The organism is Nocardia sp. NBC_00403 (genome assembly GCF_036046055.1).
Classification (GTDB): domain Bacteria; phylum Actinomycetota; class Actinomycetes; order Mycobacteriales; family Mycobacteriaceae; genus Nocardia.
Map to the genome: position 1 here is coordinate 4880144 of NZ_CP107939.1, position 57422 is coordinate 4937565.

Annotated in this window: 54 protein-coding genes (1 of these 54 cut by a window edge); 24 read left to right on the top strand and 30 right to left on the bottom strand. The window is 66.2% G+C overall.

Annotation, left to right across the window (positions count from 1 at the left end):
* The first annotated feature begins 171 nt into the window (after positions 1–171).
* The 5 genes from recD (at position 172) to OHQ90_RS21650 (ending at position 4372) form a co-directional block, all read left to right on the top strand.
* The gene (gene recD / locus OHQ90_RS21630) at positions 172–2085 is read left to right on the top strand and encodes an exodeoxyribonuclease V subunit alpha (RefSeq protein WP_328400204.1); all 1914 of its coding nucleotides are present in this window, start codon (positions 172–174) and stop codon (positions 2083–2085) included.
* A 79-nt stretch (positions 2086–2164) separates the two neighbouring features.
* Complete coding sequence (locus OHQ90_RS21635; protein WP_328413010.1) at positions 2165–2638, top strand: RNA polymerase sigma factor; 474 nt, start codon at positions 2165–2167, stop codon at positions 2636–2638.
* On the top strand, positions 2638–3249 hold the full coding sequence (locus OHQ90_RS21640) for a methylated-DNA--[protein]-cysteine S-methyltransferase (RefSeq protein WP_328413012.1): 612 nt from the start codon (positions 2638–2640) through the stop codon (positions 3247–3249). The genes OHQ90_RS21635 and OHQ90_RS21640 overlap by 1 nt, the downstream gene beginning before the upstream one ends.
* Before the next feature lie 107 nt (positions 3250–3356).
* Entirely contained in the window at positions 3357–4085 is a 729-nt protein-coding gene (locus OHQ90_RS21645) for a 2OG-Fe(II) oxygenase (RefSeq protein ID WP_328400206.1), read from the top strand.
* A 14-nt stretch (positions 4086–4099) separates the two neighbouring features.
* On the top strand, positions 4100–4372 hold the full coding sequence (locus OHQ90_RS21650) for an Ada metal-binding domain-containing protein (RefSeq protein ID WP_328400208.1): 273 nt from the start codon (positions 4100–4102) through the stop codon (positions 4370–4372).
* 1 nt (position 4373) lies between these two features.
* On the opposite strand, the gene OHQ90_RS21655 is transcribed toward OHQ90_RS21650, so the two are convergent.
* Positions 4374–5567 (bottom strand): MFS transporter, encoded by a 1194-nt coding sequence (locus OHQ90_RS21655; protein WP_328400210.1) that lies wholly within the window; start codon positions 5565–5567, stop codon positions 4374–4376.
* Between the two features lie 80 nt (positions 5568–5647).
* Here OHQ90_RS21655 and OHQ90_RS21660 point away from each other — a divergent pair, with 80 nt between their 5' ends.
* Complete coding sequence (locus OHQ90_RS21660) at positions 5648–6403, top strand: AraC family transcriptional regulator (RefSeq protein WP_442941150.1); 756 nt, start codon at positions 5648–5650, stop codon at positions 6401–6403.
* Positions 6404–6429: 26 nt separating this feature from the next.
* On the opposite strand, the gene OHQ90_RS21665 is transcribed toward OHQ90_RS21660, so the two are convergent.
* From OHQ90_RS21665 to OHQ90_RS21715, 11 genes are all read right to left on the bottom strand, one after another.
* Positions 6430–6924 (bottom strand): GNAT family N-acetyltransferase, encoded by a 495-nt coding sequence (locus tag OHQ90_RS21665; protein ID WP_328400214.1) that lies wholly within the window; start codon positions 6922–6924, stop codon positions 6430–6432.
* 159 nt (positions 6925–7083) lie between these two features.
* Positions 7084–7593: a GNAT family N-acetyltransferase gene (locus tag OHQ90_RS21670; RefSeq protein WP_328400216.1), complete on the bottom strand. Its 510-nt coding sequence runs from the start codon at positions 7591–7593 to the stop codon at positions 7084–7086.
* Positions 7594–7657: 64 nt separating this feature from the next.
* Positions 7658–8239: a DUF3558 domain-containing protein gene (locus OHQ90_RS21675; protein WP_328400218.1), complete on the bottom strand. Its 582-nt coding sequence runs from the start codon at positions 8237–8239 to the stop codon at positions 7658–7660.
* The gene (locus OHQ90_RS21680) at positions 8236–8625 is read right to left on the bottom strand and encodes a hypothetical protein (protein ID WP_328400220.1); all 390 of its coding nucleotides are present in this window, start codon (positions 8623–8625) and stop codon (positions 8236–8238) included. The genes OHQ90_RS21675 and OHQ90_RS21680 overlap by 4 nt, the downstream gene beginning before the upstream one ends.
* A gap of 345 nt (positions 8626–8970) precedes the next feature.
* A complete protein-coding gene (locus tag OHQ90_RS21685; protein ID WP_328400222.1) occupies positions 8971–11097 on the bottom strand; it encodes an MMPL family transporter in 2127 nt (708 codons plus the stop codon).
* Complete coding sequence (locus tag OHQ90_RS21690; protein WP_328400224.1) at positions 11094–12290, bottom strand: peptide synthetase; 1197 nt, start codon at positions 12288–12290, stop codon at positions 11094–11096. The genes OHQ90_RS21685 and OHQ90_RS21690 overlap by 4 nt, the downstream gene beginning before the upstream one ends.
* A 32-nt stretch (positions 12291–12322) precedes the next feature.
* Complete coding sequence (locus OHQ90_RS21695; RefSeq protein WP_328400226.1) at positions 12323–13366, bottom strand: NAD-dependent epimerase/dehydratase family protein; 1044 nt, start codon at positions 13364–13366, stop codon at positions 12323–12325.
* Complete coding sequence (locus OHQ90_RS21700) at positions 13363–13635, bottom strand: hypothetical protein (RefSeq protein ID WP_328400228.1); 273 nt, start codon at positions 13633–13635, stop codon at positions 13363–13365. The genes OHQ90_RS21695 and OHQ90_RS21700 overlap by 4 nt, the downstream gene beginning before the upstream one ends.
* Positions 13632–15296, bottom strand: coding sequence for a fatty acid CoA ligase family protein (locus OHQ90_RS21705; protein WP_328413013.1), 1665 nt, complete (start codon positions 15294–15296; stop codon positions 13632–13634). Before OHQ90_RS21705 ends, OHQ90_RS21700 begins: the two co-directional genes overlap by 4 nt.
* A gap of 2 nt (positions 15297–15298) precedes the next feature.
* Complete coding sequence (locus tag OHQ90_RS21710) at positions 15299–16213, bottom strand: hypothetical protein (RefSeq protein ID WP_328400230.1); 915 nt, start codon at positions 16211–16213, stop codon at positions 15299–15301.
* 8 nt (positions 16214–16221) lie between these two features.
* The gene (locus OHQ90_RS21715) at positions 16222–17271 is read right to left on the bottom strand and encodes a 3-oxoacyl-ACP synthase III family protein (RefSeq protein WP_328400232.1); all 1050 of its coding nucleotides are present in this window, start codon (positions 17269–17271) and stop codon (positions 16222–16224) included.
* 674 nt (positions 17272–17945) lie between these two features.
* On the opposite strand from OHQ90_RS21715, the gene OHQ90_RS21720 reads away from it, so the two are divergent.
* Entirely contained in the window at positions 17946–19439 is a 1494-nt protein-coding gene (locus tag OHQ90_RS21720) for a flavin-containing monooxygenase (RefSeq protein ID WP_328400234.1), read from the top strand.
* Positions 19440–19444: 5 nt separating this feature from the next.
* Here OHQ90_RS21720 and OHQ90_RS21725 read toward each other — a convergent pair whose 3' ends face one another.
* Entirely contained in the window at positions 19445–20122 is a 678-nt protein-coding gene (locus OHQ90_RS21725; RefSeq protein WP_328400236.1) for a TetR/AcrR family transcriptional regulator, read from the bottom strand.
* Positions 20123–20235: 113 nt separating this feature from the next.
* On the opposite strand from OHQ90_RS21725, the gene OHQ90_RS21730 reads away from it, so the two are divergent.
* The 3 genes from OHQ90_RS21730 to OHQ90_RS21740 all read left to right on the top strand — a co-directional run bounded on the left by OHQ90_RS21730 (position 20236) and on the right by OHQ90_RS21740 (position 23222).
* Complete coding sequence (locus OHQ90_RS21730; protein WP_328400238.1) at positions 20236–21108, top strand: metal-dependent hydrolase; 873 nt, start codon at positions 20236–20238, stop codon at positions 21106–21108.
* Positions 21109–21152: 44 nt separating this feature from the next.
* On the top strand, positions 21153–22178 hold the full coding sequence (locus OHQ90_RS21735) for a PDR/VanB family oxidoreductase (RefSeq protein ID WP_442941484.1): 1026 nt from the start codon (positions 21153–21155) through the stop codon (positions 22176–22178).
* 117 nt (positions 22179–22295) lie between these two features.
* Positions 22296–23222 (top strand): short-chain dehydrogenase/reductase, encoded by a 927-nt coding sequence (locus OHQ90_RS21740; protein WP_328400242.1) that lies wholly within the window; start codon positions 22296–22298, stop codon positions 23220–23222.
* Between the two features lie 192 nt (positions 23223–23414).
* Here the strand turns inward: OHQ90_RS21740 and OHQ90_RS21745 are convergent, their stop codons facing one another.
* The gene (locus OHQ90_RS21745; protein ID WP_328400244.1) at positions 23415–24098 is read right to left on the bottom strand and encodes a TetR/AcrR family transcriptional regulator; all 684 of its coding nucleotides are present in this window, start codon (positions 24096–24098) and stop codon (positions 23415–23417) included.
* Positions 24099–24250: 152 nt separating this feature from the next.
* Between OHQ90_RS21745 and OHQ90_RS21750 the strand changes: the two genes are divergently transcribed.
* Both OHQ90_RS21750 and OHQ90_RS21755 read left to right on the top strand, forming a co-directional pair.
* On the top strand, positions 24251–25822 hold the full coding sequence (locus OHQ90_RS21750) for a succinic semialdehyde dehydrogenase (protein ID WP_328400246.1): 1572 nt from the start codon (positions 24251–24253) through the stop codon (positions 25820–25822).
* A gap of 47 nt (positions 25823–25869) precedes the next feature.
* Positions 25870–26700 (top strand): SDR family oxidoreductase, encoded by an 831-nt coding sequence (locus OHQ90_RS21755; RefSeq protein WP_328400248.1) that lies wholly within the window; start codon positions 25870–25872, stop codon positions 26698–26700.
* Between the two features lie 104 nt (positions 26701–26804).
* On the opposite strand, the gene OHQ90_RS21760 is transcribed toward OHQ90_RS21755, so the two are convergent.
* Both OHQ90_RS21760 and OHQ90_RS21765 read right to left on the bottom strand, forming a co-directional pair.
* Positions 26805–27599 carry a putative protein N(5)-glutamine methyltransferase gene (locus OHQ90_RS21760; protein WP_328413015.1) on the bottom strand — a complete coding sequence of 265 codons (795 nt, stop codon included), beginning with the start codon at positions 27597–27599 and terminating at the stop codon, positions 26805–26807.
* Between the two features lie 58 nt (positions 27600–27657).
* On the bottom strand, positions 27658–28530 hold the full coding sequence (locus tag OHQ90_RS21765; RefSeq protein ID WP_328400250.1) for a YdcF family protein: 873 nt from the start codon (positions 28528–28530) through the stop codon (positions 27658–27660).
* 227 nt (positions 28531–28757) lie between these two features.
* Here OHQ90_RS21765 and OHQ90_RS21770 point away from each other — a divergent pair, with 227 nt between their 5' ends.
* The 4 genes from OHQ90_RS21770 (at position 28758) to OHQ90_RS21785 (ending at position 33019) form a co-directional block, all read left to right on the top strand.
* Entirely contained in the window at positions 28758–29612 is an 855-nt protein-coding gene (locus tag OHQ90_RS21770; protein WP_328400252.1) for a bifunctional 5,10-methylenetetrahydrofolate dehydrogenase/5,10-methenyltetrahydrofolate cyclohydrolase, read from the top strand.
* A 368-nt stretch (positions 29613–29980) separates the two neighbouring features.
* A complete protein-coding gene (locus OHQ90_RS21775; RefSeq protein WP_328400254.1) occupies positions 29981–31081 on the top strand; it encodes a 3-oxoacyl-ACP synthase III family protein in 1101 nt (366 codons plus the stop codon).
* Between the two features lie 217 nt (positions 31082–31298).
* Positions 31299–32060 carry a bestrophin-like domain gene (locus OHQ90_RS21780; RefSeq protein WP_328400256.1) on the top strand — a complete coding sequence of 254 codons (762 nt, stop codon included), beginning with the start codon at positions 31299–31301 and terminating at the stop codon, positions 32058–32060.
* A gap of 77 nt (positions 32061–32137) precedes the next feature.
* The gene (locus OHQ90_RS21785; RefSeq protein WP_328400258.1) at positions 32138–33019 is read left to right on the top strand and encodes a hypothetical protein; all 882 of its coding nucleotides are present in this window, start codon (positions 32138–32140) and stop codon (positions 33017–33019) included.
* A gap of 16 nt (positions 33020–33035) precedes the next feature.
* Here the strand turns inward: OHQ90_RS21785 and OHQ90_RS21790 are convergent, their stop codons facing one another.
* The 4 genes from OHQ90_RS21790 to OHQ90_RS21805 form a co-directional block, all read right to left on the bottom strand.
* Complete coding sequence (locus OHQ90_RS21790) at positions 33036–33263, bottom strand: helix-turn-helix domain-containing protein (protein ID WP_328400260.1); 228 nt, start codon at positions 33261–33263, stop codon at positions 33036–33038.
* Between the two features lie 104 nt (positions 33264–33367).
* Positions 33368–34078 (bottom strand): hypothetical protein, encoded by a 711-nt coding sequence (locus OHQ90_RS21795; protein WP_328400262.1) that lies wholly within the window; start codon positions 34076–34078, stop codon positions 33368–33370.
* A 260-nt stretch (positions 34079–34338) separates the two neighbouring features.
* Positions 34339–35091, bottom strand: coding sequence for a L,D-transpeptidase (locus OHQ90_RS21800; protein ID WP_328400264.1), 753 nt, complete (start codon positions 35089–35091; stop codon positions 34339–34341).
* A 447-nt stretch (positions 35092–35538) separates the two neighbouring features.
* On the bottom strand, positions 35539–36198 hold the full coding sequence (locus OHQ90_RS21805; protein ID WP_328400266.1) for a cyclodeaminase/cyclohydrolase family protein: 660 nt from the start codon (positions 36196–36198) through the stop codon (positions 35539–35541).
* 116 nt (positions 36199–36314) lie between these two features.
* Here OHQ90_RS21805 and OHQ90_RS21810 point away from each other — a divergent pair, with 116 nt between their 5' ends.
* Positions 36315–37352, top strand: coding sequence for an LLM class F420-dependent oxidoreductase (locus OHQ90_RS21810; protein ID WP_328400268.1), 1038 nt, complete (start codon positions 36315–36317; stop codon positions 37350–37352).
* Here OHQ90_RS21810 and OHQ90_RS21815 read toward each other — a convergent pair.
* Both OHQ90_RS21815 and OHQ90_RS21820 read right to left on the bottom strand, forming a co-directional pair.
* On the bottom strand, positions 37318–38025 hold the full coding sequence (locus OHQ90_RS21815) for a class I SAM-dependent DNA methyltransferase (protein ID WP_328400270.1): 708 nt from the start codon (positions 38023–38025) through the stop codon (positions 37318–37320). The two genes, OHQ90_RS21810 and OHQ90_RS21815, sit on opposite strands and share 35 nt — an antisense overlap.
* A gap of 42 nt (positions 38026–38067) precedes the next feature.
* Positions 38068–38400: an STAS domain-containing protein gene (locus OHQ90_RS21820; protein WP_328413017.1), complete on the bottom strand. Its 333-nt coding sequence runs from the start codon at positions 38398–38400 to the stop codon at positions 38068–38070.
* A gap of 445 nt (positions 38401–38845) precedes the next feature.
* Between OHQ90_RS21820 and car the strand changes: the two genes are divergently transcribed.
* From car to OHQ90_RS21835, 3 genes are all read left to right on the top strand, one after another.
* A complete protein-coding gene (car, locus tag OHQ90_RS21825; RefSeq protein WP_328400272.1) occupies positions 38846–42340 on the top strand; it encodes a carboxylic acid reductase in 3495 nt (1164 codons plus the stop codon).
* Positions 42341–42432: 92 nt separating this feature from the next.
* Entirely contained in the window at positions 42433–42897 is a 465-nt protein-coding gene (locus OHQ90_RS21830; RefSeq protein WP_328400274.1) for a nitroreductase/quinone reductase family protein, read from the top strand.
* Positions 42898–43619: 722 nt separating this feature from the next.
* Positions 43620–44579, top strand: a complete 960-nt coding sequence (locus OHQ90_RS21835; protein WP_328400276.1) for a DUF6924 domain-containing protein — start codon at positions 43620–43622, stop codon at positions 44577–44579.
* A gap of 279 nt (positions 44580–44858) precedes the next feature.
* Here OHQ90_RS21835 and OHQ90_RS21840 read toward each other — a convergent pair whose 3' ends face one another.
* On the bottom strand, positions 44859–45011 hold the full coding sequence (locus OHQ90_RS21840; protein ID WP_328400278.1) for a hypothetical protein: 153 nt from the start codon (positions 45009–45011) through the stop codon (positions 44859–44861).
* Between the two features lie 200 nt (positions 45012–45211).
* Between OHQ90_RS21840 and ilvD the strand changes: the two genes are divergently transcribed.
* Positions 45212–46927: a dihydroxy-acid dehydratase gene (gene ilvD / locus OHQ90_RS21845; RefSeq protein WP_328413019.1), complete on the top strand. Its 1716-nt coding sequence runs from the start codon at positions 45212–45214 to the stop codon at positions 46925–46927.
* Between the two features lie 827 nt (positions 46928–47754).
* Here the strand turns inward: ilvD and OHQ90_RS21850 are convergent.
* The 6 genes from OHQ90_RS21850 to mftR form a co-directional block, all read right to left on the bottom strand.
* The gene (locus OHQ90_RS21850; protein WP_328400280.1) at positions 47755–50145 is read right to left on the bottom strand and encodes a SpoIIE family protein phosphatase; all 2391 of its coding nucleotides are present in this window, start codon (positions 50143–50145) and stop codon (positions 47755–47757) included.
* Positions 50142–50777 (bottom strand): SpoIIE family protein phosphatase, encoded by a 636-nt coding sequence (locus OHQ90_RS21855; protein WP_328400282.1) that lies wholly within the window; start codon positions 50775–50777, stop codon positions 50142–50144. The genes OHQ90_RS21850 and OHQ90_RS21855 overlap by 4 nt, the downstream gene beginning before the upstream one ends.
* Entirely contained in the window at positions 50770–51195 is a 426-nt protein-coding gene (locus OHQ90_RS21860; RefSeq protein ID WP_328400284.1) for an ATP-binding protein, read from the bottom strand. The genes OHQ90_RS21855 and OHQ90_RS21860 overlap by 8 nt, the downstream gene beginning before the upstream one ends.
* Positions 51173–51562 carry an STAS domain-containing protein gene (locus tag OHQ90_RS21865; protein WP_328400287.1) on the bottom strand — a complete coding sequence of 130 codons (390 nt, stop codon included), beginning with the start codon at positions 51560–51562 and terminating at the stop codon, positions 51173–51175. The genes OHQ90_RS21860 and OHQ90_RS21865 overlap by 23 nt, the downstream gene beginning before the upstream one ends.
* Before the next feature lie 12 nt (positions 51563–51574).
* Positions 51575–52480 carry an STAS domain-containing protein gene (locus OHQ90_RS21870; RefSeq protein ID WP_328400289.1) on the bottom strand — a complete coding sequence of 302 codons (906 nt, stop codon included), beginning with the start codon at positions 52478–52480 and terminating at the stop codon, positions 51575–51577.
* Between the two features lie 121 nt (positions 52481–52601).
* A complete protein-coding gene (gene mftR, locus OHQ90_RS21875; RefSeq protein ID WP_328400291.1) occupies positions 52602–53192 on the bottom strand; it encodes a mycofactocin system transcriptional regulator in 591 nt (196 codons plus the stop codon).
* 40 nt (positions 53193–53232) lie between these two features.
* Between mftR and mftE the strand changes: the two genes are divergently transcribed.
* Entirely contained in the window at positions 53233–53949 is a 717-nt protein-coding gene (mftE, locus tag OHQ90_RS21880; RefSeq protein WP_328400293.1) for a mycofactocin biosynthesis peptidyl-dipeptidase MftE, read from the top strand.
* Positions 53946–55172, top strand: a complete 1227-nt coding sequence (mftD, locus tag OHQ90_RS21885; RefSeq protein ID WP_328400295.1) for a pre-mycofactocin synthase MftD — start codon at positions 53946–53948, stop codon at positions 55170–55172. The genes mftE and mftD overlap by 4 nt, the downstream gene beginning before the upstream one ends.
* A 100-nt stretch (positions 55173–55272) precedes the next feature.
* On the opposite strand, the gene OHQ90_RS21890 is transcribed toward mftD, so the two are convergent.
* Entirely contained in the window at positions 55273–55743 is a 471-nt protein-coding gene (locus OHQ90_RS21890) for a MarR family winged helix-turn-helix transcriptional regulator (RefSeq protein WP_328400297.1), read from the bottom strand.
* 303 nt (positions 55744–56046) lie between these two features.
* Here OHQ90_RS21890 and OHQ90_RS21895 point away from each other — a divergent pair, with 303 nt between their 5' ends.
* Positions 56047–57422, top strand: partial view of a fumarate hydratase gene (locus OHQ90_RS21895; RefSeq protein ID WP_328400299.1) — the 5' portion only. The gene runs 301 nt beyond the window's last position; 1376 of the gene's 1677 nt are visible here — the first part of the coding sequence; the start codon lies at positions 56047–56049; its stop codon lies beyond the right edge, outside the window.

The window sequence follows — 57422 nt, forward strand, 5'->3', positions numbered from 1 at the left end:
GAATTCGCAGATGGCGATTCAATGGGCGCGCGGCCACTTCGTGTGGGTAGGCGCGGTGCAGATGTGTGCGGCTGTCGTACGTGCGCAGGTGGATGCTCCGTGTACGGATTCGTCGGCGGTATTGCGCACTGAGTGCGACCGCCCGGCGATGTCGAAGGGGAAGGCGGGGCGATGACATCGATTCAGTTGGCGCAGCGGGGGACCGGGTTGTTGCGGACCTTCAATGAAGCGGGGGTGCTTTCGGCGGCCGACGTGCACGTGGCGCTGCGGTTGGGACGGATGGGGCGGGAGTCGTCGGAGGAGGTGTTGTTCGCAGCGGCGCTCGCGGTGCGGGCGGTGCGGTCCGGGTCGGTGTGTCTGGAGTTGCATCGGATGCGGGAGATCGGCGTGGATGCCGACGAAACCTGGGATGCCGGAGCGGGTGTCGATCCCGCGACGTTGCCGTGGCCTGAGATCGATTCCGTTGTCGCGGCGTTGCGGGTGAGTCCGCTGGTGTGCGGTGGACCGGCGGGTCCGTTGCAGCCCTTGCGGCTTGTCGACGCGCAGCGCAGCAGCGATGTGGGTCCGCTGTTGTACCTGGACCGGTATTACCAGCAGGAGCAGACCATTCGGCGGGTGCTCACCGAGCGTTCGAGTGATCATCCGGTCGTCGATCCGGCCATCGTGCGGCGTGAGCTGGACCGACTCTTCGAGCTGTCGGTCGGTGCGGCCCCGGACCGGCAGCGGTTGGCCGCTGCGCTCGCCGCGACGCACTGGACGACCGTGGTCGCGGGCGGGCCCGGCACCGGCAAGACCCACACCATCGCCAGGATCCTGGCGTTGCTCGATGCACATCAGCGGGCGAATCCGAAACTGCCCGCGCTCCGGATCGCCATGGCAGCACCCACCGGCAAAGCGGCTGCGCGCCTGCAGGAAGCGGTGCGCGAGCAGGCCGACGCGCTCGACCTGCCGGAACTCACCGCCGCCACCCTGCACCGGCTGCTGGGCTGGCAGCGCGGCCGCACCACCAGGTTCCGGTTTCACGAATTCAACCGGCTGCCCTACGACGTGATCGTCGTCGACGAGACCTCGATGGTGTCACTGACGATGATGAGCAGACTGCTTGCCGCGCTGCGCCCGGATACCAGGCTGGTGCTGGTGGGCGACCCGGATCAGCTCGCCTCGGTCGATGCGGGCGCCGTCCTCGCCGACTTGGTGGCGGGACCCGTTGTCGGCGAACCGAATCCGGTACTGGACACGGTGCTCGGCACGGATTCGCTGGAATCCACTGCGGCCGAGGATAATCCGGAAGCGCTGACCAGCCTGGAGCGAACCCGGCTGCAGGGCGGCATCGTGCGCCTGACCCGTGGTCGCCGCTTCGGTGGAAAGATCGCCGAACTCGCCGTCGCGATCCGCGCGGGCGACGCCGACACAGCGCTCGAGTTGTTGCGTGCGGGCGGCCGGGAACTCTCGCTGAGTGCACCCGACAACACGGCGGCGGTCCGCGCCGATATAGTCCGGGCCGCACGAGAGGTCACCGCGGCCGCACTCGACGGTGACGCGGCGGGCGCACTGCAGGCCCTCGAATCCCATCGACTCCTGTGCGCGCACCGACAAGGCCCGTTCGGTGTCGAACGCTGGGACCGCATGGCCGCCGAATGGGCAGCCGGGGGCGGCGCGGGTCCCGACACCTATCAGGCTCCCTGGTATCCCGGGCAGCCCCTGCTGGTCACCGCCAACGACCACGAGGCTCGCATCTACAACGGCGACACCGGCGTGATCGTCCGCATGCCCGACGGTTCCCTGCGCGCGGCACTGCAACGCGGCAGCGAGCCCTACCTCGTGCACCCCACGCAATTCCCGGCGGTGGTGACGGTCTTCGCCATGACCATCCACCGCAGCCAGGGCAGCCAGTACGACACGGTCTCGGTCGTGCTGCCCGAACCCGAATCCACCCTGCTGACCAGGGAACTGCTGTACACGGCCGTGACCAGGGCCCGCCAACACGTGCGGATCATCGGCACCGACGACTCCATTCGCGCCGGTATCGCCCGCCGCGTGCTGCGCGCCAGCGGTCTCTCGCGCAGTTCCGTGGTGCCCGCATGATCGTCCGCGGGGGCATCCGTGAGCTCCTGACCTCGGAATCTCACGCTTTCCCACCGGCCACCGTCTACCCAGTGTGAGTTTGCCTCCGTTCGAGGAAGTCGTAGCCGAATACGGCCCGATGGTGTTGCGCGTGTGTCGGGCGGTCCTCGGTCCGACCGATGCCGCCGACGCATGGTCGGAGACCTTCCTGTCGGCATTGCGTGCCTATCCTGACCTCGACCCGGGGACGAACATCGAGGCGTGGCTGGTCACCGTCGCGCATCGGCGCGCCATCGATGTCGGGCGAGCGCTGGCCCGCGCGCCAGTCCCGGCCGACACTCTGCCCGAGCGCCCGGCCCCCAACGCCGACCCGGCCGGTTACGACCCCGATCTGTGGGCCGCACTCGCGGCGCTGCCGACCAAGCAGCGCCAAGCAGTCGCCTACCACTACCTGGCAGGCCTGCCGCACGCCGAAATCGCCCAGCTGCTGGGCAATTCCACCGACGCAGCTCGCCGCGCCGCCGCCGACGGGCTGAAATCCTTACGCAAGCTCTACCCGAAGGATCGATCATGATGGCCACCATCGACCGCGGGGACCCCCTCTTCGACGGGCTGACCCCCGGCAGCGCCGACCTCCTGTCCGCCTTGCATCGTCGCCTGGCGGCCGAGGCGCAGTCCGCCGGCCTGCTCGACGTCGCCTACCGCACACTCGACACACCCGTCGGCACTCTGCTGCTCGCGGCTACCCCCGCAGGCCTGGTCCGCGTCGCCTATCCGAACGAGGACCACGACACCGTCCTCGCTACCCTCGCCGAGCGAGTCAGTCCACGAGTCCTCGCCGCACCCACGCGCCTGGACGCCGCGGCAAGGGAGATCGACGAGTACTTCACCGGCGCCCGAACACAATTCGACCTCACGCTCGACCTACAGCTCACCGGCGGCTTCCGTCGTCAGGTCATCCAGCACCTGCGAGACATCGGTTACGGCCGTCGTGAAAGCTATGCCGCCGTTGCCGCCGCCGTCGGCAACCCGCGCGCTGTCCGGGCCGTCGGCTCCGCCTGCGCGCACAATCCCCTCCCGGTGGTCATCCCGTGCCACCGCGTCGTGCGCAGCGACGGCACCATCGGGCAGTACGTCGGCGGCACCGCAGCCAAGAACACCCTGCTCAGCCTCGAAGCAGCATAGGTCGTCGAGCGTCGGCCTCGGACGTCCGTGCCAGTGCCGAGTTCGGTCGACCGGTGGACGCCCGACGGACCGCGTAGGGGCGTCGTGCAGAAAAGAAGGAGAATTCGATGACTGCATCGAAAACCATTACTTCACTGTCCGATCGGGTCGACGCGCAACAGTGGGCCGAGCTCACCGCCGAGATCGATGCGCATGGCAGCGCGCAGACCGGACCGTTGCTCACCCCCGGCGAATGCGCCGAGTTCGTATCGATGTGGGACGAGCGCGCTCGGTTCCGCTCGACCATCGATATGGCGCGCCATCGATTCGGCGAGGGCACCTACCGGTACTTCGGGAATCCGGTTCCGGAGCCGATCACCGCCTTGCGCGCGGCCTTCTACCGCAAACTATTGCCCATCGCCCGAACCTGGGCGGCACGTCTCGGCGACCACGCACCGTGGCCGGACGACTTCGCGGACTGGCTGGACGCCTGCCACGCTTCAGGACAGACCAGACCGACACCGATCCTGTTGCGCTACACCAGCGGTGACTGGAATGCCCTGCACCGCGACCTCTATGGCGATCTGGTGTTTCCGCTTCAGGTGGTGATCGGCCTGGACCGCCCGCGCGTCGACCACACCGGAGGCGAGTTCCTCCTCGTCGAGCAGCGCCCGCGCGCCCAGTCGAAAGGCACTGTCACAGTGCTGGAACAGGGCCACGGCTTGATCTTCACTACCCGCGACCGCCCTACCCCGAGCGCCCGAGGATGGTCGAGAGCCCCCATGCGCCATGGCGTCAGTCGTATCCGCACCGGCATCCGCCACACCCTCGGCCTGGTCCTGCACGACGCCGAATAGTCAAGTCCCACACCATGTCCGAGCGGATGTACACGCTCATCGACGCCGACGGCCGCCCGTACCGCACGGCGGTACCGGGCCGGTTCGGCGGTCACCGCCGCAGCAAGATCTACGGCCGTCTGGACTGTCCCGCCGCTCTGCGCGCCCTCACCCGTGGCCATTACCACCCCCATCGCGTCTTCTTCGCCGACGAAGACACCGCCATCGGCGCAGGCTATCGCCCCTGCGCCAGCTGCATGAAGGAGCGATACGCGGTGTGGAAAGTCACCGAGCGTGGGGGTCGGTAGATCAGTTCCGTGGTGATGCTGCGGGCGCGGCGGGTTGGGGAAGTAGAAATCCGAGGACGACCCCGGCGACGGGAATGGCGCACAGGGTCGTCAGCGCGGCTGCCGGGCCTTGCTTGTCCGCGATGACGCCGAGGACTGGGACGAACAGTCCGCCCGCACTGACCGCGAGCCCGAGGGTGACCCCGGCGGCGGTTCCCGGGCGGGTCGGCAGGTAGTCCTGTCCGAGCTTGACCAGCACGGCAAAAGGAATATTGACAGTGACGCCCGCAAGCACCGCGAACAGGAGTCCGAGTTCGGCATTCGGAATCAGGCGGAGCGCGGCCAGTGCGGGAAGGGCAGCGACACTACCGATTCGGATGGTGCGCAGCATTCCGACACGGTCGGCGATGCGTCCACCGAGTAGCGTGCCCGCGACACCGCCGCCGAGGAACGCGGCCAAGGCGGCGCCGCCGAGGGTGTGCGAGGAACCAAGGTGGTTGATCCAGTACAGCGCGATGAAGGTGTTCATCCCGGCATAGATGACAGACCGGACCAACTCGACCCCGGTGAGCAGAAAGAACGGCACCCACCGGTCGTGGCCATCGATCCTGGGCTGCACAACGGTATTTTGGATTCGACGGTGCTGGTAGCGCCACAGCACGAACCCCATCAACACAGCGGGCGGAATGAAGAGCGCGGTGGCGCCGACACCGAGCGAGACCAGCGCTGGCGTCGCCAAAGCCGGTGCCAGGAAGAACCCGACGCTGCCGCCGGCCGCGAAGAGGCTCATCGCCATCGCGCTGTGCCCCGCGTCGCGGCGCGCGTCGCGCCCGGCCGCGGGATGGAATGCGGCGACGCCGATCCCCGAGAGCAGGAGTAACGCCCACACCAGCGGATAGGTGGGTGCGAGGCCTGCGAGTCCCGCACCGAGGCCCGCGGTCACGACGCCGACAGGCGCAAGCCACAGGATCCGCCGTCGATCGGCCAGCAGGCCGAGGATCGGTTGCGGCAGTGCGCTTCCCAATGTGGCCGCGAGCGCAAGACCGGCTGCCTGGGCGTAGCTGTAGTCGCGTTCCAGTACGAAGAACGGGATGCTCGCAGGCACCAGTCCCTGATAGAAGTCGTCGACCGCATGCGCGATCACCCAGTACCGCATCCGTTGCCACGCCGATTCCACCGGCATGGTGGATGCGGCTTCGACCGGCGTATTCACCATCGCTGACCACCATTTCCCTCGTTGTCGATGGTCAGCGTAGGGAAAGGCGATCTGGCTGGCTTCCGATAAAATGCCGAGTTGTGTCGATAATCCGCCATGACGATCGAACTACGGTGGCCCACGACCTCCCCGGGGGATCACGCATCGAGCGGCACCGGCACACCGAGCACCAAATCGTGTATCCGAGTGCCGGGGTGGCAGAGGTACGCACCGAGGCAGGCTGCTGGATCGCCCCCGCCGATCGGGCGATCTGGATTCCCGCCGGGTGCTGGCACGAGCACCACTTCTACGGGCCGACCCGATTCCACTGTGTCGGCTTCCCCTCCGACGAATCGGTGTGCTGGGCAACACCTTCCGTACTCACGGCACTCCCGCTGGTCCGCGAACTCATCATCGCCTGTTCGACCTCCGGCCAGCTGCCCGAGGCGGAGGCGGCCCGGCTGCGGCAAGTCCTACTCGACCAACTGCGCCGCAGCCCCGAACAACAACTCCGCTTGCCTGCCGCCGCCGATGCGCGGCTCCGGAAAGCTTGCGCGCTGGTCGAAGACGACCTCTCCGTGGTGTGGTCACTCGCCGACTTGGGTGTCCGGGTTGGTGCAGGCGAACGAACCCTCACCCGGTTGTTCCGCACCGAATTCGCCATGACTTACCCCCAATGGCGAACCCAGCTGCGCTTGCATCGGGCGGTGCAACTGCTCGCCGACGGCGTCGCGGTGACGGCGGTCGCCCATCGCTGCGGATGGGCGTCGACCAGTGCGTTCATCGATGTCTACCGCCGGATGCTCGGGCATACACCGGGGACCTATCACGCCGATCGAGACCTGAAACGGTGGTAAGGCCGAAGCTCGGATTCCGCTGATGGTCAAGTGAGGTCGGAGACGCCGGTGACCGCGTCGCCATCGACGTGTACCCGAGCTCGCAGCCCGGTGCCGATGAGTCGACGGGCCGCGATATTGCCCGGTGTCGTCGTCGCCGTGATTCGGCACGCGCCGGTCTCGGCGGCAAGTCTGCGTAGCTGCGCGGTGACAATGCTGCCGATTCCGCGGCCGCGGTGCGACCGGCCGATCCAGATTCCCGCCTCCAGGTCGTTCCCACGAGGTTCGAGCCGGGCAGCTCCGACCGCCTCGCCGTCGACCGTGATGACAAAGGTCCGTTCGCTCGGGCGGGTGGGATGCAGGGCGCGTCCGCGATGGAATTCGACGAACGCGTGCCTGCGCTGCGGTGTCCATCCCGGTGGTCCGTCGACAGCCGCCATCACCTCGAACGGGTCGGCATCGGCGACCGCCGCGTCGAGCAGCGGTCGCAGGTTTTCCTCGCTGAGCTCCTCGAGCGTGACGGACGGCGGAAGTTCGTTCACAGTGTCGAGGCTCCCCTGGCGCGCCGCAGGCAGTCAACAGGTTTACAACGACGCAGCTGGATACGACCGTGACCGCACAGTGTGCTGACATCGTTTCGACAGCTTGCTCGATCGCGAGCCGAGTACGACGCCATGACCCCCCGGACCACGCAGCGCGGGTCAGCGGAAGCGTAGGAGCATCGCCAGGCTGGTGGTGCCCGCTCGGTTGATGATCTCGGAGCCCGCCACCTCGACGAAGCCGAGGCGGGTGTAGAGGTGGCGGGCAGGGTTGTCGGCGCGGACGCTGAGGCTCATGCCGCCGTAGCGGGTTCGGGCGTCATCGAGGAGGCGGGCCAGCAGCGCGGTGCCCAGGCCGGTGCCACGCGCGGCGGGGCTGGTGGCGATGGCGAGCTCGGGGATGTCGTCGGCGACGTAGCCGTATCCGGCGTTCTCCTTGTCGAACAGGCGAATCCATGCGGCCCCTTGCGGCTGCTCGGCCGAAGCGCCGCCGACGACGCCGAGATCGCCCTCGGTGCCCCACTTCTCGACGTAGCGGGCAAGTTCCGGAACCGCACGTAGGTCATCGGGGGTGGGTGTGCCCTGTTCCGCAGCGTGCGAGGCCTCATACAGCATGCTCCAGAGAAACGGTTCGTCGTCGGTTTCCGCGGGGCGGAGAAACAGTGATGCCATGCTCGACGACGATAGTGACCCCGGGACATGGCAAGCCATCGGGAACAGGGTTGCGCTGCCGCGATCAGCCTCCGGGCGGCAAGAGCGGGACGACCGCTTCCGCGATCTCGGTGGCGGCGGCGCAGGGGGAGAGTTTGCGAGGGTGCAGTCCGCGCGGGTCGTCCACCAGGATGTAGAGCGATCCGTTCTTCATGTCGACGTTGATCGTGCAGCCGCCCGGCACGTCGGGGCGGGCTTCATAGCGCAGCGCTCTGCGGCCGGCGATGGTCAGATCTGTTGCGGTGGCAAATTTTTCACGAACTCGAGCGAGGGTGCCGTTGGTGGTCTGCACACGGAATGTGTAGGCACTCTGCGCAACGAACAGGCAGCCCTTCCAGCGCGCGTCGCCGGTGCTCTCCTGTCTGGTGGCAGGGGGACGCGCGTCCCACTGATGGGATGCCAGGAACGACGGTGTCAGTGCGGTGCACGGATCGAAGGACGTGCTCTGCCCCGATCCGCTCGTCGGCGCGCCGAGCGCCGCCGAGGATGGTCTGGCGGTTATCGACGTTGCCGAAGGCCGCGGCTCACCGCCGCATCCGCCGAGCACGGTCACCACGAGCGCGACCGCCGCGACCCCGGCCGACCGGCTACCGGCGCCGCGCCTCATGTGGTGATCTCACGCATCTGCCCGGCGAACTCGGCGTCGGTGCGCTCGAAGGCTTCGCGAATGGCGGTGAACAGGGTCTGGATCTCGGTGGCGGCCGCGATGTAGTCCCCGAGGGTGTCATAGGCGTTGTTGGGCCCGCCGAATGCCTTCTCCCGAAATAGCTGGACCAGCTCCATCGCCGACGACAGCCGAGGGTTGTCTTCGCCGAGACCCCAGTACTCGCGCTCGCCGAGTGCGCGCGCGTCGTTCTGGGCCGAGGACAGGTCGATGATCAGGTCTCGGCAGGCCCTGTCGATGTCGAGGAACGCCTGCGGCGCCATCCGCACCTTCAGCGCCCCCGTCTTCGCGTCCTCGATGTACACACTGAACGGACTGTCAGCAGCCATGGCGGTCGCCCCTTCCACTAGCTCCATCTGATCAATAAGACGCACCTGATCGCGAGCCGGTTCCATCGAAGCACAGAAATCACCGGTTCGAGTGGCGCAAAACAGACAAGTGGCGGCTGCGGGCGATCGGCGAATTCGCCGCCGGCGGAACCACTTACCGGTTCCTGGAGGCGCGGTTGCCGTGGGCGACTGCGCCGTATGTCCTATTCAGCGTGCTCGATGAGCTGGTCATCGAGCTCCCGACAGCGCCGAGTATTCACCCGATTCGTGGTGCGTGGCCCGGCACGTGAGCACCTCACCCGGGTGCTCGCCGCGTTGGTATGATCCGGTGTTGGCGAGTGGCCATCAGGACAGCGTGGGCGCGGGCTGCTCGACATGTTCGGTGACCATGGTGCTCGGTCGAGGTGGTCCACCCGCTCCGGGCATCCACCAATTCGCGCGACCCATCAGCTTGACCAGCGCCGGGACCAGCAGCATTCGGACCAGGGTTGCGTCCACGATCAGCGCGATGATCATGCCGAGTCCGAGGAAGCGCATCGGTGTCAGTGGCGAGAGGGTGAACGCGCCGGTGACGAGGATGAGCAAGGTGGCGGCCGCGGTGATCACCCTGGCAGTCTTGACCGTGCCGATGCGAACGGCGGCGGCGGTGTCGGCGCCCGCATGGTGTGCCTCCACCATGCGGGAGAGCAGGAAAACCTCATAGTCGGTGGACAATCCGAAGACCACGGCGATGATCAACACCAGCATGCCGGCCGCGAGTGGGGCGGGACTGATGTCGAGCACGTCGGCGAGATTGCCGTCGTAGAAGATCCAGGTGAGCACGCCGAATGTTGCGGCGAGGCTGAGAATTGCCATGACGACCGCCTTGAACGGCAGCACGATCGAGCGGAACGCGGCCGACAACAGCAGCACAGTGGCTGCCACCATGGTCAGGATCATCCACGGCATCCTTGCCACGATCGAATCGACGCTGTCGACGGTCGCCGCGGTATCGCCACCGACGCGAAGTGTGGTCGCCGCTGGAGGATTCAGGTTCCGTATGGCTTCGACGGTCGCGGCGGCGGCTTCACTGCGATCTGCGGCGGACAGGAAAGCGTGCAGGACGACGAAGTCTTCTGCGCGCCCGACCTGGAACACCTGACCGACACCGTCGGCCGCGCCGATGTCATGGGTGGCCGCATCGACCGCCGCCGCGTTCGGCGGAGTCCCGTCCCGGCCGCGCAGCACCGCGGTGACGCCACTGCTCGCCGCCGGGAAATTTGCGGTGAGTTCTTCTACCACACTGCGCATTTCATTGTCGGGAGGCAGGGCACGCTGATCGATGTCGCCGAGCCGCACTCCCGTCAACGGACCCGCGAGCACCAGCAGCACGGCGCCGACGGCGACCGCGACAAGACCGGGCCGCCGCAGCACACCGTCCACGACGCGACCCCAGAATCGTTCGGTCCGCTGCTCGGGTATGGTCTGCCCGATCCGAGCGCCGAACAGCGCCAGCATCGCGGGCAGCACCGTGAGCGACAAGCCCGCCGCGAGTGTGACGGCCGCGATAGCACCGAATCCGAGCGACCGCAGCACCGCCTGGGGATAAATGAAAGTGCCTGCGAAGGCACAGATCAGCAGCAGGGCGGAGAAGGCGACGGTGCGACCGGCTGTGGCGCAGGTCCTTTCGATCGCCGCGGCGACGGTGTGTCCCTCCGCGACTTCCTCACGGAACCGGGTCACCATGAACAGCCCGTAGTCGATCGCCATGCCGAGCCCGAGCAGCGACGCGATATTGAGCGCGAACGTGCTGACCTCGGTGACCTCGCCGAGCACACGAATCGCGCCCATCGAGCCGAGTACCGCGAGCAGCCCGACGGTCACCGGAAGCGATGCGGCCACCACACCACCGAAAAGCAGGACAAGGATCAGCAGCGTGATCGGTAGCGAAATTGATTCGGCCACCACCAGATCGTGCTGCGACTGGCCATTGATTTCGGTCGCCAACGCGCTGTAGCCCGACAGTTGGGTATGGATCCCAGGAACCTGCAGTCCCGCTTCGATATCGGGGTAGGCGTGGACGCGCCGGGTTTCGTCGCCGGCGGTGAACACCACGGCCAGCGCCTTCCTGCCGTCGGCGGAGCGCAGGAACCCTTTGCTCGGTGGCACGCTGCTCCAGTAGGACTGGATCGGGCGCTCCAGTAGCGTCGGATCGATCCGGCCGAGCGCCTCCTGGATGCGCGGGCCGATGTCGTCGAGGGTGTGACCCTCCGGTGCGGTGTAGAGCGCGACGACGTCGGGGTTCTGCGGTCCGAAATGTTCGCGAACCACCTGATCGACCAGCGCTGATTCGCTGGTCGGGTCGGTGAATCCGCCCGCGCTGACCTCGTCGGCCGCGCCCGTGCCGAGCACACCGAACAGCAGCATTGCCCCGACAACGACGGCGAGCACCGCGCGTGGACGCGCGATGATGAAGCGAGCCGAGGTGATCACTGCTTTTCCCTGACCGGTAGCTCTTGCTCGAGCCGGGCGACAATGTGGTCGAGGAGTGCCTCGAGCCGGGCCTCGATGCCGACGCCGTTGCGGCACGACACCGACACTTCGGTCTTGCCACCGGACTCCACGAGACCGAACAGCAATGGCATCGCGACGCTGTGCTGCGGCACCACGCGAATGGTCGTCGGCCGGAAGCCCGGCGGCGAGAGGGCGTCGAGGTCGAACGCGCCGACATGAGAGACTATGGCGGAGGCCAGATTTCGGCCGTACCGGGAACCGAGCCAGTTCGTGGTGCGCAGGATCGCCCGGCCGACGAGGTCCGGTATCCGCACCAGACCGCTGTTGTCCATCTGGTTCAATTCGCGCCGTTGCGCAAGACCGGCCTTGATCTGCGCCTTGGCCACGGTCCAGTCCTGGCCGGGTTCGAGATCCAGGAACAGCGGCAGCGCCAGGTTCGCGGTCGAGCGCAGTTGCGGATCGTGCCTGCGCAGATCGACCGGCATCATGATTCGGGAAGGGCCCTCGGTCTGTTCCGCCAGGATGGCCGCGACGCGCGCGACGCCACCCGACCCGGTCGCGTCGATCGTCCGGTGTCGCAGCAGATGTCGTGGTCGCCCCGGTTCCTGGCGGCCGCGCCCGACCGCGCTCCGATACTTCGGCAGCGGCAGTGTCGCCTTGCCCGGCGGCGTCCCGATCCGGGCTACCAGCTGGTAGTCGGCGACGGGGTCCGGCATTGCGTCCGGTGTCTCGCCGCGCAGTACTTTGAGCACGTTGGTCATCCAGAGCACCATGCCCATGCCGTCCATGACCCCGTGGAAGGCGCGGAATAGCAGTGTGACCGGCTCGGCCGTCAGCAACACCACCTCGGCCGTTGCTCCGAGAGAGGGCGCGATAGGGCTGGTGAGCACGTGATCGGTTTCGAGGTCGGGGTACTGAACGGTATGGCCGTCCACGACCCGCACCGCCGGAGCGATGCCGCTGTCGACCCACTCGCCACCCATGCGCCGCAACCGCGCGCCGGGGCATGCATCGGACGCCACGGCCACTGCCTGGCGCAGGGCCTCTCGGTCGATGATCCCTTCCCCGTGGATCATCGCCTGCATGAGGAACGGCGGTGCCAATTGCCGCATCGGGAAGTACATCCGCTCGGTGGGAGAGATCGGCCGGCGGAAGACGCTGTCGTTGCCCATGATTGCCTCCATTGACGACAAAGTTCGCGACGCTATCGCAATGTTCTGGTGAGTTCGACGACCCCACCCTGAGTTTCGAGCCAGGCGAGGAATCCGGCGAGTCCGGTGTCGCGGTCCACGATCGGCCGGTAGCCGAAATCGCGTGCCGCGGCGCTGGTGTCGTAGGTCGCCGAGCGGGTCATCAACGCGACGGCGTAGCGCGACAACGGCGGCGACCACCGGGTCGCGACGGCCGGAATGCGCCAGACGGTCTCGATCACGTTCACTGAGGCCGCGAGTACGCGCGGGTTCGGTCGCCGCGTAGGCGGCCGATAGCCGAGATCCGTTGCAACGGACCCGAGGAACTCCCACACATTGGTCTGCTCGGTGTCGGCGATGAAGTACGCCTTGCCGCCGACCGCATCCGACTCGGCGGCCTTGATACAGGCATCGACGATATTGTCGACATGACACAGCGAAGCGAATACAGCGCGGCCGTACGAGAGGTCGGGCAGTGTGCCTGTCGCGGTACGGCTCAACAACCGCACGATCGGACCCGACCGGTCACCTGCTCCCCAGATCGCCCGCGGGCGCAGCGCGCACGTGCGGAAACCCGGTGTGTCGGCAGCCGACACCGCACGTTCGGCCGCGGCCTTCGTCTCCGAATACAAGTTCAGATAACGCCGAGGATAGGGCAACGACTCGTCGACATCGATCAGGTCGCCGCCGTGGTAGTCCATCATTGCGCTCGGGCTGGAGATGAACACGAACCGCGAGGCTCCGCCGCGTCGCGCCGAATCGAGCAGCCGCTCGGTGGCCCGAACGTTCTCATCCCAGAACTGGTCCCGGGTGCCACGCTCGTCGACCCGTGCGGCACTGTGGAACACGACATCGACGCCGCTGGTCGCCCGAATCAGTGAGGCCTTGTCGCCGAGGTCGCCGAGGATCACCTCTACCTCGGTGCGAGCTTCGCCGAGATCGGCCAGATTGCTGGTGCGTCGCGCCAGAATCGCCACATCGTGCGCACCGTCCTCGACCAGCCTGCGTACCAGCGCACCACCGAGAAATCCGGACGCGCCGGTCACCAGTACTTTCACTGCATCACCTCCCGCGTCGCCCACCACGTCATTCCGAAGATCTGGGTCAGCACCGCGGTCTCCACTGCGGATCGGTCCGAACCCGCTGCCGCCCGCAGCGCCGCCGGAATCTGCGCCGCGTGCACCACGACACTGAGAAACAGATCGACCCACCACGCGGCCCGCAGCAGCCGGTTGCGTGGTGCCCTGTCGGTGGCCGCCGCCACGACGCCGGCGGCGAGGTACAGCCAGCCGAGCACTGGAATCGACCGCAACATCATGGTTTTCATCGGGACCCCACCTTCTCGGCCGCCCAGGCCGCCAGCTGTTCGCGCCCGATCTTCGCGTTGTGGCGAATGTCGACCGGGAACCCCGGGTGCACTAGGAAATCGGCGATTTCCCGGGTGAGTTCGGACTCCGCGGCCAACATCCGCAACTCCGAGGCAACCGATACCGCATCGGTGCCCGGCGTCGTTTCGACACACAGCACCGGCCGTTGTGCGCCGGACTCGCCGACGCCGACCAGAGCTGTCCGGGCCACGCCCACAACGGTGTTGAAGATCTGCTCGACCTGAACGGTGAACATCGGCCCGTTCGCGGTGACCACGCGTTGGCTCTTGCGTCCGCAGAACCAGATTCGCCCGTGGTCATCGATCCAGGCCAAATCCCCGGTGCGGTGCCAGATCACGGCGCCATCGACGATCTTGCCCGCGGCGTTGGCCGACTCCGGCCAGTAATAGTGCGTGCTGACGTTCGGGCCGGAGACGACGAGCTCACCGATGCCTCGGGAGGTTTCGAGCTCACCGGCCAGCTCCTCGACCCGAGCCCAAGTCGGAATCGGTGCATCGGTGATCGCGACCAATCGTGCGTTCACCCGGTCGGCCGGCCTGCCGATGCAGGTGCCTGCACCGCGATGGGCGCGAGCGACGAGGCCGTCCAACAGTTCCCTGGATTCGATGGTGGACATGGGCAGCGCCTCGGTGGACCCGTAGCCCGCATAGACCAGGACGTCCTCGCGCAACACCTTCCGCAGCCCGGCAATGCACCAGTCGGGCACCGGAGCGCCGCCGGAATAGATGCTGCCCAAGGTCGGCAGCTCGACCGCGTGTTCCTCGAGATATCGCAGCAGCGGGATGAGTAGGGCCGGGGAGGCGAACATGGTCCGCACCCCGAACTTCGCGATCGCGTCGACGACCTGGGCCGGATCGGTCGAACCGACCTTGCTCGGGATGAGTGGCGGTAGGACACAACGGGATCCGAGCAGCAGATCGAGAATGCCGACCAGCGGCAGGGTGATCAGTGAGGTGTCCGGCGTGATGTGGCCGCGTGCCGCATCCACCTGCTCGATCATCGAGGCCAGGTTGCCGTGCGTGAGTTCGACTGCTTTGGCCGGACCCGTACTGCCGGTGGTGAATCCGATGACCAGCACTTCATCGGCAGCAGCGGGCGTGCGCGGCTGCGCGACCCCGGTGGGCCTGTGCTCCCAGTCCCGCAACGTCGGGCCGCCCCAGAACCAGCGCTTGCCGACGGTCAGGGTGGTACGCACCCGCCGGAAGCTGCGCCGGAACAACACGCGCAAGGCCTGTGCCTGCGGAATGCCGATGAACGCCTCGGCGTCGACCGCGCGCAAGCATCGCAACATCTTTCGAACACCCATGCCGGGATCGATCACCACCGGGACTGCACCGATCTTCAACAGTCCGAACAGGATCGCGTACAACTCGGGACTCGGTAGCACCAGCACGATGGTGTGGGTGCCGTGCGTGACACCCGCCACGGTCAGCCGTTCGGCGATCGCGTCGGACCAGTCGTCGAGCTCACGGTAGGTGAGGTGCCGATAGGCGGGCAAGCCATCGGGATTCTGCCCGTCAGGGTAGATCACCGCTTGACGATCCGGTTCCGTGCGCGCAAACGCACGGAACCGGTCGATGGCTTCCCAATAGGTCGCCATTGTCACGCGGGCGCCCCCACCAGCGCGGGCAACCGGTACAGCGTCGCTGCCGCCGATGGGCCTGCGCCCGCCGCAACGAACAACAGATACGTATATCCGCGCAGCGTGTCCTCGGCGACGGCCCTGTCGTAGGCCAGCGGTAGTGCCGCGGTATGCGGGTCACCATCGGTGAGATCTGGTCTCCGCACGGAATCCGCCGCGATACCGAGGTCTTCGGCGATGCGCAGCGGGAAAGTCGCGCTCGGCGTCGATGCGATGAGTGCCATGCCGGAAAGATCGGTGAGCCCGGCCTCGGTCAACGCGGACCGCGCGGCCTCCAATGCCGTCTCGAGCAGTCGATCCTCGAAACCTTCCTCCCGCACAACCGTCATCAGGCCGCGGCCGACCGAGCCCATGGTCGCGGTGTCCACATAGGCCTCGACGGCCGGGGCGCCCGCACCCATGGCGGTGTGCACAGGGCCGAACCCGTCGGGCTCGTCGGTGTGCTCGAGCAGCAGCGCCGCGCCTGCGGTGGCGTAGGGGAATTCGTCGTCGGCGATCGACCTGGTCTGAGACGGATGCGTGTCGCCCGAGACGATCAGCACGTGTTCGGCGCTGCCGGACTCCAGGATGGAGCTCGCCACCTGGACGGCGTTGAGCACGCCGACGGCACCGTTCATCAGGTCGAAGGAGAATGTCCGCGGATCGTCGTTGCCGTATTCCAGGCCGATGCCTGCGGCCTTCTGGATCAACGCGGAGACCGCCGGTTCCACGGTGTTGGAGTCACGGAAAATGCCGGCATTGATGAGCACGCCGACCTGATCGGGCCGAACCTCCACCCGCTCGAGACTCTGCCTCGCGGCGCGACCGCTGTTCTCCACAATGCTGTGGGTGTCGGCCGCCCGGCTGATTCCGGTGGATTTGATGCGCACGCCCATGGCTGACCTCAGACCTTCAAGGAGGAGATGGTGGTGGACAGGAAGCCGGTCACGATGCCGGAGGCAGCGGGGAACATCAACAGCTTTGTGCCCGCCGGGATGTTCTGCTCGCTCAGTTGGTCGTGCAGCACGATGAAGTGCGAAGTGGTGGAAGTGTTTCCGTACTTCTCGATGACCCGCAGATCCGGTGGCATCGGGTGCCCGAACTCGCGCTCGCAGATCGCGTTCATCCATGGAATCGCGGCAGCGCCGAACTGATGGTGGATGACGTAGTCGAAGTTCTCGTCGGCGAAGGTGCGGCCCTGGGATTCGAGGTAGTTGCGCTGGCTGTCGGTGCCGAGCAGGAACCGATCCTCGTTGTGCATCTTGCGGTTGTCGGTGTATAGGGCGACACCCTGGCTCTTGTCGCTCGGCATGCCGAGGCATAGATGTGAGTACTCCGAGGCCGTCATCAGCTCGATGTAGTGGATCTTGTCGGCGTCGTCGACCGCCTGGTCCAGCACGATGGCGGCGCCGGAATCGCCGACCGAGAGCGAGGCGAACTGCAGATCGTATTTCTCGGAAATCTCGGCGACCGCAGTATCGGAGATAGGAGTAATCGCCTCGCCGCTTACCACCATGCCATTGCGGACGGCACCGGAACGGATCATTCGATCGAGTATGTAGGTTCCGGTGAGCATGCCGGCACAGGCGTTGGAAACGTCGAAAGTAATTGCTTTCTTCGCACCGATTCGCTTGCCTATCGCCGAGGCGAACGATGGCTCCATGTACATGCGGGTGGCGTTCTTGCTACGGGTGATCGACGTCGAGATGATGATGTCGAGGTCCGCTGCAGAGTACTGTGACCTGGAAAGACAGTCTTCCACGGCATTGAGGGCAATGGTGAAGGAGTCCTCGTAGCTCTCCGGTCGAGTGTCGTGTACACGACGTTCTTTGACTCCCGTGATTTTTTCGAGATCGAATGAAGGTGGCTCCCTCAGTCGTGAGATCAGCTCCTTGGTTGTGACGATATTCGAAGGGAGATACGCGCCGATGGATTCGAACCGAGAATGCGACACTTGCGCTCCTGGAAATCGTTGACAGATACGTTCCGGATCTTCTCTGATCTTCGGTGCTGCGGAACATTACCCGACGGTAACTACCAATGGGTATACGCACTGTGCGTGAATCCTTCTGGGACAGTTGATTTTTGAGGGTATCTGTACCCTGAAGTATCATAAACTTTCGATCAACTGGCTATGGCGAATCATGGTGATCGTCACGTCATTAGAGCCTGCGTGTGCTGACGCATCGGGCGAATTTCGCTCCGCTCCGGACTTCGTGGCGAATGGATGGCTAATGCCTGTTTCGTCGGGTGTTCGGGGGGCCGGCGGGAGTGGTAGCGGGGCGACTGTGAGTGACTTCACTACGGGTCCTCGACATCCGGACCGATCGGTTTCGGTCGACTGCCCAGCTGTTCAATCATCAACTACGTTGTGGCCGAAGCCAACCCGTCGCCGTGCCGGCGCAGGCGGTCCTGCTGGCCCCAACTCCGACCCCCTCGCATGCGCGCAAAAGCGCAGTGGCACCCTTGTGCTTCGGCGCCACTGCTTTCTGGAGTGAGTCTGGGACGACGGGAGTTTCCGCCCAGGGCCGACTGATCCGAAAATGCCGGTCCAGCCGTAGGCTGGAAATACTGTCGGCGCGCGCCGCGGCGTAGCGCCGGAACCGCCGATGACGGAGGACGAGATCCATGACGATCGCGGGCGAGCACGTCGATGTGCTCATTGTCGGTGCCGGGTTGTCCGGCATCGGTGCAGCTCACCACCTGCAGCGGGCATTTCCGCGACGGACCTACACCGTCCTGGAGAGCCGTGACGCGATCGGCGGCACCTGGGATCTGTTCCGCTATCCAGGAATTCGCTCCGATTCGGATATGTACACCCTCGGCTACCGGTTCCGGCCGTGGCTGGGGGAGCAGGCGATCGCCGACGGCGACGACATCCTCCACTATGTGCGCGACACCGCCGCCGAGGCCGGAATCGATCGGCACATCAGGTTCGGTCATCGGGCGGTCCGCGCCGAATGGTCCTCGACCGACAACCACTGGACTGTGCAGGCCGAACGCACCGGCACCCGGGAAATCGTCACGTTCACCGCCGGGTTCCTGATGTGCTGCTCCGGCTACTACCGCTACGACGAGGCCTACACGCCGGATTTCGCGGGCGTCGAACGCTTCGCGGGCCCGGTCGTCCACCCGCAGCACTGGCCCGACACACTCGATGTGGCAGGCAAGCGGATCGTGCTGATCGGCAGCGGCGCCACCGCCGTCACCCTCGCTCCCGCGCTCACCGCGCAGGGTGCGCACGTGACCATGCTGCAGCGCTCGCCGAGCTACATCCTCTCCGCGCCCGCACGCGACGATCTGGCCGTCCGGGTGCGCAAATACCTGCCCGCCCGTGCCGCCTATGCGGTCGCGCGCGGCAAGAACATCGCGCTGTCGACGGCGATTTATCAACTGTGCCAACGATATCCGAAGGCCATGCGCAAACGGATCCGAGGGTGGCAGCAACGTTGGCTGCCCCCAGGTTACGACATCGACACCCACTTCACCCCGAGCTACAACCCGTGGGATCAACGACTGTGCCTGGCTCCCAACGGCGATTTCTTCCGTGCCATCCGCAAGGGTGAGCTCGACGTCGTCACCGATCGGGTCGACACCTTCACCGAGACCGGCCTGACGCTCGCCTCGGGCGCGACCCTGGACGCCGACATCGTCATCACCGCGACCGGGCTCAATTTGCTTGCCTTCGGCGGGATGGATCTGGTGGTGGACGGCCGCCCGCTGACGCTGTCGGACCACATGGCCTACAAAGCGATGATGCTGTCGGATGTGCCGAACTTCGCCTACATCATCGGCTACACCAATGCCTCGTGGACGCTCAAGGCGGACCTGGTCTGTGAATACGTCGTACGCCTACTACGTCACATGGACACCCGCGGCTACACGAGGTGTACGCCGGTGCGCGATCCGTCGGTCGGTGCCGCACCGCTGTTCGTGAACTTCAACCCAGGCTATGTGCAGCGTGCGGCAAGCCAGTTTCCGATCCAAGGGACCAGGGCGCCGTGGCGGCTCCGGATGAACTATCTGCGTGACGTGGTTGCCCTTCGGCACGGCAAGATCACCGACAGCGCCATGAGCTTTGCCAGGGCGCAGCGGCTGGATGTGGTGTCGACCGAGGGGTAGTCGGGTCAGTTCGTGGAGGGATCGGACACCGCGGCCGAGGATCTGGCGGCAGCGATGTTGCGAATCACGCTGGTCGCATGGTCGTCGAACCGTTTCTGCGGCATGTCGATGGTCCCGTCCAGCCATGGGCGGTACATGTAGGCCATCGCTCCGAAGATGGCGTTCGAGTTCAGGGCATTGTCCAAGGAATCCGGCGCGGGCTGTCCGTCGGTGCCCGGTCCGATCGTCCAGGCGATCGGGGTGGTGAACTGCTCGATCAGCTCGTTGCCTCGCTCGCCGAGCACCCGCCTGGCCTGCGATTCGACGAACATGATCCGACCGCGTCGCCGATCTTCCACCAGGTAGTCGGTAAACGCCGAAATGGCGTGGCGGAATAGCTTTTCGGGTTCGGGCGGTGCGGTGGCCAACGCGGCGAGTAGTCGGTCGCGGGCGCCGACGACCACTGTCTCGAGCGCGGTGGTGAAGAGGGTGTCGAGGTTGGGGAAGCTCTCGTAGAAGTAGCGCTCGGTCAACCCGGCCTGCCTGCAGACGCCGCGCATGGAGGTCTCCGATGCGCCGACGGACGCCATCAGCTCGATGGCGGCCTCGATGAGCTGCTCGCGGCGCGCGGCGATCCGGTCGGCGGGCGGGCGGCCGCGCCAGCGGCGCATGCCCGGTATCGATCCGTCGGATTCGTCGTCCATGAGTCGATCCTCCCACGAGCGAGAAGTTGACATCATGTGATGTTGACATCACTTGATGGCAGAAATACATTAATAGTGCGGTTTTGCAGGACCGAGACGTGAGGACCACCCAGATGAGCTCTGTCTACGCCGATCAGGCGCACGCCATCAATGCGCGGGACGTCGACTTCGATTTCGACACGGTGCCGATGCACTACATCCCCGGCGAGGTCATGGCGACGCACATCATCAACGTGATGCACCTGGTATTGCCCGAGGGCGAGCGCGCGATGGCGCAGGCGCTGGCCGAAGCCTTACCGCTGATCGATGACGAGCGATTACGCGAGGAGGTCCGCGGCTTCATCGGCCAGGAGACGATGCACGCGAGCTCGCACGAGAAGGCGCGCAACCAGCTCGAGCGGCTCGGCCTCGATGTCGCACCGATGGTGGAACGGGTCGGCTGGCTGGTCGATCGGTTGCTCGGCGATCATGGGCTGGCCGGCCGCGCCAAGCGCGAATGGCTGTGTGAGCGACTGGCGTTGTTCGCAGGGATGGAGCATTACACCGCCGTCATCGGGGAATGGCTGCTGACCAACGACAAACTCGAGGCCAAAGGGATGCATCCGGCGATGCTGGATCTCATCCGCTGGCACGGCGCCGAAGAGGTCGAGCATCGGAGTGTGGTCTACGACGCGTACATGTACGTCGACGGCGGATATGCCCGCAAAGCGCGGCAGGCGATCATCGCGAGCACGGGATTGCTTGCGCTGTTCGTCATTTCGAGCGGCTACCTGTTTCGGCGCGACCCTTCGCGGAACAAGGGGAGATTCTGGCCGCTACAGCTGGCCAGCGCGTCGCTGCGCGGCGTCGTACCGAACTTCACCACCTTCTTCACCGAGATCCCGCGCTACCTAGAGCCCGGCTTCCACCCCTCACAGCTCGGCCCGATGGACAACGCGCTGCGCTACCTCGCACAGTCGCCCGCGGCGCGGGCGGCGGGCGCGTGACCGCGCAGTTGGGTGCCCAGTTCCGACCGGGCACCGGCCTGCGGATGCTGGCGTCGGCGGTCGACGCGTATCGGCGCGTCTTCGCGGAAGGTGAAGCCGCGCAGCTGCTTTCCCGGCCCCAGCCGGTGCGGCACGCCGGGTTCGACTTCGATGTGATGATCGATCGGATCGAGCAGGAAGCCGACGGAGTGGTCAGCGTGACGCTGCGTGACCCGGACGGCGGGCCGCTGCCCATGTGGACACCGGGCGCCCACATCGATGTGTTCCTGCCTTCGGGGCGACAGCGGCAGTACTCGCTCACCGGTGACCCCGCCGATCGAGGTTCGTATCGGATTGCGGTGCGCTACATGGCGAATGGCGAAGGCGGCTCCCGGGAGATCCATGAGCGCCTGCGTGCTGGTGACCGGCTGTCGGTGCGTGGTCCGCGCAATGCGTTCCCGCTCGTCGCGTCCTCGGAGTACCTGTTCGTCGCCGGTGGCATCGGGATCACGGCGATCCTGCCGATGGTGACCGCTGCCGAGCGTGCAGGCACCCCGTGGCGGCTGATGTACCTGGGTCGGTCCCGTTCGCGGATGCCGTTCCTGTGCGAGTTGGCGCAGCTCACCGGCGGTGACGTGGTGGTGAGGCCGGACGACGAGTTCGGAGTGCCGAACCCACGGATGATTTTCGAGCAGACGCCCACCGGCGCCTCGGTCTATGTCTGTGGTCCGCCTGCGTTGGCCGAGGCAGCGCGTGAGGTGTTGTCGCTGCACGATCCGTCCGCGTCGCTGCACACCGAGCGGTTCTCCGCGATTCCGGTCCGCGACGGCGATCCGTTTCATCTGTGGTTGCGGCGCAGCGGGATTCACGTCGACGTTGCCGCCGACGAATCCACGCTCGCGGCGATCCGGCGGGTGCTGCCCGGTGTCGCGTACTCCTGCCAACAGGGTTTCTGCGGAACCTGCCGGACGGGGGTGCTCGCCGGCGAGGTCGACCACCGCGACCGGCTCCTGCTCGACGGCGAACGCAACAATGCGATGCTGACCTGCGTATCACGTGCGCGCGGTAGCGAACTCGCACTGGAGATGTAAACCGGTTCGACCGGTCGGCCGGGACGGTATCCGCAACCGGCCGCATCCGTGAGCTCGGCGGGCAATGAGGTCCGCCGAGAAAGGAATTCGGCGCTGACTCGTATGAGGCGGGGTTTGATGAGTAGTTTCGTGTTGGGTCTTGCCCGTCAACTGGTGGCGTTCTCGACCAGCCCGGTCGCCGAGCTGAATGTGCGTGATCGGGTAGTCATGATCACCGGTGCCGGCGCCGGTATCGGGCGTGCCCTTGCCGAAAAGCTCTATCGCACGGGCGCATTCGTCGCGCTGATCGACATCGATCAGAACGCCGCAGCGCGGGTCGCCCGATCGATGGGGGAGCGGGCGCTGGTGGTGCGCGCCGACGTCTCCGATCGAATCGGCATGCGGGAGGCCGTCTCCCGGGTCCGCGAACGGTTCGGTCGCATCGACGTCGTGGTCGCCAATGCTGGAGTGGCCCCGGAACCGGCGACCATCAGGACGATGAAACCCGCCGATTTCGACCGGGTCATCGGCATCAACCTCACCGGGGTCTTCAATACGGTGCATCCTGCCCTCGACGACGTCGTCGCGGTCGGCGGTCATGTCGTGGTGGTGTCCTCAGCCGCGGCATTCGCGCCGGGCATGGCGGGATCACCGTACATGGTGAGCAAGGCCGCGGTCGAACAGTTCGGCCGCGCGCTGCGGGTGGAATTGGCCGCGGTGGGCGCCACTGCGGGCGTCGCCTACTTCGGCATCGTCGATACCGCCATGACCCGTGGCACGCTCGACGACGATGAGCTCGGCGAGGAGGTCACGGCACTGCTGCCGTGGCCGCTCAATTGTCGAATTTCCGTCAGCGACGCGGCCGAATCCATCGCACAGGGTATTGCTCGCCGGGCCCCGCGGACGCTGGCCCCCGCCCAGTGGGAGCCGTACGCCTTGCTCCGCGGTGTGGTCAATGTCGTGCTCGATCAATTGCTCGCCGACGACGAGCGGGTTCGTGCCCTGCTCAATCGGGTGGAACAGCGGCAGGTCGAGCGGCGGCAGCCGAGCCCGGTGCCGCGCTAGCGACGACGCGACTGGTGCGGTACCCGCTATGGGGCGGGTGCCGCACAGCGGGGGGAGGCACTGTTGTAGCTGTCGCCCGCCTCTTATTTCGAAGAGCTGCGTGTCGGTGCCGCAGTGTGCGTGCCGCCTGTTGTGCGGGACATCAATATCGATCCGATTGTGGTTCCAGGGGGCTGTGGCGTCGTGACTCGGTCATGGCACGGGCGGGAATATGCCGGGCAGCTCCATCGCATATTCGAGATCGACGCGGGTGCCGAGCGTGGTGAGCAGGACGCGGATCATCGTAAGGCGTGCGGCGGCAACGGTTTCCGAATCGGGTTCGGTGCCGGGAGCGGCCCCGGAGGAAATGCGGTAGACGACATATTCGCAGACGTGCAGTGCGGCATCGAGGTCGAGCGGAGTCGGGACGGGGCGTCCGAGTTCGGTGAATTTCTCGGCGACGAGAGCGCGAATGTCGTCGAGGGCGCGCTCCCGATAGGCCGATACCGGTGAGGCCGGGTCGTGCAGTTCCGCGAAGAGCGGGCGCAGCATGGCACCGTGGCCGTTGGCCCAGTCGAGATAGGCGTCGATGAGTCGGATACCGAGCTCGACGGGCTTGTCGGTGTCGCTCAATGCGGTGCGGATGCCACCGACCAGGCCGTCGTTGGAGGCGTCGAGCAGCACGTGCAGCGGTTCGGTCGCGTTGCCGAAGTAGCGATAGAAGGTGGGACGGGCCAGACCTGCCTGCTCGATTATCTGGGCGACGCTCAGACCACGCGAACCGTTGCGGGTGAACACTTCCGCAGTCGCGAGCACGATCCGCGCGCGGACCTCCTCGGCCTGCTCCTGGGTCTGTGGCGGTCGGCCTCGCCGTGCGGCCGCGGCGTCAGTGGACATGGTGATGCCTCACATGGGCGAGCCGGGGATGCCTGTGGTCCACACCGGAGAGCTTGACACGGGACACTGCATACTTATTAATCTAACACTAGTGTTCAGTTAATGCGTGCGGGTGATTCGCCGCCTCCGACCGTCCCATGAGAGGGCCGACAATGACGACCGCCCCACAGCTGGCTCCCGCCGATGCGCTGCCGGAGTCGCTGGTACAGCCATTGCTCGCACATGCTGTCGCGGGCGGTGCGCCCTCGGTCGAGGTGTTCGCACCCGCCACCGGCCGCAAGATCGCCGATCTGCCGCAGTCCTCCACCGCCGACATCGAGACCGCGTTCGCGACGGCCCGTGAGGCCCAGCGAGGGTGGGCGCAGCGTCCGGTGCGCGAGCGGATCGCGGTACTGCGCCGGTTCCACGACATCGTGCTCGCCGAGCAGAGCACCATCCTCGACATCGTGCAGACGGAGGCGGGCAAGTCCCGTGCGCATGCCTTCGACGAGGTCGGCGACGTCGCGGTGAACGCCCGGTATTACGCGTCGGTGGCCGCGAAGCTGCTGGCCAACCGCAAGCCGCGCGGTGTGCTTCCAGTCCTGACGCAGGTCGATGTGCGGCACCGCCCCAAGGGCGTTGTCGCGGTGATCTCGCCCTGGAACTATCCCTTGGCCTTGGCCGCCTCCGATGCACTCCCCGCCCTCGTCGCGGGTAATGCCGTGGTCGCGCGTCCGGACAACCAGACCGCGCTCACCGCGCTGTGGGCCATCGACGCCGCCGAGCGGGCCGGTCTGCCGCGCGGGCTCTGGCAAGCTGTGCTCGGCCGTGGCTCCGTGATCGGCGGCGAGGTGATCGCACGCGCCGACTACGTCGATTACACCGGTTCCAGTGCGACCGGACGCACCATCGCCAAGCAGGCGGGTGAACGGCTGATCGGATACTCCCTCGAGCTCGGCGGCAAGAACCCGCTGCTGGTGCTCGCCGACGCCGATGTCTCCCGGGCCGCCAAGATCGCGATTCGCGCCTGCTTCGCCTCGGCGGGGCAGCTGTGTGAATCAATGGAGCGAATCTACGTGCACGACAAGGTCTACGACCAATTCGTGACGGAGTTCGTCGAGCACGTCCGCGCGCTCGAGCTCGGCGCGGAACTGGACTTCGGCAGCGACATGGGCTCCTTGACCTTCCAGCGTCAATTGGACACCGTCAGCGCGCACGTCGATGATGCGGTGGCCAAGGGCGCGACGGTGCTGGCAGGTGGCCGCACGCGGCCGGATCTCGGCCCCTACTTCTACGAGCCGACCGTGCTCGCCGATGTCCGCCCCGGCATGACCGTGTACCGCGAGGAGACCTTCGGCCCCGTCGTCTCGATCTATCGGGTCGGCAGTGACGACGAGGCCATCGAGCAGGCCAACGACACCGCCTACGGTCTCAACGCCAGCGTTTGGACCAGGGACGCCGCCCGCGGCCGACAGGTGGCCGCGCGCATCAATGCCGGATCGGTGAATGTCAACGAAGGTTTCATCGCGGCATGGGGCAGCGCTGATGCACCGTCGGGCGGCCTCGGTATCTCCGGGACCGGCCGCAGGCACGGCCCGGAGGGCTTGCTGAAGTACATCGATACCCAAACCATCGCCGTGCAGCGGGTGCTGCCCATCGCGCCGCTGCCCGGCATGTCCGAAGAGTTGTGGGCGAAGACGATGACGCTCTACTTCGGGGTCATGAAAACACTGCGCCAGAAGTAACCACTGCGCCGGCAACAATTTTCACGAGAGACGACACAGAGGCAAGGATGAAATTGGACACGGTCGCAGGTAAGAAGGTTCTCGTCACGGGTGCGGCAATGGGCCTCGGCAGGCTGTTCGCCGAGCGAGCCGTCCGGGAGGGTGCTGCGGCGGTGGTGCTGTGGGATGTCAACGAGGTCGGGTTGAAGGACACCGCCGCCGAACTCACCGCGCTCGGCGGCAATGTCCACGAGTATGTCGTCGATGTGGCCTCCGAGGATGCCATCGTCGAAGCCGCCGCCGCGGTGCGCAACGAGGTCGGCGATATCGACATCCTGGTCAACAATGCAGGGATTGTCCGCGGCAACGGCTACTTCTGGGAAACCACGAATCGCGCCGATATCGACAAGACGATGGCGATCAATTCCCTTGCCCCCATGTACATCACGCTCGAGTTCTTGCCCGCGATGGTCGCGGGCAAGGGCCAGGCACGGGTGTTGAATATCGCCTCGTCGGCGGGACTGGTGTCGAACCCTCGGATGAGCGTCTACGCCGCGTCCAAGTGGGCGGCACTCGGCTGGTCGGACTCGGTGCGTATCGAGCTCGAGCAGGCAGGTCACGAGCACGTGAAGGTCACGACGGTCTGTCCGACTTACATCAACACCGGAATGTTCGACGGCGCGAAAGGCTTCCTGTTCACGCCGATCCTCGAGCAAGACGAGGTGGTCGACACCTCATGGCGTGAGATGAAGGCGGGCAACCCGTTGGTAATCCTCCCGTGGACCTCTCGGCTCAACAAGGCGATCTCCGGTCTGCTGCCGATCAAATTGCGCGACCTGTTCCTCAACACCGTTGGTGTGTACCACTCCATGGATGAATTCACCGGCCGCAACAAGTAACACGGCTCCCCGGCCGAGGCCTCATCCGCTGCTCGGCGAGCGGGGTCGGACTGCGGCAAATGTCGAGTCGCCCACCACCGCGTCCGGTTCGTCGAACAGACCCCCTATGGTTTGGTGCCGATGACGACGGTGGCGTAGAAGTCTTCGGATTCTGCTGTGCGGGCGGCGAATCCGTGGTCGATCAGGACGGCGGTGGCAGTCGGCGCTTGGGCTGCGCTGGATTCGACGAGGAGGTGGCCGCCGGGGGCCAGCCACGATTCGGCGGCTTCGACGACGCGGCGGAAGATGTCGAGGCCGTCGGGGCCGCCGTCGAGTGCTGAGCGTGGCTCGTAGTCGCGTGCCTCGGGAGGCATCTGGGCGATCTTCTCGGACGGGACGTAGGGGGTGTTCGCGAGCAGGATGTCGATGCAGCCACGCAGTTCGCGGGGAAGTGGCTCGAAGAGGTCGCCCTCATACACTGCTGCACCGATCGGCGCGAGGTTGCGCCGGGCGCATTCGACCGCGGCAGGCTCGATGTCGGCGGCGGCAAGTTCGATCGACAGACCCGCGTCGGCCAGTGTTGTCGCCAACGCCAGCCCCAACGCGCCGGAGCCGCAGCACAAGTCGACGACCACGGGGCGTTCGTGTGCGCGAGCGAGCTCGGCGGCCTCGTCGACTAGGAAGCCGGTGCGTTGCCGAGGCACGAACACCCCCGGTGCCACCGCGACGCGCAGGCCATGGAATTCGGCCCAGCCGAGCAGATACTCCAACGGCATGCCCGACACCCGTTGAGCGACCAATCGCTCCAGGTCCGCACCTGTCTCGGCGGCCGCCGCGGCCAGTAGCGCGGCCTCCTCCTCGGCGAACACGCAGCCGGCCGCCCGCAGCCGCACCACCAGGTCGGTACTTTCCGTTGACATCACCAGGACATCCTGCCGTGTCGTACACGGCCGGTGCCGACCGACAGGCGGTTCGGCGCTAGCGCGCGGTCGCTAGCTGGAACGTGCGGGTGGCGTCGAGGTAGATCCCGCGCTGACCCTGCTTGGCGGGCGGCGGGAGTTGGGAAACCAGTTGTTCCAGCGAGGTGGTGGCGCCGACCACGCGGGTTCCAGCGACGATGAAGTCGGCCACGGCGCGGCGAATGTGATTGGGGGAGGTGACCACCACCGCGCTGCTCGCGCCGAGATCACGCAGCATCGTGGTGCTGAACAAGGCGTTCTGCACCGTGGAGCCCGCCCGCCTTTCGACATGGACGCGGTCTGCGGGCAAGCCCTTACCGACCAGCCAGTTGCGCATCGCGTCGGCTTCGGTGATGCCGTTCTGCGGGTTGCCGCCGGTGACGATGACCGGTGAGAACGGCGAGGCGACGGCCTGCAACCACGTCGCGGTCAGCCGGTTCACCAGCTCGGGGCGCAACGCGCCGTCGGGCAGCAGGCCGTAGCCGAGCGCGACGATTCCGGTTTGCGGGCCGACAATGGCAGGCAGCGGATTCGGCAGGGTGCCCACGGCGGCGGTGATCGCGCCGAGCACGTTGGTGGTGCCCTGCGCCAGCCCCGGATCCACGGCGGAGAGGCGCGCCATGGCGTCGGCGAGTGCGAGCAGATCTCCCGCGTAGTGGGACCAGATGGCCTGCAACGACAGCGCCTCGGCGTCGGTGGGGTTCGCGCCGAGCAGTTCGCGCAGCTCGGCACGGCCCGCGGCGTCGTTGCCGTTGGTGAAGTTGCGCTGGGCGGAGTTGTAGAGGGCGTCGATGTCCGGGGCGGCCTCGGCGGGCGCCCCGGCGAGACCGGTGATGGTGACCGCCGCGAACAAGGTCGCGATCAGGGTTTTCCAATGCCTCGAGATCTTCACTACAGTCGACACCTTTCCGCGCATGAAACGGGGCTTTCGGTACGTCAGCTGACAGTTAGCCGATGGCAAGCATTGATCACAATACGACTGGTAGAAGCCATATGCGTGTAATTGCCAGGCCGAATCGGCGGTTTCTTCCCGGCATCCGGGCAAACCGGGCACGGCTGCGGGTGGCCGCCGCGACCGCCGCGACAGTGCGCGCGTCGTGACCATTAAGGTGTGACAACGTGGATACCGTTTCGCTGTCCGGCAAGGAACTCGCCGCCGCCATCAACGCCGACACCAAGGCGCGCGCCGCCACGCTGGCTACGGGCGGACCCGCCCCGCGGCTGGCCCTGGTCGTCGCCAACGACGACCCGGCGAGCGCCTGGTATGTGAACTCGCTGCGCAAGGCTGCCGAGCGACTCGGAATCACGTGCGACACGGTCGAACTCGGCGCCGACGCGAGCGCCGAGGCAATCCGCGCCGAGCTCACCGCGCGCAGCGCGGACTCCGCCACCGACGCGATCATGCTGCAGACACCGCTGCCCGCCGGTATCGGCCTCGACGACGTCAGCTCCTCGATCGCCGCGACGAAGGACGTCGACGGTGTCAGCCCGCTGTCACTCGGCCTGCTCGCCAGCAATCTCGGCGGTTTCGTCCCCGCCACGTCCGAGGCCGTCGTCGAACTGCTGAAGCATCACGAAATCCCCCTCGCCGGTCGACATGTCGCGATCGTCGGCCGCTCCAACATCGTCGGCAAGCCCTTGGCTCAGCTGCTACTCGCCGAAAACGCCACCGTTACCGTTGCTCACTCGCGCACCACCGACCTCCCCTCGGTGACCTCTGCCGCCGACATCGTCGTCGCCGCCGCGGGACGCATCGACCTCGTCACCGCCAAACACATCGGCGAAGCTGCGGTGGTCGTCGACGTCGGCACCAATGAAGCCCCCGACGGCAAGATCGTCGGCGACGTCGAAGCGGATTCCGTGCGCGGTAAGGCGGCTGCCCTCAGCCCCGTCCCCGGCGGAGTCGGCCCCGTTACCACCGCCCTCCTGATGCGCCACGTCGTCACCGCGGCCGAAAACGCCCGCCGCGCCTGAAATCGGTCGCCACCGACAGCGGTCCGAGTCTCAGTTCCTTTCAGGTGGAATATTCCCAATTGTGGGGGTTTGTGAGTTCCGGCTCGAACAAACCCGTGGGTATCGTTCGCTCGTGCACTTCCCACCCAAGCGACCGATCGGAGATCGGCGCCCCTGAGAAACCTCTGGATGCGAGCGGCTGATACCTGGCGATATGCCGAGATGAGGTTTCTCATCTGTCGGTCACACTGCCACTCAGCTCATCGTCGCTGCCGCAATGAACCTGCGCCTGTTCCCGAGCGGATTCCGGGCGGTTCCGTGTGGCTTGACAGCGGTGTCGACGGGGCGTATTCCGACCGTGCCGGAACAGCGAACAGGCATGGAACATCATGAAAGTACGGATCACCGGCGCGGGCGCGTCGGTCCCACCGCTGGTAATGACCAACGAGCGACTCCTCGGTATGTTTCCGGGTCCGCGCAGGATGCCGTGGACGCCTGCGGAATTCGAGCAGAAGACGGGTATTCGCGAGCGGCGATTCAGTTTCGATCTCGACGACAAAACCGGCCGTCCGCTGTTTCCGCCCGGATACGGTGAAGCGCCCGGCCCGGCAGGGGTGCTGGCGGAAGCAGCACTGCAAGAGGCTCTTACCGTCGCCGGAGTCGATGCGACCGCACTCGACGGTCTGATCGTCGGCGGCAGCACCCCGGATCGGCTGCATTTCGGCAGCGATGCGCAGCTGCTCCACCATCGGCTCGGGATGCGGTCCGACGCCGGAGTACTCCAGGCCGATATCGGCTGTGGCGGTGCGGTGTTCTGTTTGCAGTGGGCCAAGGAGATGATCCTCAGCGGTGTCCGCAAGCGGGTCGCGGTCGTGATGGTTCAAGTTGCCTCGCCATTGCTCAACCGCGAGGTATTCACCGGCGGTATCGAGTACGACGGCAAGGAGAGCGAGGCTTTCCTATCGGCCCTGTTGTTCGGCGATGGTGCGGGGGCGGTGATCCTCGAGGCTGCCGATGACGACAGCAGTTCGGAGCTGGTGTCCGCGGTAACCGTCAATGAGCACTTCGAGATCGCCGTCCAACCCGCGGGCGGAAATCTCTGCCCGCCAGGACTACCCGGTGCCGCGCTGTCGGACTATGCGGTTCACATCATCGGCAAGCGCGTCGCGGATGCATACACGCCGGTCATGCAGAAGTCGATCGATCGTGTCCTGGCCGATGTGCAGTGGGATGTCGGTGACCTGGAACGCCTGTATCCGCATCAATCCAATCGCCGGCTCATCGAGCAGCTGATCGGCGCCCTCGGCATTGCCGAGAACCGTACGGCGATCAACGTCGACCGCTACGGCAATACCTCCGGTGCCAGCGTCCTCATCCTTCTCGCCGAGGATCTGCGCAACGGGGTGATCGGCCTTGGCTCCGGCGACCCGATAGTGATTGCGGCCGTCGGGGCCAACATGCAATACGGCGCTCACCTCATTCGGCTGTAGCCACTCGGGCCCGCTGCACGCTCCGCGCGAGAACGGCTCTCCTTCAAGCGAAGTGGCGTCGTTCTCATTCTCGTCGTCATCCGGCGGCCCCGCCGCGGCGAATACCTGTTGATCGAAGCTTCGTCCGATCGCGCCTGGCGCCGAGGTATCCCTCGGCGGGTGTCGATCTGTGTCCGAGACACGTTATGCCGGTCGTGCGAAAGGTGGGATCGCTGATATGGCAAGGGAATTGATCGTGGCGATAGGGGTTACGGCCCTCGCGGTGCTGGTGTTCGTGCTGGGGGACAGGTTGCGGCCGGATTCGTGGCGGCAGACGGGTGACGAAGCTGCGGGGACGCTGGTTTTCGATCTGATCAAGACGTTCTTCGCGGCAACCGTGGCGTTCGTGGTGATCATCTGCTGGCAGCAGTATCAGACTGCGCGCAGTTACACTGTGGCCGAGGCGAAGTCGCTGGTCGACACCTACACGGCGGCACATGCCATGCCGGATCCCGAGCATCACCGGATCCAGGGATTGGTGCGTGACTACACCACACAGGTCGTCGACCAGGAGTGGTCGATGATGGATCGAGACGGTCACCTGAGTCAGAAGGCCCAGGGAACTCTCGATGTGCTTCGCGACAGCGTGGATTCGATGCGATCGTCGGATCCGTACGTGAACAACCTGCGCGCTACCACCTTGGCGAGCCTGGACAGAGTCGCAGGGGCACGTCACGACCGCGCGCTCGTGGTGGGGTACGGGATTCCGGGGTTCCTCTATGTGGCTTTGTATTTCGGCACACTGCTGCTGTTGCTGAGCCCTGTGCTATCGGGTGTGCGGGTCACCAGGCGCAGTGTTCTGATGATGGTGCTGCTCGGTGTCGTGGTCGGCGCCGCGATTCTGGAGGTCCACAATTTGGACCAGCCTTTCTCCGGTGGGAACACCGTCCCGAGGGATGCCTTCGAACTGGCGCTGGCGCGCTTCCAGCAGATCACCTGACGAGTTGTTCGAGCTTCGGAAACTGGTGTGGACGAGCTGACGGACGGGGGTAGCTGCAGATGGCATGTGCAATCGCTGTGCCACGAATACGAAGGCGCACAGGGGGTCTGCGCTTCGCGGCGCTGCTCCCGGTGGCGGTGGCGGTGGCGGTGCTGGCGGGCAGGCCGACGACCGCTGCCGCGGACCCGCCGTGGCAGTCGCTCGTGGACAGTATCGCGACCGGGAGCGCGACGCCGGGAGTCACCGATGTGTCGACTGGAAGCTCTGGTTCCGGTACAGCGCTGAGTCTCGGCTCGAGCAGCATCTCGACCGGAAGCGCGGATAACGCGATCGGTTCGAATGCCGGCTCGCCGCGCACCGTCGACGGGTTCGATACCGGCAGCGCAGAAAGCCGACTGCCCGCCACGGGAGGTGCTGAGCCCGAAACGACCACAACGCCAGTCGGTTCGGTCGAGGCACTCGGCTTGAACCAGGGCAGCGTCGAGCTAGCGTGTTCCGGGAGCGCCGCAGTCGGTGCCGCCGGAATCCTTGTCGGTTCCGCCACCGGAAGTGGAGTGGGCAGCGGGCTGATCGGATCCGGCTCGAGCGGCGGTTCGGGCCTCGGCAGTGTCGTCGTCGGCAGCGCCGCCACCGGCAGTGCGCTACTGACATGTCTGTTGTTGTTGCCGAACAGCGCGCCCCCGGCGCCCGGTGCTCCACTCCTGCTCAGCCCGCCGTTGGTGCCGCCGAGCCGGACTGTTGCCGAACCTGCGCCTGCGCCGCCGCCCGCGGCAGTGCCCGTGATCGCGCTGGAGAGGCCGGTCGTCGCGTCGCCACCCGTGCTCCCGCGCACCACGACCGCCGAGCCCGCGTCGGATCCGATTCCCTGGAACGTGCTGGAACTGATCGCGTTGCTGGTGGTGACCGTGTTCGCGATCCGCAGCAGGTCATCGGACGACCGCAGCCGTAGCGAAGGGTAGTGCCGCGCTGGACGACTCAGTCTTGGGCGTCGCGGATGAGGAGGGCAAGCTGGACTCGCTTCTTGATCGCGAGCTTGGTGAACAGTCTGCCGGTGTGCGATTTCACGGTGGCAATGCTGAGGTTGAGCTTCTCGGCGATCTCGGCGTTGGACAACCCTTGTGCGATTGCGTGGGCGCTGTCGAGCTCTCGTGCGGGGAGCCCGTCGAGAGCGCGGCGAGCCCGCGCGTTCGACGCTCTGTACAACCGACTTCGGTACATCACCGATTCGCCGAAACGATGAGGTGGATGGAGACGTGCGGCCGACATCCGTGTCGGTATGCGCGGTACGCGGACTGGCTACAGCCCATCTACTCGGCCGCGGAGATACCGGTGATGAGCGTACGACTGCCCGCACGGGCGGTCGTCACCAGTTGGGCGTTGTAGGCCACCGGCAGTGCATTGGGGCGCTGTTCACTCACTCGGACGAGGTACTGGCCGACGAACGCACCGGGGGTGATGGTGACACAATGCGTGGTGCCCACGGGGATCGTGTCGATGCCGTGTTGGATGTCGGTGGCCGACGACACGGCCGCGTTGGGCGCTACGACAGCGTGGGCCTGCTCGCTGGAGCGTGTCACGTAGTAGGCGTATTGGAACGCGAAGATCGCCGCAGGGCCGGAGTCGACGCCGCCTGCGCCATTGCCTTGGATACGGTTGCCGACTTTTTCGGCGGGGCATCGGGTTGCGGGAATGGTGGCCGAGACAGGGATATCGGCTGAGCTGGACGCCGCGGTCGGCGCCGGCGCCGGGGCGCCGCGGAATTGGACAAAGGCGGCGGCGAGCAGTGCCGCGGAGCCGAGCGAGGCGAGCAGTGCGGGCATCCAGCGCCGACTGCCCTTCGGCAGTTGATACCAGCGCCGCCGCACCCGCGACCGATCGATCAGGCGCGCGAAGACATCGTCATCGTCGTCGGCATAGTCGGGGGTGTAGGCCGCAGTGTGCGGCTCGGGTTCGGCGGGGAATCGATGGGCCCACTCGGACCAGTCGCCTCGATAGGCATCCCCAGGCCGTCCTCGCATGTCCGATCGATCCATTGCCCCACCTTCATCAACTCATACCGTCAGGTTCGTTCCCCACTCTGATAGCTCCGGAGGATACTGCGCATCGACCGCAATGCAAGCGAACGCGCCCGGCCACGTCATCCAATTACCCTCAGTCCGCACGAATGGTCGCCCGGTGCTCGAATGTCGAACTCACACATGGACAGCCGGCACCCCGCTCGTTGCCGGCGGTACGTTTCGGCGGTATCGTGGTCAGGAGGCGGGGGAGTGCGGTCGGTCTACCAGTGCACGCTGACCGGGTCGCCGATGCTGGCGATTTCGTAGTACCAGGCGGCGTCGTCGGGTGCGAGGTTGATGCAGCCGTGGCTGACGTTCGCATAGCCCTGGGAATCCACCGACCAGGGTGCCGAGTGCACGAAAACTCCACCCCACGTGAGGCGTTCGGCATATTCACCGTTGATGACGTAACCCTCGGGGGAACTCAACGGGATGCCGATGGTGCGTGAGTCGAAGACCACCGAGCGGAAAATCTCGAGAATCGGGAAGATGCCCGTTGGCGTCTCGTAGCCTGGTTTGCCCATCGAGGCGGGCATTGTGCGCGGCCACTGGCCGCCGATGGTGACCGTGAAGGTGTGGTTGGACATGTCGGCGTCGGCGATCACCCCGGCGTTGGTCCTGAATTCCGTTCGCGCACTACCTATTCGAACCGAGATCGGGGAGCGGGTGGGAAGGAATCCCGTGGGTGTCCACGTCACTTCGCGGTCGTTCGCCCATGCGAACGTACCCGGGATCGATCGGGTGGACGTGATATCGATGGCTCGTTCGGCGCGAGCGCGATCCGCGACAGCCGCCGTGAACTGGATCGTGACCGGATGCGCGATGCCGACTTCTTGGCCGGCCGATGGCGTGACGGCCGCTACCGAGGCAGCCGATGGTGTTCCGATAGAGGTCGCGAATGCTGTTCCGGACCCGAACGCAGCCAAGGCCATGACCATGACTGCGAGGAACAGATATCTGAGTACGCTCCTCATGGCTCCACCCCTTCTAGATGGTGTGGTGGCAGAAATCCATTCTAGGACTTCATGATCAACTCGAGGTACCGAATCCGTAACGGCCCCCGGCTGTAGGTGAACCGTGCCGGCAGGTCTTCTCTCCGACCGCGGCGGAGGCGGCCGTACTTGGCTGGGGTTCGGCAGCTCAGCCATGGCGTTCCAGCGGTCAGCGCCAGCGCGAGGTGCCGAGCACCGTCTTGGCGGCGGTGTCCCTGTCGGGCCGAGGCGCATGAGTGCCACGACCGCGAGTGTCGGCGTGGCAGCGGTGCTGGGCGTGGTGTTCGCGAGCGCCGGTGAGCGAGCAGGGCGGGCGGCCTTCTGCCTCGTGCGCCGGAGGTCATCGCGAACTCGGACCTCGTTGCCGGTCTATATCGGGCGTACCCGGCGCCGCGGCGCGGAAACCCCCGGTATTCCCGGGCCCCGCTATCAGCTGCGTACGGCGTGCAGCACGTCGGCGTGCAGGGCATCGGCACGCGCGGTGATCTCCTCCACGCGCATCAGCACGGGTGCGAATCGGTCGCCTTCCGCGGCGCTGAGGGAGGCGACGTTGATCTCGATATTGAGCTGCGAACTGGTGGCGGCCGCGCGAGCGGCGTCGGCGGCCGCGCCGATATCGGTGACCACGTTCGGGTTTCCGATCGGAAGCAGTTCCGCAGCAAGCGACAGGATTTCGTCGGCCTCGTCGACGACGGCGGCGGGCACCTGGGCGGCCTGGATCAGTGCGGCGGTGATGGCCGCGGTGCGCTCGGCGACGTCTTCCGGAGTGGTCTTCGGCAGCTTGTAGGCGGCACCAACGGCGGTGAAGGCGGCGGCGTCGGCGTCGGCGAGGGCGAGTGCGCGGTCGCGCGCGGCGTCGGCGGCCTCGATGATGCGGTCGACGATCGGGCGGTGCTCGGCATCCTTGGCGCGGGTGGTGTAGCGGGCGACCATCGCAACCAGTGCGGCGCCCTGAGCGGCGTGCAGTGCGGCGACCGCGCCGCCACCGGGTGCGGGCACCTTTGCGGCCAGGTCGGTCAGGTACTGCGCGAGCGTGGCCCTGCCGAAGGAGGGTGCAGTTTCCTGGGACGACGTGGTGGGCTGCGACACGGCGGGTGGCCTTTCGTTTCTTCGGCGATCACGGGGAAGTCTCGGCGATTACGCTACCGCCCGCGCGTAGGTGGCCGGTGCGCGCCCGGTCCGTAGCTGCGGTTATGTTGAGTGTTATGCGGATCGGATTGGGCATCAATTACTCGGGCGGTTTCAAAGAGGCGGCGGCGGAAGTGGCCGACCTCGAGCAGGCCGGTCTGGACATCGTGTTCGTCCCCGAGGCGTACTCCTTCGACGCCGTCAGTGCGCTGGGCTACCTGGCCGCCAAAACCACCCGTCTGCAGCTGGCCTCGGGCATCCTGCAGATCTACACCCGTACCCCCAGCCTGACCGCGATGACCGCGGCGGGCCTGGACTTCGTCTCCGACGGCCGCTACGTGCTCGGCCTCGGCGCGTCGGGCCCGCAGGTGATCGAGGGGTTCCACGGCGTCGCCTACGACTCGCCCATCGGCCGCACCAGGGAACTGGTCGAGATATGCCGCAAGGTGTGGCGGCGTGAGCGGCTCGAATACGACGGCAAATACTACAAGATTCCGCTGCCCGCGGGCGAGGGCACCGGCCTCGGCAAGCCGCTCAAGTTGATCAATCACCCAGTGCGCGAACGCATTCCAGTGTTGCTCGCCGCGCTCGGCCCGAAGAATGTGCAGCTGGCCGCCGAGATCGCCGAGGGCTGGCAGCCGATCTTTTTCGTACCCGAGAAGGCCAAGGAAATCTGGGGTGAATCTCTGGATGCCGGTCTGGCCAAGCGTGATCCGATCCTCGGCGAACTCGACGTGTATGCCGGACCCGCGCTGGCGATCGGTGAAAACGTCACGCCGCTACTGGAATTCGTGAAGCCGCACCTCGCGCTGTATATCGGCGGCATGGGTGCGAAGGGCAAGAACTTCTATCACGCCCTCGCCACGAAGTACGGCTACGGCGCCGAGGCCGACCGTATTCAGGAGCTGTACCTGGCCGGCAAGAAGGAAGAGGCCGCCAAGGTCGTTCCGGACGACCTGGTGCGCGACATCTCCCTCGTCGGCCCCGCCGGCTACGTCAAGGAGCGGGTCGCCGCGTTCCGTGAGGCGGGCGTGACCGTCCTCAACGTCGTTCCGATGGCCGCGACCCCGGCCGAGCGGATCAAGCTGATCGAGCAGCTGCGCGAACTCTGCTGAGATCCTGGAGGCTCGCCGGGTCGGCGCGGCGAGCCAACAGGTAGGCGCGGCGAGTGTCGACCTCGTGCGGATAGTTCGGGCGCTCCATGCGCATCCGCACCTCGAACCCCGCCGCCGCCAGGTCGGCGATGATCTGATCCGGATCGAAGAAGCGGAAGTCGACATCCACCTCGTGTCCCCACCAGGTATCGAAATGACGGATCTCCGATCCAATGTGGAACGAGACCAGGAACAGGCCCGACGGGCGCAGCACGCGATGCACCTGTTCGAAGGCGCTGCGCAGTTCGCCAGGCGCGAGATGGATGATCGAGTAGAACGCGACCGCGGCGCCGAATTCGCCATCGGCGGCGGGTAGTTCGAGCAGATCGCCCGCACGGAACTCGACCGCTGAATAGTGCTTGCGTCCCACCGCGACCATGGCGGCGGATAGGTCGATGCCGACTGTCGTCGCACCGTGATCGGCGAGCCAGGCCGCAATATGCCCAGGGCCGCAGCCGAGGTCGGCGATCGGTGTTCCCGATTCGGTCTGCTCTATGAGACTGCTCAGCAGTGCCCGGTCGAGCGGTTTGCCGCAGAGCTCATCGCGGAGATCTGTGGCGTAATTCTCGGCGACGGTGTCGTAGCTGCGGCGGACGGTGTCATGCGTGCCGTGATCTCCCACAGGCTCCAGCATTCCACGGTCCACCGCAACGAGCAGGGCTGTGGGACTCCAGGATCAGCGGAACGACGCCAGGGCCTGATCGAGGGTCGAATGCAGCGCGAAGACCTGATCCAGGCTGGTCATCTTCAGCTGGCGACTGGTCGCCGGGCCATCGGCGACGACGGCGATCGAGGTTGACGCTCCCGCCCGCTGATGCGCCCCGACCAGTGCGGCCATCCCCGCCGAGGCGAGGAAGCTGACCGCGGACAGGTCGATGATCAGGGCCACGGGTTTACCGGCGAGAATGCCCTCGATCGCGGCTTCGAGCGCGGGCGCTGTCGCCAGGTCGACCTCGCCGGACACCGTCAGCACAGTCGCGCCCTCGGGCGTTGTCACCGTGGTGGTCATCGTGTCCGCGAGGGGATACGCGTCTCCGGAAGTATTGGTCACATCTTCACAATCTGCCATGAACCGCCCGATCTCGCTGTACTGACACAAAACATGCAGCAAACCTGACATGTCCGCGTGCCATGCGAGTTTTCTTGCCGTCACACCTTACCGCCCTGGATTGTCCTCGGGGTCGAGTCCTTCGGAGCGAGCGTGTGGCAACGGCTCGGCGTGCCGTATCGCCCAGGTCGGGTGCCGCGGACGGAGCGCCGACGGGCCGAAACATCTGAGATGTGGGTCACATCAGGAGCTGGACGCTATAGGTGTATACCGGAAAGGGTAGTTGACTGAGCTAACTACAGATCGAAAGAGGGAAGTCCTGTGGTTGCCTCCCTCACCGACGTCAGCCGCTTCATCCGGCGTCGGTCTCTCGTGTGAGCGATATCCGACCAAGGGAGGCTGGATCATGTCGATCGATACTCCAGCAGCGCGGCGCGAACACCGCATCGCCGAGTTGTATGCCTGTGATCAGCAGGTTCGCGACGCCGAGCCATCCGAAGAGATCAGCGCAGCGCTGAGCCGACCAGGACTGCGGTATGCGCAGGTCATTGCGACGGTGCTGGAAGGTTATGCCGAACGTCCCGCGCTCGGGCAGCGGGCATTCGAGTTCACCACGGATGTGGCGGGTCGGCGCACGCTTCGTCTGCTGCCCAGATTCGAGACCATCACCTACCGGGAACTGGGCGAGCGAATCGCAGCGGTGGCCGCCGCGTGGCATCACGACGTCGAACATCCTGTGCGCGCAGGCGATTTCGTCGCCATACTCGGCTTCACGAGTTGTGACTACGTCACGCTCGATCTCGCCTGTGCGGAGCTGGGCGCGGTGTCGGTGCCGCTGCAGGCGGGGGCCGCGGTCGCCCAACTGCGGGCGATCATTGCCGAGACCAACCCTCGGGTGCTCGCCGCGACGCCGGAACTGCTCGATGCCGCCATCGATTGCTTGCTCGACGAGGTGCCCACCGAACATCTTGTCGTCTTCGACTACCACCCCGAGGACGACGCGCAGCGTACGGCGGTCGATTCGGCACTACAGCGGCTTGCGGACGCCGGTAGCGGGATTGTCGTCGAAACGCTCGATTCGGTGCTCACCCGCGGCCGTGGCGCACCGCCCGCGCCGCCGTTCGTCCCCGACGCCGACGCCGACCCGCTGGCCCTGCTCATCTACACCTCAGGAAGTACGGGCACACCCAAGGGCGCCATGTACACCGATCGGCTTGCTGCCGGCATCTGGGTGGAGACGACCGCCTGGTTCGATTCGACCACAGCGCCCACGATCGGCGTGAACTATCTGCCCATGAGCCACCTCGCGGGCCGTCTCACCCTGTCGGGGATTCTCGCGCGCGGCGGCACTGCCTACTTCACGGCAAGAAGCGATATGTCGACGCTGTTCGAGGACATCGGTCTGGTTCGCCCGACGGCGGTGATATTCGTTCCACGCGTGTGCGACATGATTTTCCAGCGCTATCAGAGCGAGCTCGACCGGCGCGGCGCCACCGAGCAGCAGGTGAAAACCGAACTGCGCCAAGACTTCCTCGGCGGGCGTGTCATCTCCGCCTCGGTGGGCTCAGCGCCGCTGGCTGCGGAGCTGAAGACCTTCATGGAGTCCGTCCTGGATGTGGAGTTGCGCGATGGTTACGGCTCCACCGAGGCGGGCGGGGTGCTGGTCGACAACCAGCCGCGCCGGCCGCCGGTGCTCGACTACAAACTTGTCGACGTCCCCGAGCTGGGATATTTCCGGACCGACCAGCCGCATCCTCGCGGCGAACTGCTGCTGAAGACGCGCACCATGATTCCCGGGTACTACAAGCGTCCCGAGGTCACCGCGCAGATCTTCGACCCGGACGGCTTCTACAAGACCGGCGACATCATGGCCGAGATCGGTCCAGATCAACTCGTCTACGTCGACCGTCGCAACAATGTGCTGAAGCTGTCGCAGGGCGAGTTCGTCGCCGTCTCCCAGTTGGAGGCCGTCTACGCGGGCAGCCCCTTGGTCCGGCAGATATTCGTCTACGGCAGCAGCGAACGCGCCTACCTGCTCGCGGTGGTCGTGCCCACCGCGGCGGCTCTCGACACCGACGCGCTGAAGGGCGCGATCGCCGCGTCGTTGCAGCAGATCGCGAACGAGGCCGATCTGAACTCATACGAGATTCCGCGCGACTTCCTGATCGAGACCGAGCCGTTCACGATCGAGAACGGTCTGCTCTCCGGCATCGGTAAACTGTTGCGGCCCAAGCTCACAGCGCATTACGGCGCTCGGCTCGATCAGTTGTACAACGACCTGGCAGAACAGCAGGACAACGAACTGCTCGCCCTGCGGCATACCGCTGCCGAGCTGCCGGTGCTGGAAACGATCAGCCGGGCCGCCCGCGCACTCCTGGGTTGCGCGACAACAGATATCCGTCCGGACGCCCAGTTCACAGAACTGGGCGGCGATTCCCTTTCGGCGCTGTCGTTTTCGAACCTGCTCCAGGATATTTTCGCGGTGGACGTGCCGGTCGGCGTGGTCATCAGCCCCGCGAACGGGCTACGTGATCTCGCTGATTACGTGGAGAGGGCGCGGAATTCGGCTGTGCGGCTGCCCACCCTCACCACGGTCCACGGCCGCGACGGATCGGCGATCTACGCCGGTGACCTGACCCTCGACAAGTTCATCGATGCGAGGACCCTGAGCGCCGCCGAGGCATTGCCCGCGCCCGACGGCACTGCCCGGACGGTGCTGCTGACCGGAGCGAACGGCTACCTGGGGCGCTTCTTGTGCCTGGAATGGCTGGAGCGGCTGGATGAGTCGGGCGGCACGCTGATCTGCGTGGTGCGCGGCAGCGACGCGGTGGCAGCAAGGCAGCGGCTCGACGAGGCATTCGACAGTGGCGACCCGGAGCTGGTCGAGCATTTCCAGGAGCTGGCCGCCCGCCGCCTCGAAGTCCTGTCAGGCGATATCGGCGAGGCGAACCTCGGTCTGGACGGCGCGACCTGGAATCGGTTGGCCGACAGCGTCGATCTGATCGTCCACCCGGCTGCCCTTGTCAACCATGTGCTGCCCTACAGCCAGTTGTTCGGGCCGAACGTGGTCGGCACCGCCGAGGTGATTCGCCTCGCGATCAGCAGGCGGCTCAAGCCCGTCACCTATCTCTCGACGGTGGGCGTCGCCTCGCAAGTCGAGCCAGGGCGGTTCGACGAGGACGGTGACATCCGTGATTTCAGCTCGGTGCGTGTCATCGATGAGAGTTATGCCAACGGCTACGGCAACAGCAAGTGGGCGGGGGAGGTGCTGCTGCGTGAAGCCAACGACCTGTGCGGTCTGCCGGTCACGGTCTTCCGCTCCGACATGATCCTCGCGCACAGCCGCTACCGCGGGCAGCTCAACGTGCCGGACATGTTCACCCGTCTGGTGCTGAGTCTGGTCGCGACCGGGATCGCGCCGTCCTCCTTCTACGAGACCCACTCCGACGGCACGCGACGGCGCGCCCACTATGACGGGCTGCCCGCCGACTTCACCGCTGAGGCGATCACCATGCTCGGTAGCCTCGGCACGGCAGGATTCCATGCCTTCGATGTGGTGAATCCGCACGACGACGGCATATCCCTGGACAATGTCGTGGACTGGCTGATCGACTCAGGCCACCCGATCCAGCGCATCACCGACTACCGCGACTGGTTCGACCGTTTCGAGACCGCACTGCGCGCATTGCCCGAGAAGCAGCGCCAGGCCTCGGTACTGCCGCTACTGCACGCCTACGCCCGTCCGGAGCACCCGATCCGCGGCTCGGTCATCCCGGCCAAGACGTTTCAGACCGCCGTCCACAACGTGCGAATCGGCCCGGACAACGACATCCCACACCTTTCGCCGCAGCTCATCACCAAATACGTCACCGACCTCCAGCACCGCACGCTGCTGGTCTAGCCCGGCGCAACGTCCAGGTACAGCGCACCGTCCACAACCCGGCCGAGGCTTTCTGACCCCAATTGCCAGAACACAGCGAAAGCGAGAATCCGATGAGCTTCGGAACCCCCGCGGGCACCCGCGGCGCCCGCCAACCTTCCGGCCGGTTCACCACGTGGACGAACAAGTTCATGGCTGAACGCCTGCGCCGCAAGGGCGGCGGCAAATTCATGGGAATGGACGCTCTCGTCCTGACCACGCTCGGCCGCAAGAGCGGCGTCGAACGTTCCACACCGGTGGCCTGGTTTCCCGGAGACCACGGCACCTACCTCATCGCTGCCTCGGCGGCCGGCGCCGCGGGAAACCCCGCCTGGTACCACAACCTCGCCGCCAACCCCGACAAGGTCCGCATCGACGTCGATGGCCGAACCCTCGACGTGACCGCCGAACAACTCCACGGCATCGAACGCGACAAGGCGTGGCAGCAGATCACGACCACCACACCCCGATTCGCCGGATATCAGCAGAAGACCGACCGGGAAATCCCGATCATCCGCCTCGCTCCCCGTCCCAGCTGAAGTCCCGGCAGCTCACGGCCACGCCGCATATCCGCGATCCGGGCGCCGCCGCCATACAGCCCGCCCGAACGCACGGCCGGGTCGATAACGAACTCCGAGCACTGACGTGACCACCCAGTCGTGGACACGGATCAGAAGATCCGTAGTCAGCCCCCATAGCGCAGAGCGGACTTCGTGTCGCCCGAAATCGGCGCTGGCCGTCCAGAATTGACGCGAAGCGGGCGCTATCGGCGGTCAGAGCGCGAAGTCGGCCGGTCAGCGCCCCGTCATGCGGCGGTGACGTTGAACAAGGTCAGCTCCCGTGGCTGTCGTGAGGCGGTGCGCAGTTCGGCGCGTTCGCGGATCGCGCAGGCCAGTGTGTATTTCACGAGGTCATCGGCAGTGGTGCGGCCCGACAGAACGCCCCACACCAACGAAAGCAGCCCATCGCACGGGGATCCAACCCTTTTCGACCGCGTTCAACGCACGATACTGCCGCTTCGAGCGTTTTTCCGCTGGTCACCCCCGCGTAGGAAACCGTCACGTAGATCGTCGATCGTGCGGGCGAACACAGGGTTGCTGCACCCGACATTCATGATCTCTATCGTGCCCGTCACGTACTGTTCGGCAAGGCGCACAGCGTCTTTGGACGGCGCTGACCTGAGCATGATGTCCGGCAGAAAGCATCACCATGCCCAGGACCAATTATGATCAGCGACCGCAGCAGCCTTCGAAGGAGAATCGTGTCCCTGCCCAAGCTTTCCCAGCCGGTGACCGGTGACGTGCTGTTGGTCTGTACGTGCTACGAGGACGGCACCGCACTGTGGGGCAAGCTACTTCACGAGATCGCGGCCCGCCGGGAAGGCGATGTGCTCGTCGTCGGGGGCAGCGGGGTGCGGCTGCGACCGATCGAGGACTGCGGGTGGCACTTCCTGCACGGCGGAAACGTCCCGGCGCTTGTCGCGGACGGCGGCCCGGTGCCGCCGGTCGTCGTCTTGGCGGACATTCCGGTGGTATACGGCGGGGACGGGCCGTTGCTGGTGGACCTGGCGGCGATACCCGGGCGCGGCGTCCGGGTTCCCTCGGCACGGCTCGGCGAGATCTTGGCCGACCTGCTGGGTGGCGCACTCACGTTCGACCACCTGGTGCGCGACATGGATGTGTGCGGCATGTACCAGGGGGACGGCGGTCGGCCGGCGTTCCCCGCGCCGACGGCGCTGCCGCACCGGTTCTTCCCGGCACTGCCCGCCACCGCTGGCGTACTGCTGGTCCGTACCTTCTTCGACGACGAGGAGGGCTGGCGCGCCCTGCTCGACGAGCTGGGCGGGGCCGACGAGGATGGCTGGGTCGGCGCAGACCTGGACTCGGACGAGATCGACGAGGAGCACTATCCGCTGACGGCGTTGGTCGTCGACGACCGGGCCTTCGATGGCCTGCTGCCGGCTCAGGTCCCGGCGCAGGTCCCGCCGCCCAAGGAGCACACCGAGGAGCGCACCGCGCTGGTCGTTCTCGCTGATGCCAGGACCTTTGCCGAGCCCGGCCGACCGCTGACTGTTGTCGACCTACACGACACCCCGGGGCAGACCGCCGTCCTACCCTGCCGCATGGTCGGATCGATGGCGTGCAACCTGGAGATCGGCAACATGGATTTTTACGAGTTCGTCGCCGTGGAGGACACGGAGCCGTGGTGGGAGGGCTCCTGAGAGGGCACGTGATGCTGCCCTCTCGTCGTAAGCATTGACAGCAGGGCGGCGTAACGCTGGCGCCGATGAGTCTCGGAAACCGCAAGGTCACTCACGACACCAGCTACTCACCGTCGCACGGGCACCGAGGTGATCGCGCTCAACGACCTTGCCGTCATCGCGAAAAGACACCCTCGCCGAACCCGTCGGTAAGCTCCCCGCCGACGTCATAGATGGGTGAAGATCGGGCTGCGCGCTCGCTGGGACCCCTGACCCGGCAGCACCTCGCCCGCGGGCGCGCTATCGGGTGATGGGCGCTTCGCGAGCGTGGCTGATGTCGATGTCCGGACCGTCGCCGAGTGAGCGATAGGACGGCCCCAGATCAGCGGGAAAGGATCCGTGCACCAGTTGCACGTGGGACTCTGCCAGCACGTCCAGGGCATATTCGACCATGGTGGGGCAATGCGCCGGTGCTGGTATTCCGGCTCTACAGTGACGATTTCGAGTTTCATCAACCGCACCTGTGTCTGCATTTGCACCGTTGGACCGTAAGGTGCGACGCGGTCGACGAACACCACTGCGGCGTTGCCGGGTATCCGATCTCGGCGCCCACCGGCGTGGCCGGCGGCCGCGGGCGATGTGATGGGAGCATGATGAACGTCGTGCCCAATGATCCGAATGGTCCCGATATCAAGCCGCGCAGCCGCGATGTCACCGATGGGTTGGAGAAGACCGCCGCTCGAGGGATGTTGCGAGCGGTCGGGATGGGCGATGGCGACTGGGGGAAGTCGCAGATCGGGGTGGCCTCCTCGTGGAACGAGATCACCCCGTGCAATCTGTCGTTGGATCGGCTCGCGAAGGCCAGCAAGGAAGGTGTGTTCGCCGGGGGTGGCTATCCCATGGAGTTCGGAACAATTTCGGTCTCCGACGGCATCTCCATGGGGCACGAGGGCATGCACTTCTCGCTGGTGTCGCGTGAGGTGATCGCCGACAGCGTCGAGACGGTCATGCAGGCCGAGCGCCTCGACGGCTCGGTGCTGCTGGCCGGGTGTGACAAATCCTTGCCCGGCATGCTGATGGCGGCGGCCCGGCTGAACCTGGCCAGCGTGTTCCTGTATGCGGGCTCGATCCTGCCGGGGATTGCGAAAATGTCCGACGGCAGTGAGCGCGAGGTGACGATCATCGATGCGTTCGAGGCGGTCGGCGCGTGTTCGCGCGGGCTGATGAGCCGCGAAGATGTCGACGCCATCGAGCGGGCAATCTGTCCGGGTGAGGGCGCTTGCGGCGGGATGTACACCGCGAACACGATGGCCAGCGCGGCCGAGGCCATGGGCATGTCGCTGCCGGGCAGCGCGGCGCCGCCCGCGACCGACCGCCGCCGCGATGGCTATGCCCGGCGCAGCGGCGAGGCCGTCGTCGAGTTGCTGCGGCGCGGGATCACCACGGCCGACATTCTCACCAAAGAGGCCTTCGAGAACGCGATCGCCGTGGTGATGGCATTCGGCGGCTCTACCAACGCCGTGCTGCACCTGCTGGCGATCGCGCACGACGCGAATGTCGAACTGACGCTGAAGGATTTCGCCCGCGTCGGCCGCCGGGTACCGCACCTCGCCGACGTGAAACCCTTCGGCAAGCACGTGATGACCGATGTGGACCGAATCGGTGGTGTCCCGGTCATGATGAAGGCGCTGCTGGATGCCGGGCTGCTGCACGGCGACTGCTTGACGGTGACGGGGCGGACCGTGGCGGAGAATCTGGCCGAGATCGCCCCGCCGGACCCCGACGGCAAGGTGGTTCGTGCCATGAAGTCCCCGATCCATCCGACCGGCGGCATCACCATCCTCGAGGGATCGCTCGCACCCGGCGGTGCCGTGGTGAAGTCGGCAGGCTTCGATTCCGAGGTATTCACCGGCACTGCAAGGGTTTTCGATCGCGAGCGCACCGCGATGGACGCACTCGAAGATGGCACCATTGCGGCCGGTGATGTGGTGGTGATCCGGTACGAGGGGCCCAAGGGTGGTCCGGGGATGCGCGAGATGCTCGCGATTACCGCGGCCATCAAGGGTGCGGGCTTGGGCAAGGATGTCCTGCTGCTCACCGACGGACGTTTCTCCGGCGGCACCACCGGACTGTGCGTCGGCCATGTCGCCCCGGAAGCGGTGGACGGCGGCCAGATCGCGTTTGTGCGCGACGGTGATCAGATCCGCCTCGACGTCGGCGCGGGCACCCTCGACCTACTGATCGAAGCCGAGGAGCTCAACCGCCGCCGCGAGGACTGGGAACCGTTGCCGCCCCGCTACACCCGTGGTGTGCTCGCCAAGTACTCGAAGCTGGTGGGGTCGGCGTCCTACGGCGCCGTGTGCGACTGACGCCTCGTCGGACTCGAGATCGTGCGCCGCAGCTGCTGCGGCGCACGATAATTCGGCATCGGACCCGTCGCATCGAGCGGGGTGAATGTGCCACTGAGCCAACCGATCTGATACCGGATGGTCCGAGGTCGGTCGTGTCGCCCGAGCGTTCCGGCATGACCACCTCAGCTCCGACCGGACCATCAGTTGGTGAAATGCGCGACAGTGTAAGCACATCGATGCATGTTGACCTGGTGAATGTCGGATTCTGTTGTCCGCACTCGCTGTAACCCTCATTTACCGACGAATTCTGATCTAAAATGGGGGCATGTAGGACCCACGCGGTCCGACCTGGCGCCCTCGTTGCGCCCCACGATCTGAAGATTGATTCGGCTGGCGGGGCCCGGGTAATGCATTCGGCCGGGGTGCCGCAGAGTTGGGGTGCCCGGCACGGAGAATCTGCCTGCCGAGGAGACGATGATGGTCCAGGGAATCGGAACCGAACACGACGACGACTTCGAGCAGGTGCCGGTGATCTGGCCCGACCCGAGCCCGTTGGACGCCTGGTGGCGTCGTGTGATGGCCGCTCCGAGCGATGCAACCGGTGATCTGTCACATCCCGGGAGGGCATCCGGTCACCGTAAATAACCCGCCGCGACTGTTATTGCGCTCGTGACAGTCTCGAACAACTTCACCGAAACCCGTTGTGTGGGAAAAGGATCGGCGCGCACCCGAGGTTTTCCCGGTCGCGTCTGAGGCGCTATGCGGACGCGACCGGGAAACCACCTCGCCTGCCTAGCCGGCGACGGTGCGATCGGAACCTCCAGTACGCCGATATCGCCGCGTCGTCAGCTGGAAAAGCGGCGCTGTGTGCCGCGCAGCGGGTTCGCCACCGGGGATTTGATCGCGGGCAGGGTGACCGACATGCGGACGGTGGTGCCGGGGCCGGTGTGGTCGATCTCCAGCTCCTCGGTCAGTGCTCGCATCATGTCGATGCCGCGGCCGCGATAGCCGGGGTCGGCCGAGCGTGGCTTCCATGTCCCGGCGTCGGTGACCACGATGACCACCGTCTGGGTGTCGCATTCGGCCGTGAGCTGGACTCGGCCCGCGTCCGGCGCGTCGGTGGCACCGGTGGCGCGGCCCATCGATGCGTCGGTTGACCGCACGGGTCGGCTCACGGACAGCTCACCGTCGCGGTAGGCGTGTTCGATGCTGTTGCTGCACGCCTCGTTCGCGGCCGCGATCAGATCCGAGGCGAGATCGTGCGGCACCGCGGCGGCGGCCAGCCAGGCCTTCAGGCTCCGGCGCATCGCCGAGAGCTGATCGGGGTTGGCGGGCACGTCCAGTCGCAGTGGAGCGGGCGGCTGGCGGTAGACAACCATGGCGACGTCGTCGTCGTAGCCCGCGGCCGGGCGCAGCCGCGACAGCACCGCGTCGGCCACCTCCCGTGGTAGTCGGCCGGGGGTGTCCGCGAGCACCGCGCAGATCTTCGCGAAGCTGTCATCGATGTCGACACCGCGCTGTTCGACCAACCCGTCGGTGAACAGCACCAGCGTCGAGCCGGGGGGGAGCGCTGTAGTCGCCTCTGGGCGCCGCGGCACGTCGAAGGTGGCCAGCGGCACCGATCGGCCGCCCTCGAGCAGCCTGCCCGGTTCGCTCACGTCGGCGAGGATCGGCGGCATATGACCGGCGCTGCTGTAGCGGACCAGCCCGCGCACCGGGTCGAGCACCGCCGCGCACACGGTGGTGCACATGGCACCGGGAATGCGCGCTGCGACGGTATCGAGCTCGGCGAGCAATTGGGCCGGCCCCGCGCCCCCGAGCAGCAACGTCTGTGCGGCCGTGCGCAATTGGCCCATCACCACGGCGGCGGACAGCCCTCGTCCGACGCAGTCGCCGACCACGATGCCGATTGTCCCGTCCCGCAGCGGCACCACGTCGTACCAGTCGCCGCCGATTTCCAAGGGCGGCAACGCGGGCTCGTAGTGCACGGAGAACCGCGGCGGCAGCTCGATCGGGCCGAGCATGGCACGCTGCAGTGTCAGCGAGGTGGAACGCGCTTGATCGAAGTTGCGCGCCCGCTGCACCGCCAGGCTCAAGTGGCCGATGAGCAGGGAGAACAAGGTCCAGTCCGCGGCACTGATCGCGCGCGGCGCGGCGAAGCGCAACCACAACGCGGCATCACCGGTCTCGCCGAGTGGAGCGACGATGCCCTCGGAGCTTTCGGTGCCCTCCGGGATCGCGATCAGGCTGCGGCCGGGCCTGCGTCGTGCCCGATCGAGCAGCGCACGAGCCCGTGCGTCGAGCGCGTTGGCAGGCGAGGGTTTTCTGGTCGCATCGCCTGTCGCCTGGATCTGGCCGGTGTTCGCGGGGCGGTCGGTGACCTGCGTGCCGCCGGAGACATAGACCTCGGGACCGGTGTTGCGGCTCGGCCAGACCGAAACCACCGCGGTCTCGGCGCCGACCGTGCGTCGCAGCTCATCCAGCCCGACGGCGAGCACCTCGACCACGCTGGTGGCCGCGCCGACGGCGGTGGCCAGCCGGGAGGCGGCCTGATCGCGGGCCTGGGCGTCGTGTTCGGCCGTCACATCGCGAATGGTGCCGACGAAGATCTGCTCATTGTCGTCCGGCTTGATGAGGGCACTCGTGCTCACCGCGAGCCAGACCGTGCGGCCGTCACGATGCTGGATCGGAATGACGAAGCGCTGTGCCTCGGTGCCGAGATCGGGATAGCGCGGGCCCTCGGGCATCGACCACGGATGCGGCAGCGGGTAGGGGATGTCGGCGGCGCCGTACCCGGTCAGCGCGCCGAAGGCGGAATTGACCTCGACGATGGTGCCGTGCGAGTCGGCAACGAAGAAGCCGTCCTGCAGTGATTCGACCAGCGCGGTGCGGAAGGCGTCGCGGCCCGCGAGATCGTCTGCGCGGGAACGCTGTTGCTCGTAGCGGCGGTTGCCGTCGAGGAACCCTCTGGTGGCGATGTCCAGCGCGGCGAGGGTCTGCAATAGGAATTCCAGCGCCGTCTCGGCGAGCTTGACGTCCTGGTCGTCGGCGGGCTGCTGGGCGGCTTGTACGACGCGGAAGTGGTTTTCGGTGAGGTCTAGCAGGCTGATGCCTTCGACGAGGGCGCGGCGGCCGAGGTCGTAGCCTTCGGCGAGGCCGGCCTGCGTCGGCGCATCCAAGTGCCGCCGAAGCGCATCCGCGTAGGCGTCCCGAAATGCGGCCAGCGCAGCGGTCATGTCATCACATCCGGTGGGCCGCCCCGATGACGTGCGGCGAGGACCAAGGCGTCATCGGTGTCTTTGGCATGCTTGGCGAGGATATCGGCGGTGATGTCGGCCGTGGACTTCGACAGATCGATGCTGTCGAGCGAGTCGATGACGATACCGTCGGTCGACATCAATAGTAGGTCGCCCTGACGTACCGCCACGGTCTGCGGTTGTAGGTTCTGCGGTAGCCGGTAGCCGACGATGCCGCCCGTCAACAGCACCGTCGCGCGGATCGTCAGCCCGATGGGGCCACGGGTGAGCACTTGGGAATCGACGTTCCCGACGCCGAGCCAGCGCACCGTGTCCGCATCGTCGAAAAGCGCTAAAGATACTGCCGCGCCGCGGGTTTCGGCCATGGCTCGATGACACAGCACCATCAGGACGTCCAATGGTTCGGCGCGGTTTTCCGCGAGTATCTGTGCGGCGCGATCGGAGGCGTCGGCGGCGGCGGCGCCGTGGCCGAGGCCGTCGAGCACGGCGAAGAGCACGGTGCCGTTGCCCGCGTCGAGGACCACACAGCGATCACCGGAAACCTGTTGGCCCGGCAGCGCGCGACCGGCCACCGCCCACTCGATTCGGCCGATGAACCCGTCCTCATGCACCGTTGGGTACCCACTTCCACATCTCGATCAACGTGCCGCGTCCGGGCGCCGAATCGATGATCAGGCGGTCCATCAATCGTCGGGCGCCGGGCAGGCCGAGACCGAGGCCACGTCCGGTGGAGTAGCCATCGTCCAGCGCGCGGGCAATGTCGATGATGCCGGGACCTTGGTCCTCGGCCTGAACCACCAGCGCTTGGCGACCCTCCCGGTCGTCGACCAGCAACCGGATCTCGCCGCTGCCTGCGTAGCTGGTGATGTTGCGAGCAATCTCGGAGATAGCTGTCGAGATCATTGTTCGATCGGTCAGAGAGAATCCGAGCTTGGCTGCCAGTTCACGTCCGGCCTGTCGTGCGATCACAATGTCCCCGGACACCCTGACCGCGATCACCAAGTTCTCAGCGGCCACTGTCACGACCATCTCGCTGGCGACGGGCTGGAGTTTTGCGGTTCAGCCAGGCGAGGCCCTCTTCGAGGTCGAGGGCCGTGTGCATGTCTTCGAACGTGAGCCCGAGCTGAACCATGGCGAACGCGACTTCGGGTTGCAATCCGACGATGACCGTTTCGGCACCGCGGAGCTGCGTCATGTGCGCGATGGTACGCAGCGATCTCGCTGCGAAAGAATCCATTACATCGATCGCCGTGACGTCGACGATGATGCCGTGCGCCCGATATTTGCTGACCTGCTTCATCAGGTCGTCTTGCAGGCGCTCGGTGTCGGCGTCGGTCAGTGCGGACTGTACCGACGCGATGAGGAATGTGCCTTGCTTGAGTATCGGGACCGGCATCAGTTCGCCTGATCAGCGTCCGTCGCGTTCGATGGGCCGATCCGTCACGCGGGTCACCTCGTAGCCCAGCAAACGTTCGGCTTCCTCGATACCGCCCTGCAGGTCGCCGACGGCATTCATCTTGGACAGATCGAGTCCGATGGTCACCAGTGTCAGCGCGATCTCCGAGGACAGACCGGTGATGATGACGTTCGCGCCCATCAGGCCCGACGCGTCGACGGTCTGCACCAGGTGGTTGGCCACCGTGGAGTCGATCGCGGGCACACCGGTGATGTCGATGACGACGACCTTCGCGCGGTTGGCGCGGATCGCGCGCAGCAGCTGCTCGGTGAGCTGGCGCGCACGCTGACTGTCGAGCACACCGATGATCGGCAGGATGAGCAGCTGCTCACGGACCTGCAGCACCGGGGTCGACAGCTCGCGAATGGCTTCCTGCTGCTGCCGGATAACTCGCTCGCGCTCCTGCACGAAGGAGATGGCCACGGTGCTCGCGATGCGGTTGGCGGCCGGTTCGTATGCGTCGAGCACAGCATTCAGTAGCTCGAAGTCGGCTTGGTACTTCTCGAACAGCGAGCGGGCGAGCACGTCACGCAGCAACAGCACGATGCCGAGGACCTCGTCGGTCTCGACTCCTCTCGGAATGATGCGTTCGGAGAGATCGCGTGCGTAGGCCTGCAGCGCTTCGACGCTGCCGGTCTCGAGCACCTCGACGTAGTTGTCGTAGACGGAGGTCGCCTCGGAGAAGATCTCCTCGGGGGTCATTGCGGTCAGCAGCTGGGCATCGGTGATACGCCGAGCCCATTCCTCGCGCAGCGCGGTGCGGTTCTGCCGCAGGTGTTCGACCAACTGTGGAAGCAGGTTGTCGACCGGTCCTGCGGTAAGGGAATCCGCCGAAAGGCTCATGGACACCTCGGACATGGAAACTCCAGCCCCTTTCGACGGGTGGGTCGGGATTCGTACGTTCGGCTGCGAGCCGCTACCGAGCCTAGTCATACCCCACCGGAGTTGCTGGCGAAACCTGCCGGTCGTTCGCCGGGTTTCACGGTGGCGGCGCGAATCCGCGAGCCAGACCGGCCAGCGCCGCGTCGAGGTAGACCGTCAGGTCCGCGTCGGCCCTGGCGAGCCAGGCATCGAAGGCGGCGCGCGCGGCGGCGAGGGTGGTGCGCCCGACGGCGAGGGGGAGCAGTGCGTCCTCCGGCTCGCCGAGCCGTTGCGCGGCGAAGGCGCTGACCGCGCGTTCCCAGGCGTCGTAGTGCGCGCCCGCGGTGGCGGCGAGTGCGGGGACGGCGCCGACTAGTTGCATGCGGGTGCGCAGCTCGGCGACGTCTTCAGCGCGATATCGGTTGGCGTTCACCACAACTCGGCGTACGGCAGCCATCATCGGCACCTCGTCGGGCATTGTGGCGAAGGCTTCGCGCAGCGCGGCGACCTCGTCGTCGAACTGGTACCAGAGCACTTCCGCTTTGGTGGGGAAGTAGCGGAAGAAGGTGCGTCCGCTGATGCCCGCGGCCGCGGCGATCTGCTCGACGGTCGTCTCGTCGAAGCCCTGTTCGGTGAACAGGCGCATGGCGATCAGCTCGAGTTCGCGCTTGGTTGTGCCCCTGGGGCGACCGCGCGTCGGAGGTGTCACGGCTATTGATTATGTCAGTGACTGACGATAATCTCGCGACGTGTTCGAAAATGTCCAGGTGGCGGATCTCACGTGGCCCGAGGCGGGCGAGCGTGCCGCCGCGGGGGTGATTCTGGCCGTGCCGGTGGGCGCCACCGAACAGCACGGTCCGCATCTGCCACTGTCCACGGACACCGACATCGCGGTGGCATTGTGCACGCGGCTGGCCGCGCTGCGGCCGGATGTGTTTGTCGCGCCTGCTGTCCCGTACGGCTCCAGCGGTGAGCACGCGGGCTTCCCCGGCACCCTGTCGATCGGGCAGGCCGCGTTGGAGCTGCTGATCATCGAGCTGTGCCGTTCGGCCACCGAAACGTTCGACCGCATCCTGCTGGTCAGCGGGCACGGCGGCAATCTGGAGCCGCTGCGCAAGGCGTGCGCACTGTTGCGCGGCGAATCCCGTGACGTGCACATGTATATGCCCCGATATCAGGGCGATCCACACGCGGGGCGCTCGGAGACCTCGATTCAACTGGCGCTGGCGCCGGGCCGGGTCCGCGCCGAGCGCGCGGTTGCCGGTGATACCCGGCCGTTGATCGAGATCCTGCCGCTGATGCGCGCGGGGGGAGTTCGTGCGGTGAGTGCCAACGGTGTACTCGGCGACCCGGCGGGCGCGACTGCGGACGAAGGCACAGCGCTGCTCGCGCATCTGATCACCGATCTGAACGACCAGATCCGGCTGTGGTGGCCGGCAGCTTCCCGGGAAAGGACCGGAACATGAACCCGTGGTTCGAAACAGTCGCCGAGGCGCAGCGGCGTGCGAAGAAACGTTTGCCGAAATCCGTGTACGGCGCGCTGATCGCCGGATCCGAGCGTGGCCAGACCATCGAGGAGAACCAGCTCGCCTTCACCGAGCTCGGCTTCGCACCCCATGTCGCTGGTCCGATCGGTGACCGAGATCAGTCGACAACCGTACTGGGGCAGCAGCTTTCGATGCCGGTGCTGATCTCGCCGACCGGCGTGCAGGCCGTGCACCCCGATGGTGAAGTGGCCGTCGCCCGCGCCGCGGCGGCACGCGGGATCGCGATGGGGCTCAGCTCCTTCGCCAGCAAGCCCATCGAAGAGGTGATCGCGGCCAACCCGTCGACCTTCTTCCAGCTCTACTGGTGCGGCAGCAAAGACGAGATCCTGCAGCGGATGGAGCGGGCGAAGGCAGCGGGCGCCGTCGGGCTGATCCTGACCCTCGACTGGTCGTTCTCGCACGGCCGCGACTGGGGCAGTCCGGTGATTCCGGAGAAGCTCGATCTGCGTGCCATGCTGCGCTTCGCGCCGCAGACCCTGATCAAGCCGCGGTGGCTGAGCACCTACTTGAAGTCGGGCCACATTCCCGACCTCACCGCGCCGAATATGGCCATCGGCGACGGACCCGCACCGGGGTTCTTCGGCGCCTACGGCGAATGGATGGGCACCCCCGCACCCGACTGGGCCGACGTGCAGTGGATCTGCGAACAATGGGCGGGCCCGGTCATGCTCAAGGGCGTGATGCGCGTGGACGACGCACTGCGCGCGGTCGATTCGGGCGTGGCCGCTATCTCTGTCTCGAACCACGGCGGCAACAATCTCGACGGCACCCCCGCCGCAATCCGCGCGCTGCCCGTCGTCGCCGATGCTGTCGGCTCGCAGATCGACGTGGTGCTCGACGGCGGCATCCGTCGCGGTAGCGATGTGGTGAAGGCGGTCGCGCTCGGTGCGCGCGCGGTGATGATCGGTCGCGCCTACCTGTGGGGCCTGGCCGCCAACGGCCAGGCCGGCGTCGAGAATGTCCTCGACATCCTGCGCGGCGGCATCGACTCGGCGCTGCTCGGGCTGCGTAAGACGTCGGTGCAGGACCTGGATCGGTCGGACCTGATCGTGCCGGAGGGCTTCGAGCGTGCGCTCGGGATCCCCGCGCGCCCCGTCGACGTTCCAGCGCGCTCGGCCTCGGAGCCGGTCGTCGCCGGATAGTCGGTGGATGGCTGCCCCGGACCGCGTCCGGGGCAGCGTGGGCCGGCCTGGGATCTGCTCGGCAGGGCTGTGGCTTACATTGCGAGCCAGCCATGTTCGGTCAGTCCGGAGCCACCGCCTTGCGATGGTGGGCGAGCAGGGTGTCGTAAATATCTGCGAGCGCGGCTAGTTGCTGACGGTCGAGAATGTCGACCATGTGTCGGCGCACGCTGTCGACGTGGGCGGGCGCGGCGGTCGCGAGGACGTCGGCGCCGCGCGGTGTCAACCGTGCCGCCGTGCGGCGGGCGTCGTCGGGGATCGACTCCCGTGCGACCAAGCAGCGTTTCTCCATCCTGGTGATCTGGTGGGAGAGCCTGCTCTGCGACCACTCGAGCTTCGCGGCCAGGTCGGCGAAGGTGAGCCGATGGTCGGGGGAGTCGGCGAGATAGGCAAGGACCGAGTATTCGACGTAGGTGAGGTTCGACTCGCGGGACGAGTCGCGCCCGACCGCCGCGGCGATGAGATCGCGGGTGCGCACGAAGCCGAGCCACGCACGCATTTCGACGTCATCGAGCCACTGGGGATCGGTCACGATAGCGCTCCAAACTCTGACATGTCATATAAATTGTCGCGTGCCAGTCGACCCGCTGACAACTTGTCAGAACTGAGAGGTAGCACTACGGAGTTGAACGTGCAACCTTATTGGCAATGTCCACAGGAAGGCGGCCGACTCGCCTTCGCTCGGCCCAACGCAAGCCGCGGATAGACCTCGTCCGACGATGCCTATTAGGCTTGCCTAAGCATCGGTCGGCTCCTGGGTGGTGGATACGCTTCCTGTGCTCATGACCAGCCCCGGCTGTACTCAGCCGCAGGCCCGCCCGAAGGAGTGCGTCCCGTGACCGCGCCGGATTTCCGCTATTCAGATCTGCTGCCGATCGGGGCCGACGACACCCCCTACCGGTTGATCACCACCGAGGGCGTCAGTACCTTCGAAGTCAACGGCCGGACGTTCCTGCAGGTCGAGCCCGAGGCGCTGCGGCTGCTCACCGCCGAGGCGATGCACGACATCAGCCACTATCTGCGACCCGCGCACCTGTCCCAGCTGCGCAAGATCATCGATGACCCGGAGTCCAGCGGCAACGACCGCTTTGTCGCGCTCGACCTGCTCAAGAACGTGAACATCTCGGCGGGCGGCATCCTGCCGATGTGTCAGGACACCGGCACCGCAATTGTCATGGGCAAGAAGTCCGAGGGTGTGCTGACCGGCGTAGACGACGCCGAATGGATCAGCAGGGGCGTGTTCGATGCCTATACCAAGCTGAACCTGCGCTACTCCCAGCTCGCGCCGATCACCATGTGGGACGAGAAGAACACCGGGACCAACCTGCCCGCCCAGATCGAGTTGTACTCCACCCAGGGTGATCCCGCGCATCCGTCCTACAAATTCTTGTTCATGGCCAAAGGCGGCGGCTCGGCGAACAAGTCGTTCCTCTATCAGGAGACCAAGGCGGTCCTGAACCCCGAGCGCATGCTGGAGTTCCTCGACGAGAAGATCCGCTCACTCGGCACCGCGGCCTGTCCGCCGTATCACCTCGCGGTGGTCATCGGCGGCACCAGTGCCGAATTCGCTTTGAAGACGGCGAAATACGCCTCGGCGCACTACCTGGACAACCTGCCGACCGAGGGTTCACTCGCAGCGCACGCTTTCCGCGATCTCGAGCTCGAGGAAGAGGTCTTCAAGCTCACCCAATCCTTCGGTATCGGTGCGCAATTCGGCGGCAAATACTTCTGCCACGATGTGCGCGTGGTGCGGCTGCCGCGTCACGGCGCCAGCTGCCCGGTGGCGATCGCGGTCTCTTGCTCGGCCGACCGGCAGGCTCTCGCCAAGATCACCCCGGAGGGTGTGTTCCTGGAACAGCTCGAGCGCGAGCCCGCGCACTACCTGCCCGAGCAGACCGACTCCATCCTCGGCGGCGACGTAGTGAAGATCGATCTGAACCGGCCGATGTCGGAGATCCGCGTGGAACTGTCGAAATATCCGGTGAAGACCCGGCTTTCGCTGACCGGTCCGCTGGTGGTGGCGCGCGATATCGCGCACGCCAAGATCAAGGAACGCCTCGACGCGGGCGAGCCGATGCCGCAGTACCTGCGCGATATGGCCGTCTACTACGCGGGCCCGGCCAAGACCCCCGAGGGCTACGCATCGGGTTCCTTCGGCCCGACCACAGCAGGTCGGATGGATTCCTATGTCGACCAGTTCCAGGCCGCGGG

Bases quoted from the DNA above. Each gene is read 5' to 3' on its own strand.
- recD (WP_328400204.1), top strand. From the start codon at position 172: ATGACATCGATTCAGTTGGCGCAGCGGGGGACCGGGTTGTTGCGGACC.
- OHQ90_RS21640 (WP_328413012.1), top strand. From the start codon at position 2,638: ATGGCCACCATCGACCGCGGGGACCCCCTCTTCGACGGGCTGACCCCC.
- OHQ90_RS21645 (WP_328400206.1), top strand. From the start codon at position 3,357: ATGACTGCATCGAAAACCATTACTTCACTGTCCGATCGGGTCGACGCG.
- OHQ90_RS21650 (WP_328400208.1), top strand. From the start codon at position 4,100: ATGTCCGAGCGGATGTACACGCTCATCGACGCCGACGGCCGCCCGTAC.
- OHQ90_RS21655 (WP_328400210.1), bottom strand. From the start codon at position 5,567: ATGGTGAATACGCCGGTCGAAGCCGCATCCACCATGCCGGTGGAATCG.
- OHQ90_RS21670 (WP_328400216.1), bottom strand. From the start codon at position 7,593: ATGGCATCACTGTTTCTCCGCCCCGCGGAAACCGACGACGAACCGTTT.
- OHQ90_RS21675 (WP_328400218.1), bottom strand. From the start codon at position 8,239: ATGAGGCGCGGCGCCGGTAGCCGGTCGGCCGGGGTCGCGGCGGTCGCG.
- OHQ90_RS21680 (WP_328400220.1), bottom strand. From the start codon at position 8,625: ATGGCTGCTGACAGTCCGTTCAGTGTGTACATCGAGGACGCGAAGACG.
- OHQ90_RS21690 (WP_328400224.1), bottom strand. From the start codon at position 12,290: ATGGGCAACGACAGCGTCTTCCGCCGGCCGATCTCTCCCACCGAGCGG.
- OHQ90_RS21700 (WP_328400228.1), bottom strand. From the start codon at position 13,635: ATGAAAACCATGATGTTGCGGTCGATTCCAGTGCTCGGCTGGCTGTAC.
- OHQ90_RS21705 (WP_328413013.1), bottom strand. From the start codon at position 15,296: ATGGCGACCTATTGGGAAGCCATCGACCGGTTCCGTGCGTTTGCGCGC.
- OHQ90_RS21710 (WP_328400230.1), bottom strand. From the start codon at position 16,213: ATGGGCGTGCGCATCAAATCCACCGGAATCAGCCGGGCGGCCGACACC.
- OHQ90_RS21720 (WP_328400234.1), top strand. From the start codon at position 17,946: ATGACGATCGCGGGCGAGCACGTCGATGTGCTCATTGTCGGTGCCGGG.
- OHQ90_RS21725 (WP_328400236.1), bottom strand. From the start codon at position 20,122: ATGGACGACGAATCCGACGGATCGATACCGGGCATGCGCCGCTGGCGC.
- OHQ90_RS21730 (WP_328400238.1), top strand. From the start codon at position 20,236: ATGAGCTCTGTCTACGCCGATCAGGCGCACGCCATCAATGCGCGGGAC.
- OHQ90_RS21735 (WP_442941484.1), top strand. From the start codon at position 21,153: ATGCTGGCGTCGGCGGTCGACGCGTATCGGCGCGTCTTCGCGGAAGGT.
- OHQ90_RS21740 (WP_328400242.1), top strand. From the start codon at position 22,296: ATGAGTAGTTTCGTGTTGGGTCTTGCCCGTCAACTGGTGGCGTTCTCG.
- OHQ90_RS21745 (WP_328400244.1), bottom strand. From the start codon at position 24,098: ATGTCCACTGACGCCGCGGCCGCACGGCGAGGCCGACCGCCACAGACC.
- OHQ90_RS21750 (WP_328400246.1), top strand. From the start codon at position 24,251: ATGACGACCGCCCCACAGCTGGCTCCCGCCGATGCGCTGCCGGAGTCG.
- OHQ90_RS21755 (WP_328400248.1), top strand. From the start codon at position 25,870: ATGAAATTGGACACGGTCGCAGGTAAGAAGGTTCTCGTCACGGGTGCG.
- OHQ90_RS21760 (WP_328413015.1), bottom strand. From the start codon at position 27,599: ATGTCAACGGAAAGTACCGACCTGGTGGTGCGGCTGCGGGCGGCCGGC.
- OHQ90_RS21775 (WP_328400254.1), top strand. From the start codon at position 29,981: ATGAAAGTACGGATCACCGGCGCGGGCGCGTCGGTCCCACCGCTGGTA.
- OHQ90_RS21780 (WP_328400256.1), top strand. From the start codon at position 31,299: ATGGCAAGGGAATTGATCGTGGCGATAGGGGTTACGGCCCTCGCGGTG.
- OHQ90_RS21795 (WP_328400262.1), bottom strand. From the start codon at position 34,078: ATGCGAGGACGGCCTGGGGATGCCTATCGAGGCGACTGGTCCGAGTGG.
- OHQ90_RS21800 (WP_328400264.1), bottom strand. From the start codon at position 35,091: ATGAGGAGCGTACTCAGATATCTGTTCCTCGCAGTCATGGTCATGGCC.
- OHQ90_RS21810 (WP_328400268.1), top strand. From the start codon at position 36,315: ATGCGGATCGGATTGGGCATCAATTACTCGGGCGGTTTCAAAGAGGCG.
- OHQ90_RS21815 (WP_328400270.1), bottom strand. From the start codon at position 38,025: ATGCTGGAGCCTGTGGGAGATCACGGCACGCATGACACCGTCCGCCGC.
- OHQ90_RS21820 (WP_328413017.1), bottom strand. From the start codon at position 38,400: ATGACCACCACGGTGACAACGCCCGAGGGCGCGACTGTGCTGACGGTG.
- car (WP_328400272.1), top strand. From the start codon at position 38,846: ATGTCGATCGATACTCCAGCAGCGCGGCGCGAACACCGCATCGCCGAG.
- OHQ90_RS21830 (WP_328400274.1), top strand. From the start codon at position 42,433: ATGAGCTTCGGAACCCCCGCGGGCACCCGCGGCGCCCGCCAACCTTCC.
- OHQ90_RS21840 (WP_328400278.1), bottom strand. From the start codon at position 45,011: ATGGTCGAATATGCCCTGGACGTGCTGGCAGAGTCCCACGTGCAACTG.
- ilvD (WP_328413019.1), top strand. From the start codon at position 45,212: ATGAACGTCGTGCCCAATGATCCGAATGGTCCCGATATCAAGCCGCGC.
- OHQ90_RS21850 (WP_328400280.1), bottom strand. From the start codon at position 50,145: ATGACCGCTGCGCTGGCCGCATTTCGGGACGCCTACGCGGATGCGCTT.
- OHQ90_RS21860 (WP_328400284.1), bottom strand. From the start codon at position 51,195: ATGGTCGTGACAGTGGCCGCTGAGAACTTGGTGATCGCGGTCAGGGTG.
- OHQ90_RS21865 (WP_328400287.1), bottom strand. From the start codon at position 51,562: ATGCCGGTCCCGATACTCAAGCAAGGCACATTCCTCATCGCGTCGGTA.
- OHQ90_RS21870 (WP_328400289.1), bottom strand. From the start codon at position 52,480: ATGTCCGAGGTGTCCATGAGCCTTTCGGCGGATTCCCTTACCGCAGGA.
- mftD (WP_328400295.1), top strand. From the start codon at position 53,946: ATGAACCCGTGGTTCGAAACAGTCGCCGAGGCGCAGCGGCGTGCGAAG.